This window comes from Nodosilinea sp. LEGE 06152, assembly GCF_015207525.1.
In the GTDB taxonomy this organism is placed as follows: Bacteria; Cyanobacteriota; Cyanobacteriia; order Phormidesmidales; family Phormidesmidaceae; genus Nodosilinea.
In genome coordinates, this window is record NZ_JADEWR010000008.1 from 1 (window position 1) to 57,671 (window position 57,671).

50 protein-coding genes (1 of these 50 running past the window's edge) are annotated in these 57,671 nt (G+C 57.9%); 25 read left to right on the plus strand and 25 right to left on the minus strand.

Annotated features, from left to right (window positions below; translation table 11 throughout):
• The first annotated feature begins 470 nt into the window (after nt 1–470).
• Nucleotides 471–830, plus strand: coding sequence for a hypothetical protein (locus tag IQ265_RS12360; protein WP_194053947.1), 360 nt, complete (start codon nt 471–473; stop codon nt 828–830).
• Nucleotides 831–1,153: 323 nt separating this feature from the next.
• Nucleotides 1,154–3,205: an AarF/ABC1/UbiB kinase family protein gene (locus IQ265_RS12365; protein ID WP_228037849.1), complete on the plus strand. Its 2,052-nt coding sequence runs from the start codon at nt 1,154–1,156 to the stop codon at nt 3,203–3,205.
• Here the strand turns inward: IQ265_RS12365 and IQ265_RS12370 are convergent.
• The 4 genes from IQ265_RS12370 to IQ265_RS12385 all read right to left on the minus strand — a co-directional run bounded on the left by IQ265_RS12370 (nt 3,195) and on the right by IQ265_RS12385 (nt 6,755).
• Nucleotides 3,195–3,770, minus strand: coding sequence for an HVA1 family protein (locus IQ265_RS12370; RefSeq protein ID WP_194053951.1), 576 nt, complete (start codon nt 3,768–3,770; stop codon nt 3,195–3,197). The genes IQ265_RS12365 and IQ265_RS12370 overlap by 11 nt on opposite strands.
• Before the next feature lie 416 nt (nt 3,771–4,186).
• The gene (locus IQ265_RS12375; RefSeq protein ID WP_194053953.1) at nt 4,187–5,392 is read right to left on the minus strand and encodes a zinc-dependent alcohol dehydrogenase; all 1,206 of its coding nucleotides are present in this window, start codon (nt 5,390–5,392) and stop codon (nt 4,187–4,189) included.
• A gap of 88 nt (nt 5,393–5,480) precedes the next feature.
• Nucleotides 5,481–5,972: a hypothetical protein gene (locus tag IQ265_RS12380; protein ID WP_194053955.1), complete on the minus strand. Its 492-nt coding sequence runs from the start codon at nt 5,970–5,972 to the stop codon at nt 5,481–5,483.
• Between the two features lie 90 nt (nt 5,973–6,062).
• Nucleotides 6,063–6,755: an SRPBCC family protein gene (locus IQ265_RS12385; RefSeq protein WP_194053956.1), complete on the minus strand. Its 693-nt coding sequence runs from the start codon at nt 6,753–6,755 to the stop codon at nt 6,063–6,065.
• A gap of 545 nt (nt 6,756–7,300) precedes the next feature.
• Between IQ265_RS12385 and IQ265_RS12390 the strand changes: the two genes are divergently transcribed.
• Both IQ265_RS12390 and IQ265_RS12395 read left to right on the plus strand, forming a co-directional pair.
• Nucleotides 7,301–7,561, plus strand: coding sequence for a hypothetical protein (locus tag IQ265_RS12390; RefSeq protein WP_194053957.1), 261 nt, complete (start codon nt 7,301–7,303; stop codon nt 7,559–7,561).
• A gap of 568 nt (nt 7,562–8,129) precedes the next feature.
• Nucleotides 8,130–9,041 carry a YihY/virulence factor BrkB family protein gene (locus IQ265_RS12395; protein WP_194053958.1) on the plus strand — a complete coding sequence of 304 codons (912 nt, stop codon included), beginning with the start codon at nt 8,130–8,132 and terminating at the stop codon, nt 9,039–9,041.
• Nucleotides 9,042–9,347: 306 nt separating this feature from the next.
• Here the strand turns inward: IQ265_RS12395 and IQ265_RS12400 are convergent, their stop codons facing one another.
• A complete protein-coding gene (locus IQ265_RS12400; protein ID WP_194053959.1) occupies nt 9,348–9,992 on the minus strand; it encodes a fasciclin domain-containing protein in 645 nt (214 codons plus the stop codon).
• A 287-nt stretch (nt 9,993–10,279) separates the two neighbouring features.
• Between IQ265_RS12400 and IQ265_RS12405 the strand changes: the two genes are divergently transcribed.
• The 4 genes from IQ265_RS12405 to IQ265_RS12420 all read left to right on the plus strand — a co-directional run bounded on the left by IQ265_RS12405 (nt 10,280) and on the right by IQ265_RS12420 (nt 12,888).
• Nucleotides 10,280–10,678, plus strand: coding sequence for a DoxX family membrane protein (locus IQ265_RS12405; protein WP_194053965.1), 399 nt, complete (start codon nt 10,280–10,282; stop codon nt 10,676–10,678).
• A gap of 2 nt (nt 10,679–10,680) precedes the next feature.
• Nucleotides 10,681–11,109 (plus strand): MgtC/SapB family protein, encoded by a 429-nt coding sequence (locus tag IQ265_RS12410; RefSeq protein WP_194053967.1) that lies wholly within the window; start codon nt 10,681–10,683, stop codon nt 11,107–11,109.
• A 391-nt stretch (nt 11,110–11,500) separates the two neighbouring features.
• Nucleotides 11,501–11,947, plus strand: a complete 447-nt coding sequence (locus IQ265_RS12415) for a DUF6335 family protein (protein WP_194053969.1) — start codon at nt 11,501–11,503, stop codon at nt 11,945–11,947.
• Nucleotides 11,948–11,952: 5 nt separating this feature from the next.
• On the plus strand, nt 11,953–12,888 hold the full coding sequence (locus IQ265_RS12420) for a CHAD domain-containing protein (RefSeq protein WP_194053971.1): 936 nt from the start codon (nt 11,953–11,955) through the stop codon (nt 12,886–12,888).
• A gap of 147 nt (nt 12,889–13,035) precedes the next feature.
• On the opposite strand, the gene IQ265_RS12425 is transcribed toward IQ265_RS12420, so the two are convergent.
• Complete coding sequence (locus IQ265_RS12425; protein ID WP_194053973.1) at nt 13,036–14,118, minus strand: DUF3616 domain-containing protein; 1,083 nt, start codon at nt 14,116–14,118, stop codon at nt 13,036–13,038.
• A 192-nt stretch (nt 14,119–14,310) separates the two neighbouring features.
• Between IQ265_RS12425 and IQ265_RS12430 the strand changes: the two genes are divergently transcribed.
• Together IQ265_RS12430 and IQ265_RS12435 are read left to right on the plus strand one after the other, a co-directional pair.
• The gene (locus IQ265_RS12430; protein WP_194053975.1) at nt 14,311–14,526 is read left to right on the plus strand and encodes a cation-transporting P-type ATPase; all 216 of its coding nucleotides are present in this window, start codon (nt 14,311–14,313) and stop codon (nt 14,524–14,526) included.
• Between the two features lie 133 nt (nt 14,527–14,659).
• Entirely contained in the window at nt 14,660–15,289 is a 630-nt protein-coding gene (locus tag IQ265_RS12435; RefSeq protein WP_194053977.1) for a DedA family protein, read from the plus strand.
• A gap of 36 nt (nt 15,290–15,325) precedes the next feature.
• Here IQ265_RS12435 and IQ265_RS12440 read toward each other — a convergent pair whose 3' ends face one another.
• From IQ265_RS12440 to IQ265_RS12450, 3 genes are all read right to left on the minus strand, one after another.
• Entirely contained in the window at nt 15,326–16,408 is a 1,083-nt protein-coding gene (locus tag IQ265_RS12440; RefSeq protein WP_194053979.1) for an anthranilate phosphoribosyltransferase family protein, read from the minus strand.
• 158 nt (nt 16,409–16,566) lie between these two features.
• Nucleotides 16,567–17,496, minus strand: coding sequence for a LysR family transcriptional regulator (locus tag IQ265_RS12445; RefSeq protein WP_194053981.1), 930 nt, complete (start codon nt 17,494–17,496; stop codon nt 16,567–16,569).
• 171 nt (nt 17,497–17,667) lie between these two features.
• Entirely contained in the window at nt 17,668–18,783 is a 1,116-nt protein-coding gene (locus IQ265_RS12450; protein ID WP_194053983.1) for a HEAT repeat domain-containing protein, read from the minus strand.
• 264 nt (nt 18,784–19,047) lie between these two features.
• Between IQ265_RS12450 and IQ265_RS12455 the strand changes: the two genes are divergently transcribed.
• The 3 genes from IQ265_RS12455 (at nt 19,048) to IQ265_RS12465 (ending at nt 23,697) form a co-directional block, all read left to right on the plus strand.
• On the plus strand, nt 19,048–20,640 hold the full coding sequence (locus IQ265_RS12455; RefSeq protein WP_194053993.1) for a ferredoxin--nitrite reductase: 1,593 nt from the start codon (nt 19,048–19,050) through the stop codon (nt 20,638–20,640).
• Nucleotides 20,641–20,996: 356 nt separating this feature from the next.
• Nucleotides 20,997–23,234, plus strand: coding sequence for a nitrate reductase (locus IQ265_RS12460; protein WP_194053995.1), 2,238 nt, complete (start codon nt 20,997–20,999; stop codon nt 23,232–23,234).
• 13 nt (nt 23,235–23,247) lie between these two features.
• A complete protein-coding gene (locus IQ265_RS12465) occupies nt 23,248–23,697 on the plus strand; it encodes a phosphate-starvation-inducible PsiE family protein (protein ID WP_194053999.1) in 450 nt (149 codons plus the stop codon).
• A 395-nt stretch (nt 23,698–24,092) separates the two neighbouring features.
• Here the strand turns inward: IQ265_RS12465 and IQ265_RS12470 are convergent, their stop codons facing one another.
• The 4 genes from IQ265_RS12470 to IQ265_RS12485 form a co-directional block, all read right to left on the minus strand.
• Nucleotides 24,093–25,196 (minus strand): hypothetical protein, encoded by a 1,104-nt coding sequence (locus IQ265_RS12470; RefSeq protein WP_194054001.1) that lies wholly within the window; start codon nt 25,194–25,196, stop codon nt 24,093–24,095.
• 112 nt (nt 25,197–25,308) lie between these two features.
• Nucleotides 25,309–27,159, minus strand: coding sequence for a molybdate ABC transporter permease subunit (modB, locus tag IQ265_RS12475; protein WP_194054009.1), 1,851 nt, complete (start codon nt 27,157–27,159; stop codon nt 25,309–25,311).
• A 33-nt stretch (nt 27,160–27,192) separates the two neighbouring features.
• Nucleotides 27,193–28,014 (minus strand): molybdate ABC transporter substrate-binding protein, encoded by an 822-nt coding sequence (modA, locus tag IQ265_RS12480; protein ID WP_194054011.1) that lies wholly within the window; start codon nt 28,012–28,014, stop codon nt 27,193–27,195.
• Between the two features lie 302 nt (nt 28,015–28,316).
• Nucleotides 28,317–29,300, minus strand: coding sequence for a glutathione S-transferase C-terminal domain-containing protein (locus IQ265_RS12485; RefSeq protein WP_194054013.1), 984 nt, complete (start codon nt 29,298–29,300; stop codon nt 28,317–28,319).
• Nucleotides 29,301–29,555: 255 nt separating this feature from the next.
• On the opposite strand from IQ265_RS12485, the gene IQ265_RS29480 reads away from it, so the two are divergent.
• Nucleotides 29,556–29,684 (plus strand): hypothetical protein, encoded by a 129-nt coding sequence (locus IQ265_RS29480; protein WP_255523543.1) that lies wholly within the window; start codon nt 29,556–29,558, stop codon nt 29,682–29,684.
• A gap of 24 nt (nt 29,685–29,708) precedes the next feature.
• On the opposite strand, the gene gndA is transcribed toward IQ265_RS29480, so the two are convergent.
• Complete coding sequence (gene gndA, locus IQ265_RS12490) at nt 29,709–31,133, minus strand: NADP-dependent phosphogluconate dehydrogenase (protein ID WP_194054015.1); 1,425 nt, start codon at nt 31,131–31,133, stop codon at nt 29,709–29,711.
• 586 nt (nt 31,134–31,719) lie between these two features.
• On the opposite strand from gndA, the gene IQ265_RS12495 reads away from it, so the two are divergent.
• The 3 genes from IQ265_RS12495 (at nt 31,720) to IQ265_RS12505 (ending at nt 34,833) form a co-directional block, all read left to right on the plus strand.
• Nucleotides 31,720–32,115 (plus strand): metalloregulator ArsR/SmtB family transcription factor, encoded by a 396-nt coding sequence (locus IQ265_RS12495; RefSeq protein WP_194054017.1) that lies wholly within the window; start codon nt 31,720–31,722, stop codon nt 32,113–32,115.
• Nucleotides 32,116–32,236: 121 nt separating this feature from the next.
• Nucleotides 32,237–34,228, plus strand: coding sequence for a heavy metal translocating P-type ATPase (locus IQ265_RS12500; protein ID WP_194054020.1), 1,992 nt, complete (start codon nt 32,237–32,239; stop codon nt 34,226–34,228).
• A gap of 212 nt (nt 34,229–34,440) precedes the next feature.
• Nucleotides 34,441–34,833, plus strand: coding sequence for a hypothetical protein (locus IQ265_RS12505; protein ID WP_194054022.1), 393 nt, complete (start codon nt 34,441–34,443; stop codon nt 34,831–34,833).
• Between the two features lie 82 nt (nt 34,834–34,915).
• On the opposite strand, the gene cutA is transcribed toward IQ265_RS12505, so the two are convergent.
• Entirely contained in the window at nt 34,916–35,248 is a 333-nt protein-coding gene (gene cutA, locus IQ265_RS12510) for a divalent-cation tolerance protein CutA (RefSeq protein WP_194054024.1), read from the minus strand.
• A complete protein-coding gene (locus IQ265_RS12515; protein WP_347404958.1) occupies nt 35,248–36,240 on the minus strand; it encodes a pentapeptide repeat-containing protein in 993 nt (330 codons plus the stop codon). Before IQ265_RS12515 ends, cutA begins: the two co-directional genes overlap by 1 nt.
• Before the next feature lie 265 nt (nt 36,241–36,505).
• Here IQ265_RS12515 and IQ265_RS12520 point away from each other — a divergent pair, with 265 nt between their 5' ends.
• Nucleotides 36,506–37,177 carry a DUF2834 domain-containing protein gene (locus tag IQ265_RS12520; protein ID WP_194054026.1) on the plus strand — a complete coding sequence of 224 codons (672 nt, stop codon included), beginning with the start codon at nt 36,506–36,508 and terminating at the stop codon, nt 37,175–37,177.
• A gap of 64 nt (nt 37,178–37,241) precedes the next feature.
• Here IQ265_RS12520 and IQ265_RS30670 read toward each other — a convergent pair whose 3' ends face one another.
• Complete coding sequence (locus IQ265_RS30670) at nt 37,242–39,602, minus strand: tetratricopeptide repeat protein (RefSeq protein WP_194054028.1); 2,361 nt, start codon at nt 39,600–39,602, stop codon at nt 37,242–37,244.
• Between the two features lie 482 nt (nt 39,603–40,084).
• Here IQ265_RS30670 and IQ265_RS12530 point away from each other — a divergent pair, with 482 nt between their 5' ends.
• Together IQ265_RS12530 and IQ265_RS12535 are read left to right on the plus strand one after the other, a co-directional pair.
• Nucleotides 40,085–41,938 (plus strand): NAD(P)H-quinone oxidoreductase subunit F, encoded by a 1,854-nt coding sequence (locus IQ265_RS12530; protein ID WP_194054030.1) that lies wholly within the window; start codon nt 40,085–40,087, stop codon nt 41,936–41,938.
• Between the two features lie 68 nt (nt 41,939–42,006).
• On the plus strand, nt 42,007–43,587 hold the full coding sequence (locus IQ265_RS12535; RefSeq protein WP_194054032.1) for an NADH-quinone oxidoreductase subunit M: 1,581 nt from the start codon (nt 42,007–42,009) through the stop codon (nt 43,585–43,587).
• A 178-nt stretch (nt 43,588–43,765) separates the two neighbouring features.
• On the opposite strand, the gene IQ265_RS12540 is transcribed toward IQ265_RS12535, so the two are convergent.
• A complete protein-coding gene (locus tag IQ265_RS12540; RefSeq protein ID WP_194054034.1) occupies nt 43,766–44,194 on the minus strand; it encodes an NUDIX hydrolase in 429 nt (142 codons plus the stop codon).
• 151 nt (nt 44,195–44,345) lie between these two features.
• On the opposite strand from IQ265_RS12540, the gene IQ265_RS12545 reads away from it, so the two are divergent.
• Nucleotides 44,346–45,641 carry a CO2 hydration protein gene (locus IQ265_RS12545; protein ID WP_194054036.1) on the plus strand — a complete coding sequence of 432 codons (1,296 nt, stop codon included), beginning with the start codon at nt 44,346–44,348 and terminating at the stop codon, nt 45,639–45,641.
• A 192-nt stretch (nt 45,642–45,833) separates the two neighbouring features.
• Entirely contained in the window at nt 45,834–46,235 is a 402-nt protein-coding gene (locus tag IQ265_RS12550) for a fasciclin domain-containing protein (RefSeq protein WP_106903506.1), read from the plus strand.
• Nucleotides 46,236–46,372: 137 nt separating this feature from the next.
• On the opposite strand, the gene IQ265_RS12555 is transcribed toward IQ265_RS12550, so the two are convergent.
• The 4 genes from IQ265_RS12555 to IQ265_RS12570 all read right to left on the minus strand — a co-directional run bounded on the left by IQ265_RS12555 (nt 46,373) and on the right by IQ265_RS12570 (nt 50,342).
• A complete protein-coding gene (locus tag IQ265_RS12555) occupies nt 46,373–47,752 on the minus strand; it encodes an FAD-containing oxidoreductase (protein WP_194054038.1) in 1,380 nt (459 codons plus the stop codon).
• Nucleotides 47,752–48,210, minus strand: a complete 459-nt coding sequence (locus IQ265_RS12560; protein WP_194054040.1) for a DUF4126 domain-containing protein — start codon at nt 48,208–48,210, stop codon at nt 47,752–47,754. Before IQ265_RS12560 ends, IQ265_RS12555 begins: the two co-directional genes overlap by 1 nt.
• A gap of 345 nt (nt 48,211–48,555) precedes the next feature.
• Complete coding sequence (locus IQ265_RS12565) at nt 48,556–49,014, minus strand: hypothetical protein (protein ID WP_194054042.1); 459 nt, start codon at nt 49,012–49,014, stop codon at nt 48,556–48,558.
• Between the two features lie 173 nt (nt 49,015–49,187).
• A complete protein-coding gene (locus tag IQ265_RS12570; protein WP_194054044.1) occupies nt 49,188–50,342 on the minus strand; it encodes a pentapeptide repeat-containing protein in 1,155 nt (384 codons plus the stop codon).
• A gap of 475 nt (nt 50,343–50,817) precedes the next feature.
• Here IQ265_RS12570 and IQ265_RS12580 point away from each other — a divergent pair, with 475 nt between their 5' ends.
• Complete coding sequence (locus IQ265_RS12580; protein WP_194054048.1) at nt 50,818–51,123, plus strand: hypothetical protein; 306 nt, start codon at nt 50,818–50,820, stop codon at nt 51,121–51,123.
• An 82-nt stretch (nt 51,124–51,205) separates the two neighbouring features.
• Here IQ265_RS12580 and htpG read toward each other — a convergent pair whose 3' ends face one another.
• A complete protein-coding gene (htpG, locus tag IQ265_RS12585) occupies nt 51,206–53,185 on the minus strand; it encodes a molecular chaperone HtpG (RefSeq protein WP_194054050.1) in 1,980 nt (659 codons plus the stop codon).
• Between the two features lie 265 nt (nt 53,186–53,450).
• On the opposite strand from htpG, the gene IQ265_RS12590 reads away from it, so the two are divergent.
• Nucleotides 53,451–55,055, plus strand: a complete 1,605-nt coding sequence (locus tag IQ265_RS12590) for an alanine/glycine:cation symporter family protein (protein ID WP_228037850.1) — start codon at nt 53,451–53,453, stop codon at nt 55,053–55,055.
• Between the two features lie 229 nt (nt 55,056–55,284).
• Here IQ265_RS12590 and IQ265_RS12595 read toward each other — a convergent pair whose 3' ends face one another.
• The gene (locus IQ265_RS12595; protein ID WP_194054052.1) at nt 55,285–55,512 is read right to left on the minus strand and encodes a hypothetical protein; all 228 of its coding nucleotides are present in this window, start codon (nt 55,510–55,512) and stop codon (nt 55,285–55,287) included.
• A 162-nt stretch (nt 55,513–55,674) separates the two neighbouring features.
• Complete coding sequence (locus tag IQ265_RS12600; RefSeq protein ID WP_194054054.1) at nt 55,675–56,106, minus strand: universal stress protein; 432 nt, start codon at nt 56,104–56,106, stop codon at nt 55,675–55,677.
• A gap of 677 nt (nt 56,107–56,783) precedes the next feature.
• Here IQ265_RS12600 and IQ265_RS12605 point away from each other — a divergent pair.
• Nucleotides 56,784–57,671 carry the 5' end (the start) of an ATP-binding protein gene (locus IQ265_RS12605; RefSeq protein ID WP_228037851.1) on the plus strand. Its footprint extends 2,103 nt past the window's final position, so only the first 888 of its 2,991 coding nucleotides appear in the window; its start codon is at nt 56,784–56,786; the stop codon falls past the right edge of the window.

Consider the following 57,671-nt stretch of genomic DNA (forward strand, 5'->3'; position numbering starts at 1 on the left):
CATCCTCAATGCCATGGTGAGCCATGACACCCTCTGGCAGGCTCCAGCTTGCTCATTGCCGCCAGCTGCCACCCTCATGGCAGCTACTACATAGCAGGGTGAGCTTGACAATCAAGATAATCGCTACAGGTCTTGAGATTTGGGCAATCGCGCCCTGGTAACAAGCAATCGCACCCCGGTGATTAACAATCGCGCTCCGGCGATAGGCAATCGCGCTCCGGTGATAAGCAATCGCGCTCCGGCGATAAGCAATCGCACCTCGGTAACAAGTAAGTACGGGGGTGGTTATGCTTCACCATCATCTGCACTTCATTCAGCCGCGCCCGTTGATATTACTTCCGTAAAGCTGCGCCGGTTTTTCCGGGTCGGCGATCGCAGCGGGCACATTGCCCTGAGCGACAGGCGAGCCTCCCCAATCTGCCGCCAACCCGGATATTCCTAACTAACTGCCATTAAGGAGCACTGCGACCATGCCCAATACCGATACCAGCCGCCGTTTGCGGTCCACTTACCTCGGCCAGGATGTTGATTCACTACGCGGTGTGCGCACCATTGCCGACTACACCTCCGCCCGCCCCGAGACCACTATCGACGGGCTCCAGAGCAGCTACGCCGAGATGATGGCTGCCCAGGATGAAGAGACCGCGATTATGGTGCGTGCCAAAGCCGCCGCCGACAAGGCTCGCCTGGCCGAGTGGCAGTTTCACCAGAACGTGCTGGCGATGAAAGAATTGGTAAGAGGCGTCTACGGCTCCGACAGCAACGAGGCCCAGGCCGTTGGCTACAAGAAAAAGTCTGAGCGCAAGCGGCCCCGGCGATCGGCTGCATAGATAGTCATGTTGAACCGCATGCCCCTCAAGTCTTTCGAGATTTGGGGGGCATGCCGTGTGTTTTATGTAGGGGCATGGGCGCAGCCAAGTCAAAGGCTTTACGCCGTTTGCCCAGGCCAACCGACGGTAGCCAGAGTGAGTTCAGTAGTATCAGCGTAAGGGTAGGAACCCCCACGCTCTCTCAACCGACAGAGGCCGATCGGAGGAAGTAGGGGGGGCACCACTCAGGATTCGCAGACTAAGCCGTTACAATAGTTTACGGGGAGCGGTTTGGGCGATCGCCTCAGCTTTCCTAATTCTCAATCCTCTTCTCTGAGCGTGCTATGGCTTTAAATACCACCCAGGATTCGGCTCAGCACTTTGGTGGCTCGATCGATATTATCGATACCGAGGCTATTACGGTGACCGGAGAAGTGATGAGCGACCCGCCTGAGGTGCTGGCCCCCGCACCCGTGGCCGAGCCTGCAGTATTGCCCGCTGCGCCCCGCACTCTGGCCACCAAAGCCCAAGACCCGTTTGAATCGTTTGGCTACGACCCCCTGGCGATCGCCGCCCACTACCGCCGTCGCCCGTTTCAGGTTTGGGCGCGGTTTGTCGGCATTTTCTTGCCGCTAATTAGCTTCTTTGCCCAGCTCTGGCTCGATGCCCGCGCCGGTCGCAGTGCCCAAAACGAGGTCAAACGGGCGGTGCAGCTGCGCACCATGCTCACAAACCTTGGCCCTGCCTATATCAAAATTGGCCAGGCCCTCTCCACCCGACCCGACCTGGTGCCGCCGGTCTTTCTCGAAGAGCTGACCACGCTGCAAGACCAAATTCCGCCTTTTCCGAACGTTACTGCCTACCGCTTTATTGAAGAAGAGCTGGGCGCACCCCCCAGCCAGATCTACGCCGAAATTTCTGAAAGCCCAATCGCAGCGGCCTCCCTGGGTCAGGTTTACAAAGGCAAACTACACAGCGGCGAAGATGTGGCCATCAAGGTGCAGCGCCCCGGCCTGGCTCGGAACATCGCTCTAGATCTGCACATTCTGCGCGGGCTGGCCCGCTTTGCCACCAACCGCATCAGCCAGATTCGCAGCGACCTGGTGGCGATTTTAGACGAGTTTGGCGAGCGCATCTTTGAGGAGATGGACTACACCCACGAGGGCGAAAACGCCCAGCGCTTTGCCAAGCTCTACGGCCACATCCCCGACATCTACGTGCCCCACGTCTACCCCCAGTACACCGCCCGCCGGGTGCTGACCATGGAGTGGATCGAGGGTACCAAGCTAACCAACATTGACAAGCTCGATCGCCTCGGTATCGATGCCAGCCACCTGATCGAGGTGGGAGTGCAGTGTTCGCTGCGGCAGCTACTAGAGCATGGGTTCTTTCACGCCGACCCCCACCCCGGCAACCTGCTGGCGATGGCCGACGGTCAGCTGGCCTACCTCGACTTTGGCATGATGAGCGAGGTCAAGCCCTACCAGCGCTACGGCCTAATCGAGGCGGTGGTGCATATGGTCAACCGCGACTTTGAGGGGCTGGCCAACGACTACGTCAAGCTAGAGTTTCTCACCCCCGATACCGACCTGACGCCGATTATTCCGGCCCTGGCCAACGTGTTTAGCAATGCCCTGGGGGCCAGCGTCGCCGAGATGAACTTTAAGAGCATTACCGACGATTTTTCAGCGCTGATGTATGAGTACCCGTTTCGGGTGCCCGCTTACTACGCGCTGATCATCCGCTCGCTGGTGACGCTGGAGGGCATCGCCATCAACGTTGACCCCGAGTTTAAGGTGCTGAGCAAGGCCTACCCCTATGTGGCCAAGCGGCTGCTCACCGACCCCTCCCCCGAGCTGCGTGCCTCGCTGCAAGACCTGCTGTTTAAAGACGGCAGCTTTCGCTGGAACCGACTGGAGAACCTGCTGCGCAACGCCCGCAGCAGCGACGACTACGACATGGACCGGCTGATCGATCAAACCCTAGAGTTTTTGTTCTCGGAGCGGGGCTCGTTTTTGCGCGATCGCATTGTCGGCGAACTCGTCAACAGCCTTGACAGCCTGGGCCAAACCACGGTGCAAAACCTGACCACCGCCGTGCAGCGCCGCCTGGGCCTGAAGAAAGAACCGAAGGCGAAGGCCCCTGCTGGCTCCAGCGATCTCGACCACCTGCGCCGCATTCTAGAGATTCTCAAAGATACCCCCGGCTTTGATGCCGCCCAGGTGGCGACTCGGATTCCTACCCTGCTGTTTAAGCCTGAGACTCAGGCTATGGGGCAGCAGGTGGTGGCGGGGCTGGCCCAGCGCGGGCTGGCTCGGCTCATTCGCAACCTGCTGCTAGAAGGGGAGCCTAGCGCCACCCCACCGCAGCTGACTCCCTCGCGCGCTAGTCTTTGAGCGGGTCATGGCCCCAGTTCATCAGCGAGTAGCGCCACCGCGTGTCTGTAACATCACCATCAGGCCGCTGAGCCAGGTGACGATGAACATAGCTGACCACCTTTTGGATTCGTTGCATATCCTCCTCGGTGTAGTCAGCTTTGTTCTTGTTTAAGATCTCAACAATATGCTTGCCCGACTCGCGGCCTTTGATATGACCTGAGTCATCCTTTTGCCCCACCGACTTACTTTCGTCGGTCTCTAGCCAGTTTGCGATCGCATGGGCCGTCATGTTGACTGCCGCTTCAAATTCTCGAATTTTGTTGCTGTGCTCAGAGGCTAAATTTGACTTCTGAGCCGCTGGCTTAGCCTTACCCGCTAATGCGCTCAGGGCTTCGGGCTTGTGCGCAGTCACTTTGTCGGTGTGGTCGTTCTTAACCAGATAGCGGGGGTCATCACTCGACGCCGCTACGGGATGGCCATCAACTTCAGTCGGTGCCGTTACCCGCCGTTGAATAGTGCCGGTCGTGGTTCCCTGACCTGAGCGCCAGGTAACCTTGTCTCCTTGCTTGAACGTTGGTGCCATGTAAGCTGTTGCCTTTAGTACGCTCCTTTAACGGTAAAAATTCTCTCTGGGCAAGATCATCGCTCGGTGTACAGATTCTCGTTAAACAGGGGGCAGCTAATCTAGTTGTCTGTTGCGCCTCAGCAGGCTAAACACTTCGCCCTGCTCTGGTCGCCTTGTTCTGGGGTAATTAAATTTCAACCGGTAGGATTGTTGCTTACTGGCTCCAGGTGGCCAAGCCAGCATCGGTTACACACACAGCGAGTAATCATCGCCCTCACCCCTCTGGTGAGCCAGTCATGACACGGCGCAATCGCTCGCGCCCCGGCTGGGGGCTAAAGCTGGTGGGGCGAAAGGGTTTTGAACTGCCAACAGCAAAGGTGCGCCACCTGAACGATGACGCACCCGGTCGGGTTTGCTGAAGGAGAGAGGTTGCCCTAGGTCGCGACGGCGGCGGGCAGGCTGCTTGCCGTTTCAAACGGTTTTAGCACTACCTTGATACAGTCTTCTTCCTTGTCGCGGAAGATCTTGTAGGCGCGGGGAGCCTCTTCTAAAGGTAGCTTGTGGGTAATTAAGAACGAGGGGTCAATATCGCCCTGCTGAATGCGCTCAAGCAGGGGTCGGAGGTATTTGTGTACGTGGGTCTGGCCCGATCGCATGGTCAGCGCCTTATTCACAAAAGCCCCCATCGGCATTTTGTCGATAAAGCCGCCGTAGACGCCGGGCACCGAGATCTTGCCTCCCTTGCGGCAGGCCACGATTGCCTGGCGCAGCACCATAGCTCGCCCCGTCTCCATGCGAACGGCCTGCATGACCGTGTCATAGAGCGCCATCGCGCCTGTGCCGTGGGCCTCCATACCGACGGCATCAATGCAGCAGTCGGGCCCTAGCCCGCCGGTCATTTCCTTAAGGGCAATGCCAGCATCCATCTCTTCGTAGTTGATAATTTCGGCTCCGGCGGCGGCGGCTAGGGCCAATCGCTCAGGCAGGCGATCGATGGCGATCACCCGTTCGGCCCCCAGCATCATGGCGCTGCGGATAGCAAACTGGCCGACGGGGCCACAGCCCCACACCGCCACCACCTCACCGGGCTGAATGTCGCAGTTTTCGGCGGCCATATAGCCAGTAGGGAAGATATCAGTGAGAAACAGCACCTGCTCATCGGTGAGGCCATCGGGCACCTTGAGCGGACCCACATTGGCAAACGGCACCCGCACGTACTCGGCCTGACCGCCCGCATAGCCGCCCAGCAGGTGGGAGTAGCCAAACAGCCCAGCGGGCGAATGGCCGTACAGCTTTTCGGACATCCAGGCATTGGGGTTGGTGTTGTCGCACAGCGACCACAGATCGCGGTTGCAGAAAAAGCAGTTGCCGCAGGAGATCGTAAAGGGCACCACGACGCGATCGCCCTTCTTCAGGTTGGTCACCTCAGGGCCAGTTTCGACCACCTCTCCCATAAACTCGTGCCCCAAAATATCCCCCGACTTCATCGTGGGAATGTAGCCATCGTAAAGGTGCAGGTCAGACCCGCAAATGGCGGTAGAGGTCACCTTAAGAATGGCGTCGTGGGGGTTGAGAATCTTGGGGTCGGGTACGGTATCAACCCGTACGTCTTGGGAACCGTGCCAGCAAACAGCTTTCATCAATTTCTCCTGGATGGGGGGGCCGAATGGCCAGGACAAGGGGCTAACGTCGGGATGGTAGGAAGGAGCGGGGGCTAAGGATTACGACCTACCGCGCGCTGTCGTAGCGCTTCAGGGTCGGGTTGGGGTTGGGGTTAGGCTGGGTGTTGGGGTTAGCGGCATTTTGGCCCGGGTTTGCATCGCCATTGCCGGGTAGAACGTCCTGCACCGCATCCTTAACGCTTCCCAAAATTCCTCTGGCCTGGTCTTCGGGGGCCTGGCTGCGCTCTGCGGCGATCGCGGGGTCAACGCCACCGTTGAAGTTTTCGTTGCTCAAAGGGTTGCGCGACTGACGAACGGCCTCGGCTTCGTAGCGTCTTCCGTCGAGGTTGTCGCCGGCCTGGGCGGGCTGGGCGAAGGTACCGGCGGCACCCAGCCAGAGCACCATCGCCAGCGTGGTCACGGCTACGGCTTGGGTGGCCACACGCGCCAGGGGACGCAGACCCAGAACGCCAAAGCCAGAGCTAAGCCGCTGGCAGAAGCTAGAGAACTGGCTGCGAATCGAAACGGACAAAAAGCGAGAACGAAAGAATGTAAACATAGTTTTACTCAGAAACGTCAAAGTTTGAATTGACAGTGGGCCTTAGCCGATCGCGGCCCTAGGACCAGCGGCGGCTGAGGCCCTGGGCGGTTAAGCCCCCTTGGGCTGCCCCTCGGTAGTGGCAATCTCTCCAGCTTCCATCAGCTGCTTAAAGCGACTTAGCTCGTCGCCGATCTGCTGCTCGGGTTCTTCGCCAAAGAGCTTGGCAATCATGGTTCCGAGCATGCCACCCGGCGGCTGATACTCCATCACCACCTTGACCTCGGTGCCGCGATCGCCAGCGCTGGGCTGAAACCGCACAAAGCCGGAGTTTTCTACTGGGGCATCGTCAGTAGAGGTCCAGGCGATCAGGCGGTTGGGCTCGTCGTTGACAATCACGGCATCCCACTCAATGTCTTGGCCCATGGGGGCGTTGGCCACCCAGTGGGAGCGGCGATCGTCAATTACCTGTACCGATTTCAGGTGGCGCATAAAGGTGGGCAACTGGCTGAGGTTGCGCCAGAAGCTATAGAGGTCGGCGGCGGAACGGTTGATGGTAACGGTCTTCTCAACTCGAATGGCGTGATCTAAACCCACGGCGTCTTCTACCTGTTTGACAGTGCTTTTGCCCTGGGTGCCCTGGTACACCAAGCCTCCACCAGCGACGGCGGTCAAAATGCCCTTCAGCGATCGCTGCTGCAGGCCCGTTAGCACCATTGCCCCACCGCCAATAATTGAAGCCCAGCGCTCTAGGTCGCCCGCCTGCTTATCAATAGGGGTCTGGGTGCTCATAGAGTTTTCCATATCAATGCCTCCTAACAGCTGGGCTGCGATACATAGGTCAAGTCAGCATGCCAACTGGGGTTAAACCGTTTGCAGCCCGACCAATGACTCGACCAGTGGCCAGCCGCAGCTCAAACTCACCCGTTAAACATGGCTTCAGCCTAAGAGGCAAACCAGCAATCTCCTTCGGTCTTAAGGCAGAAACCAGCCAAAAATTAGCGCGCCATCAGGGATAGATAACCTGGCTGGGGCGATCGCGGCAGCCATAGCCCAAAGCAGGCTAATAAACTCGCTTTTTGCCCCAACCGCCTGGCGCAGCCCGACTATGGGATCACAAAAGTATTCTGCGGCTAAACCCTTCCGCAGCCTCCCGTCAAGCCTCCAGCAGTGCTCCAGGACTGGCGGTATCCATTCTGCTGTTAGGGTTGCGGCCCCGCCCAAAATTGCGATCGATGCCGATGAAAAAATTGGTTCATTTTGGGGCATGATTAGATGACATCTATCGCTGGATATAGACTAATCTATGCCTTTAGGTAGATGCGAAGTCGCCTAGTAGAGTTGCCATCATGAACGACAGCTGGCTTTCGGATTACGTTATTTACTCTGAGCGAGAAGGCCAGGGCTTTGCACGACGAGCCTGCCGCCCGATAGAGTCGCACATTAAAAAGATGCTGGGGCTGCCGGTCAGCGAACTCTCTATTCAGGCCGAAATCAAGTACCTCAACCTGGTGGCGGGCGGCGCAACCTGCGAGTGTCCAGCCTGCAAGTTAAGAGCTCCCGGCAGCGCGGGTATTTTTTGGGCTGTAACCCGAAAAAGCGCCGCCTAGGAGAGCTAGTTAGACACATTTTATACCGTACGGTTGATGAAACCGTACGGTATTTTCGATCTTTGTAGCCGTGCAATAGACTTGATAACACGCTACCGCTCGGCAGGGGTCGTGTCAGTGAGTTGCACTGGTCATACTGCACTACGGTGTAGAGCCGATGGAATTGCCTAACATAGCCCTACCCCGCTTCGTGCCGTTATTTGGCATTGGCAGGGCATTTTAGCCAAGTTTGCGTCTTGCGATAGAGATTTCTGTTGGGGCTAAAACTGTATATTTGCCTCAATATGAGTCTTACGTGTGGCAATCTCGCAACTTCGCGTGAATTGCAGAAATCTGTAGGGCAGGTGTCCTGGTTTAGGGGCAGGTTTTCGTAATCTCGTTTCAGGCTGTTTTGCGTGCATGAGTAAATGCATTGCCAGAACGGCAAAATTTCAATGTGAAATCGAACGCGATGCAAAGATGGTTTGCATCACTGCGTTCGGATACTTAGATATTCGTGTTTAAATCACGAAGTGTCTAAACACGGTTGGAGCCGAAGCGTAATCAGCAGAGTGACAAGAGTTTTACAATGAGCCCCAAACAAGTCTGGCGACTACTGAAGCAAGCATTTCAGGAGTGGAACCGGGATAAGGCCTCACAACTGGCTGCCGCACTGGCCTACTACACGCTTTTTTCGCTGGCTCCGCTGCTGATTTTGGCGATCGCAGTCGCGGGCCTATTTTTTGACAGTGCAGCCGTACGTGACCAGCTGATGGGTCAGGTCGAGTCGTTAATCGGTGGCGCTGGGGCCGACTTTGTTCGCACCGTGCTCGACAACGCCAATCGTCCTGGTCAAAATTCTGGTGTGATTGCCTCAATTATTAGTATTGTGTTGCTGCTGGTGGGTGCTACCGGCGTGCTAACCCAGCTGCAGCTAGCGCTCAACACCATTTGGAACCTCGAAACCCGTGCTGATATCGGCATTGTGAACCTGGTGCGCAAGCGAGTCTTGTCTCTGGGAATGGTTATGGTAATCGGGTTTTTGCTGCTGGTGTCGCTGGTTGTCAGCTCCGTCATCTCTGGGTTTTCGACCTACCTTCACGCCCTGGTACCAGGGCTAGATGCCCTGGTGCAGCTAATCAATTTTTTGGTGGCTTTTGGATTAACCACGCTGCTATTTGCCGCCCTGTTTAAGTATTTGCCCGATGCGGTCATTTCCTGGCGAGATGTGTGGTTTGGCGCGATCGCTACCGCCATTCTGTTTTCCATAGGCAAATATTTAATCGGTCTTTATCTGGGCAATAGCGGGTTTGGTTCGTCCTACGGGGCGGCAGGGTCAGTCATTATTCTGCTAATTTGGGTGTTTTATTCGGCTCAAATTTTGTTTTATGGAGCCGAACTTACACAAGTCTACAGCCAACGCTTTGGCTCCCCCATCAAGCCGAATAAGTACGCTGTTTTGAGTGAGCCCTCCCCCCAAAGGCAATCTGACTCAGTTTGAATTTGCCAAAATTGTTCCTCACCCTGATCCGCTCTCGAGGAGAGAAAGGACAAACGTGAGGAACAATTCTTCCTAGGAAAAGGAATAGAGCCTGGTCTTCCGCAGGACGCGCTCGACCATCCCCGGAACGGTAGCGATGGCCGTCGCGCTTGGGACATCGGCCTCTTTTAGTGGCAAAAACTGGGACAGTGCTACGGCGTATAGCCATCGCTTCAGGGAACACAAGTCATGTCCTGACCGTTCTAGCGATGGCTATACGCCGGGTTAGAGGCGCATTGTTCTGACTACGTCAGCTAAACCCCAGGTTTAGTAGATGCTGTCTACGCCCAGGCGGGAGGCCAGCTGCTGTTGCAGGGTTTCGGGCAATAGCACTCGGTTGACGGCGTGGATAACGCCGTTGTTGGCCTGAATATCGGGGGTGACAACGCTGGCGTTATTGACGACAATGCCAGAGTCTAGAACGGCAACCGCAACTCCGCCACCCAGGGTGCTAACGCCACCTGTGCTGAGTTGGTCAGAGGTGACAGAGCCTTCCACCACGTGGTAAGACAGCACCTGAGCCAGCAGGTCCTGGTTTTCGGGCTGGAGCAGGTACTCTAGAGCGCCGTCGGGCAGTTGAGCAAACGCTTCATCGGTGGGGGCAAACACCGTGTAAGGGCCTTCGCCAGACAGGGTTTCGCTTAACCCTGCGGCCTGTGCTGCCTGCACCAGGGTGTTAAAAGAATCGCTGCTGCTAGCCACATCGACGATGGACAAGTTCGCGGTGGTGCCGGTAGTGCCGGTAGTGCCGGTGGTGCCAGTAGTATCCGGCTGCTGCTGGGTCGTTGTCTCCGGCGTGCCGCCAGTATTGTAGCTGTCTGCCTGGGCCTGGGCGGTACCGCTCAGCAGCAGGCCAAAGCCGGTTACGACAGCGGCGATCGCAGTGTTGCGGCAGATGTTTGAGAAACGCATAGGATATTTCCTCGCTAATTTTTCTTCGTTCGGCATGTAAAGTTTAATGAAGAATCTTGGCCCCTCTCATCTGTCGATAGGGGTGGATGACTACAGGTGCTTTCGCGCACGAGAAAGCACCCTTTGGTAAAACAAGCCGTAGCAGGACTTGATCGCGCTAGGGCAGCAGCATCTGCCGCTGGCAGGAAGACAGCACCTACTCAACGGTAGAGGATATGAAACACGCATTTAGTGGCGCTTTGCACCCCTAGTACGCAAATGCGATCGCAGTTTTACCCTCACCGCCAATGACTTTTCTTGAAAACAACAAAGCTACGCTGCGGGTTATTTTGGCCGTCTGCATGGTCGTTGCCGGGATTTCCCATTTTGTAGTGCCACAACCCTACATTCGCATTGTGCCGGGGTTTTTACCGTCTCCAGCATTCCTGGTTTACGCCAGCGGCGTGATTGAAGTCTTGCTGGCTTTAGGGTTGCTGGTGCCATCTACGCGCCAGCTCTCGGCCTGGGGCCTGGTAATCTTATTCATTGCGGTTTATCCAGCCAACCTCAATATGGCGTTTAACCACATTCAGATTTCTGGCATTCCAGATACCTGGTGGTTTCAGGCCATTCGCCTGCCCTTTCAGTTTGTGCTGATTGCCTGGGCCTACTGGTATACCCGTTCTGAAACCCCCCAGCTATCGTAACTATGGATCCTTTGTCTCCCATTCCCTGGTTATCTGCTGCCGGACGTTTGGGTATCGCTATTCTGTTTGCGGCCATCATCGGCCTCGATCGCGAATTCAGCAACAAAGCGGCTGGCCTCAGAACCAATATGCTGGTAGCGCTGGGGGCCGCCCTGTTTGTTTTAGTCACGGTTCAAAGCGGGCTGGCTCAAGCCGACAACAGCGCTATGGGGCGCATTCTGCAGGGCATTATTACTGGGGTTGGGTTTGTCGGGGCTGGCTCAATTTTTCGCGAAGATCGGGTGCGGGGCCTGACCTCGGCCACCGCCGTCTGGATTTCTGCTGGGGTGGGGGTGGCGGCTGGGCTAGGCCAGTGGCAGCTGGGTTTGCTAAGTACCCTATTTGCTTTAATAATTCTGCGCCTGATGAAATTTGCCGAAAAACGGATCTAAACCAAATCGACGTTTAAGAGTGGAGTTATCGGTAAAAAAACTTCGTGTTTAGACTTGGGCTAAAGCATTAAAAGTACTGCTTAACGTATTCGGCTCCGGCGCTGCGTAAAGCTGGAATGGTGGGCTCTGTAATGCCCTGATTGCAGGGTAATTTGAGCTTTCGAAAAAATCTATCGGTGGGGTGATAGGTTCAACCTCGGCCACTGTTATGGTGGCAATTAACCAGCTTTATAAATACCAGCCTGCCTCAAATTGATATAGCGGTGAGCAGATAGCTACTTACAGGCAGCGTTGGTTCAGCACCGTGGCGTTATCGCTATATTCACAATTCCGAAAGCTCACGCTGTGAATGTGCCGTACAGCCCTACTCTATTGAGACTCAAATAACTTCATGAACTCCAAACCAGCGAGCGAGAAAGAAAGAGATTCTACCCAAGTTTCTTCGTCCCAGGCGATCGATAAAACGCCTCCTGCCGCCGATGAACCTATAACTGACTTGTCGCCTGCTCAAGCAGCGGAGGAAGCAGCCCGTATGGGTCTAGAAGACAACAGCGCCATGATTGGGGCTGAAGTGGCAACAAACAATCGTATGGCATCGGGTAGTCCCACCACCGCAGATGACCCCGACGCCATGATTGAGCAGGCTAAGGTGGTGGGCGAAGAGGCTATCGGTGGTACTACCCCCACCCCCGATCAAAGCAATGTCGACGACATTGCAGCGGCGGTGGGCATTGATACCCAGGCCGAGCAGCCCGTCGCGGTCAAAGATGAAATGGATCGTCGCGATGACCAGCGGTTTGAGCTTGATCCTGACTCGAAGGATCCTGCATCCTACTAAAGCTTATGGCTTATCGATTTTTTGCCGACAGCACCGTTGAGGCTAACATCCGTCGCATTCTCAGTGAACAGCTGGAAAAGGCCGTTCAACAGCTTAGCGAAGACTTTCAGCAAACCCCAGGGGAAGCGGTTCACAACGCCCGCAAGCACCTGAAAAAGTGTCGGTCGGTGCTGCGGCTGGTGCAGACATCGATTGCCCAAGATACCTACAATCGAGAGAAAGAGCTGCTGCGCGACCTGGGGCGATCGCTCTCGCTAGCCCGCGATAGTGAGGTCTATCAGCAAACCCTCAACGACCTGCTCGACACCTACGGTGTTGACCTAGGCACTAAGGACTTCTTCAAGCTGCAGGAGAGTCTGGGCGACCTTCATCAGATCAGGCTTAAGGCCCTGACCGATGGCGATACTCCGATCGCCGCCGTTATCTCAGATCTCAAAGACAGCCGCGAGCGACTCAACCAGCTTGCCCTCAAGACAACGGGTTGGAAAGCCCTCGCTAAAAACCTAACAAAACTCTATGGCCAGGGGCAAACGCGCTACCACGCCGCCTACAAAGACGGCGGCGACGAAGCTTTTCACGACTGGCGCAAGCGAGTCAAAGACCTGTGGCACACTACCTGTCTGCTAAAGCCGGTGTGGCCCAACGTGATGAACGCATTTGAGTCAGAAATTCATCAGCTTGCCCAAGCCCTGGGAGACGGGCACGATATTGCGGCACTGCGATCCTTTTTGCTTGACCCACCAGCCGAAGTCGCGATCGAAGAGGTTCACATGCAGGTGCTTCTGCCCCTCATGAAGCATCGTCAGCACAGGCTATATCAGCAGGCCAACGAACTCGGGCACAAACTTTACTGCGAAGACCCCGCCGCCTTCACCCACCGCATGGCCAGCTACTGGCAGCCCTGGTTTTCATCTGCATCATCTAGCCCAGCCGAGTCCTAAGCTCAAGGAACTCCGCTACAAGCCCTGACCACTGGAAACCCAACTCGCGTTCCCCTTCTGTGGAACGGGACCGATTTGCGGTAGGGCGAATAAAGCAAATGGTGAGGCTTTAGCCACCGTTCTGGGGAGGAGCGAGGCCCAGCCGCATCAGCCCTTCTGAGGCAGGCGAAAGATATCGGCAAACACCGACTTTGGATCGGGGCGGCGGGTATCGTCGGGGGAATCGTAGACCACCATGAGGCTGTCATCGAAGCCCATACAGGGCATCAGCGTCAGGCCCTCGGCGTGGTCAGAGCCAATGGTAAACGGCAGATCAAACAGCACCTTGAGCCGACCCGAATCCTGGTTCCACAGCGTGTCGTCGGTATGATTGAGTACGTCTTCGAGCCGAAACATTTGCATTGCGCCTTCTAGCTCCATGGTGGGGCCAGCCAGCACCAGCAGATCGCCATCGTGCAGGCACAGCTCGCGAACGCCCTGGCCGTTGAGGTCAAGAAAGTGTTTGCGGTACAGGCACCCCTCACCCAGGTCTTTGAGGACAAGCTCGCCGGGTTCGCCGTCCTCTACTTCAATCTCAAGAATGATGGCCCAGCCCCGCAGCACCGGACCGCGCAGCCCTAAAAAGATTTGGTTTCCGTTGACTGCAATGCCTTCAATATCAAAGCCGTTGTCTTTAGAGGGCAGCTGCATCTTTAAAAATAGGCCCAGGTGCTCGTCTTCAGCGAGAGCTTCGAGCAGCAGGTTGTGGTCGTTGACCTGCTTGAGGCTAGCCGCCGTCAGAATGTCGTTTTTATCGTTAGAACGGGCATAGGTGGGTACTATTTCACCATTTAGAATGGGCAGTCGGGCCAGCAGCGATCGATTTGGATCGCTTTCAATTTCGGAGAGGCGTTCAATATCTTTATGCTGTTTTTTGCCCTTCGCCTGACTGCGTTTTAGGCTGTGAGAACCCACTACCCAGAGATAGCCGTCGCAGTAGTCAAGCCCCTCAATATCAATTTCAGATTCGTGATCAAACAGCTTGATAAAATCTTTTAGATGAAACGTTTTGTGGTTGCCGTAGGCACCGTTTCCCATGGGCGTTAGCCGCTCTATAGTGACAAATTCGTCAGAGCCAATCCATAAACTGCCGTCGGGGGTGCGCGTCACGGCCGACAGTTCGGCTAACAGATCGTCCGAATCGGTCTGAAAGCTGAGCAGAACGCGGCTGAGCAGAAAACCATTGGGCATAGTATGCGGCTAGGTACTGTTAGTGCTGCTTAAATCACCTATCTAACAATGTAGCGGCTGCAGTAGAGGCCGACATCGCCCAAAGGGAAGGATTTGCGTGATTAAGGTCAAATTTTCTATAGTTCGGTAGAGGCTGACACGGCTCAAGTTACCTACGTTTAGATCACCTGCTCGACCCTTAAGGAGCCCTGCATGAACAGCCCTGTTTCGCCTGCTGGGGTGGTTCAACCTCAACCGCAGGAGTTGCTCGGGGCCTTTGGCGTGGATGCTGCCCAGGGGCAGAACAGTCGGCAGGTCGAACGTCAGCGAGAAAAGTACGGCTGGAACCGACTCGAAGAGGCGAAACAACATGGAGCGGGGGCAATCTTTATAGAGACATGTGGCGTATGGTCGCTAGCCAGACTGTGATGGAGGCGGACTGGGCACCACTAGGTTGTCGGGGCGCACCTGGGGCTGGTGTTTGGAGCTAGCTTGATTCCGCTTGTTGTGGACAGCTAGGTAAGTATTGTTTGAGCACAACGCAAAGCGGTAAAGCAGTCCCATGTTTGACTGGATCACGACCTGGATTGAGTCCCTCGGCTACCTCGGTATCTTTGGCCTGATGGTGCTGGAGCATTTGTTTCCACCCATTCCGTCGGAGCTGGTAATGCCCCTGGCCGGGTTTGTCAGCCGCGACAGCACGGCGCTAAACCTGGGTGGGGTAATTTTAGCTGGCTCCCTAGGTTCGCTGCTGGGGGCGTCGGCCTGGTACGTGGTGGGGCGGTTGATTACCCAGGAGCAGCTGATGGACTGGGTGCGGCGCTACGGGCGCTGGCTGACGCTCAAGCCTCGTGATATCGACAAAGCGTTTGACTTCTTTCAGCGCAGCGGCGGTAGCTGGGTGGTCGGGGTCGGTCGCCTGGTACCGGGGGTGCGCACCTACGTATCGGTGCCAGCCGGGCTTAGCCATATGCCGCTGCTGCCTTACCTGGGCTACTCAGCCCTGGGCACCGTGCTGTGGACAGGAATGCTGGCCGTTGCGGGCTATGTTCTGGGCGACCAGTTTGAGCGGGTGCAGACGGTGCTTGGCCCGATTAGCAAAATTGTGCTGATTACGCTGGCGATCGCCGCCGTTGTTTGGGTGATCAAGCGCCGCCAGCGCCGTGAGCATAGCCAGCACCGGAAGCGCTAGCCTGGGCCAGATGGCTACCAGAGGCTAACTAGAAACCTAGCTGTGGCTGTAGGTAAGGGTTTGGCGCAGCTCGGTGACCTGCTGGCGCAGCATTTCTAGCTGCGCCAGGGCCTTGCCGGTGGTCAGCAACTCTTCGGCCTGGGCCAGACCCGCCGCCAGAGAAGCCGCCGCGCCCCCCTGCCACAGGTAAAACCCGGCGTTCCACAGGGCGGTTTTGTACAGCTCGGTGGGGTGGCCTGCCAGCACCGATCGCAGCCGATCGCCCAGGGAGGCCTCACTGCCCAGCTCCACATCGTCGCCCTCAAAACCGTAGTCGCGGGGGTGCAGCAGCAGTCGCTCAAAGCGGCCCTGGTGGCTAACGCCGACGATCGCCGTGCGCGCCCGAGCCAGGTCGCAGCTGCCCTCCAGCCCCTTGACGCTAATCCAATCCGTTTGCCCACGCAGGCCAAAGGTGCCCTTGGCAAAGTCTTCGGTGGGCGGGTGCACAAACCCCATCACCTGGGTGTGGGGGCCAGCATAGGGCGACCACATCAGCTCCACGGTGGCGAAGGGGGGGCGTTTGCCAATTTGGTCGCGGTAGGGCACCAGGCCGTGGGCGGCGGGAAAGTGCTGGGGCAGATAGACAAAGCCCAGGCCAGTGCGGTTGAGCAGGGTGTGGGCCTGCTCCAGGCTGTGGGTGCTGAGGTCAACTCCCAGCTGTTGCCACAGCTCAACTAAGGGAATACCGGCTTTGGTGGGCATGCGATCGCCGCCGTGGAGCACCACCGGCACCCCCGCCGCCATCAGCACCAGGGCGGTAACGGGGGTGACCGGAGCGGTGCGCGATCGCCCGTCGTAGGGGCAGCTCAGCACCAGAGCGCGGCGGCTGTAGGCGCTGTCGGGGGCGATCGCGGGTAGGGTTGGTCCCAGGGCCTCGTAGGCATCGAGGGTACCGGCCAGTTCTTCGGCGGTGGGGCGCTTGATCCGGTGGGCAATCATAAACGCGCCGATTTGGGCCGGGGTGGCGGTTTGGGTCAGCATCATGCGGGTGGCGGCGGCGGCTTCGGCGCGAGTGAGCGCTCTGGAGGTGTGGCTACCGCTGCCCACGTGCTTGAGCAATTCCCGAAACTCGTTACTCATAGTTGGTCTGTCCCTCATCTGTCCCTCAAGGGGGGCAGGGTTTGCAGATCATAACCCGTTAGGGCGGGGGGGCGGTCGGATCGTCGCTTAGATTGGCGGCCAGGGTGGTTATTAGACTGACTATCCAGTTGGTGGGACTGGCTGGCCCTGGTTTGGCGCTAGTTATAGGATACGGCGGCGGCCCGACGCTGCCGACTGGGACTGGCCAAACTCTGTACCAGGGCGTGAAAGCGCTGAATGGGCGGAATTCCAAGGCGATCGCGGGTGGTGACTAGCACCACCGAACGGGTCAGCACCGGAGGTTCGGTAGGGCGTACCGCCAGGGTGGGGTCGTCGCGGCAGTCGGCCAGGGCCGACTGGGGCAGCAGGGCGACAAAGTTGCCCTGGCGAATTACCCCCCGAAAGGCATCGAGGGTGTTGAGTTCGAGAGCGGCATTAAAGGTTTCGCCCCGGTCTTGAAACTGCTGCTGCACCAGCCGCTGCATACCGTAGCCGTCTTTAAACAAAATCTGGGGAAACCGCGACAGCATTTCCCAGGCGATCGCGGGCTGACGGGCCAGATCGTGGTCGGCCCCCAGCAGCACTTCAATCGGTTCTTCAAATAGGGGCGTGACCACCATCTCGGGCTGGGTGGTGAGGCGCGGGTTATCCATTACAATCGCCAGGTCCACCAGGCCATCGCGCAGCACCTTGAGGGAGCGATCGCTGCCTAGGGCGGTCACCCGCAGCTGTACCTGGGGGTACTCGCTGCAAAACTGCTGGAGCACGGGCGGCAGCACCGTGGCGCACACCGACTGAATCGCCGCCACGCACAGCTCCGGCTGTTTGCCCGCCATTAAGTCGGCAATATCTTTAGATACCTGAGCCCAGTCCTGCTGAATGCGGCGGGCCTTAGGCAGCAGTCGCTCGCCAGCCACCGTCAGCTTGGCCTGGGCCCCGCGATGAAACAGCGGCGCGTCGAGTTCGGCCTCCAGGGCCTGCACCTGGCGGCTGACGGTAGACTGCGTCACCTGACACTGCTGGGCCGCCGCCTGAAAACTGCCGGTCTCAGCTACCGATAAAAATGCCTGGAGCTGTTCAATACGCATGCTCGAATCGTACCCACGCCACTGCTAGCCAAAGCTCTGGCGACGAATTACCGCCGAGCTGCCCTTCCTTGATTAGCAGATAGTACCCTCGCACTTGGTATCAAAAGTAGCCGTAACCCAATTCAGGCTCCAACTCAGACCCCAATTCAATCTAGGGAAGTTCTCAAGCTGCTAATGCTGCAGCTGGCGCAGGGCCGCCTCAGCGTGGAGCTGTACCCCCTGGTCGGGGTCGTCGAGCAGCGATCGCAGCAGCGGTTCGGCTTCGGTGTGGCCCATCTGGCCCAGGGCCAGCACCAGGTGGCGGCGCAGCAGGCTGTGCTCGATCGCCGCAGGCGTTGCCCCCAGCCACCCCTGCAGAGCCTGGGCCGCCGAGGTCTGAAGTTCTAGGCTGACAGTCGGCAGCCCCTGCACCAGGGCCAAACGAGCCGCCGGAGCCAGAGCCTCCCAGGCGGCAATTAGCCCCGTCAGGGCCAGGGGCGTGTTGTGCCAGATCAGAGCCTGCACAGCGGCCGTTTGCAGGGAAACTGGGTTGCAGGCGGGCAGCAGTCGCAGCAGCGCCGTGGCGGCGGCCGACCCCGACAGTCGGCCCAGGGCATAGACAGACTGCTGGGCAATGGTCTCGTCGGGATCGTTGACCAAAGGTGCCAGAGCTGCAACCAGCTGGTCGGCGCTGAGGTGACCCCGCAGGCTCAGCAGGCCGCGAATGGCGGCGGCCCGCACTGCCGGGGCCGAGTCTTGCAGCCCCTGCTGCACCACGGGCCACGTGGCCGGGTCGGCAAAGGGGCAAAGAGCGTCGAGGGCGGTTGCCCGTACGGGCGATCGCGCATCGTTTGTAGCCTCGATTAGCAGGGGCAGGGTGGCCGGGTGAGGAATGCGGGCCAGGGCCTGCACCGCCACCGGACGCAGGGCGGGTTGGGCCAGCTGCTCGCCTAAGGCCGCGATCGCGGGTGGGCCGATCTGGGTCAGGGCCGCCGCCACTGCCTGGCGCAGGTCGTCGTCGGGGGTGGCGGCAAAGGTGGCGATCAGGGCCGGAACCACCTGGGGATGGTTAAGCTCTCCCAGGGCGCGGGCCGCAAACCAGCGGGCCTCCCAGTCGCCGTCCTCATCTTCGAGGATGGTCAGCAGGTCAGCCAGGGCCGCCTCGCCCAGGTGAGCCACCTGTCGCGCCTGGTCCCAGCGATCGTGAAAGTCCCCCGTGCACAGCCCCGCTACCGCAGTTTGGGCCATTGCCCCTGAGTCGTTCAAAGCCGCCGAGTTGGGCGAGAAAAAGTCATTAAATGCAGACACGGCCAATGCTCCTGACAACGCCCTGGGCCAATCTCCTCCACCATAGGCGCTGTACCTAATTTTCCCAACGGTAAGCTATGCGATTCGCGCAGCCAGCTCTTGCGGAGGCTGCATGGTATTGGCAAAAACGTATGAGTCTATACAAACACCTCCCTGGAGCGAGACTAGGCTAACCACACTGGTTTTTTGTGGATAAACCCGGATCCTTTCGGGATCAACCCTGCCTCAACCTTGCCTCAAAGTCTTGCAACAACGGTGTAGCCTGTGACCACTTCCATAGACACGGCCAACCCAACGGCCACCGCTAAACTCAACAAATTTGAACAGTTTAAGGCCGACAAAGACGGGCTGCTGGTCAAACACGAGCTAGAGCAGTTTGCCCAGATGGGGTGGGAAGCCGTCGACGACACCGATCTCACCCACCGGCTCAAGTGGCTGGGTATTTTCTTTCGCCCGGTGACGCCAGGCAAGTTTATGCTGCGCCTGCGGTTGCCCAATGGCCTGCTTACCGGCTATAAAGCTCGCACCCTGGCCGAAATTATTCAGCGCTACGGCGAAGACGGCAGCGCCGATGTCACCACCCGGCAAAACCTGCAGCTGCGCGGCATTCTGCTCGAAGATATTCCCGATATTTTTCGCCGCATGCACGCCGCTGGGCTCACCTCGGTGCAGTCGGGTATGGACAACGTGCGCAACATTACCGGGTCGCCGGTGGCGGGCCTCGATGCCGACGAGCTGATCGACACCCAGGGGCTGGTGCGCAAAGTTCAAGACATGATCACCAACAACGGTGAGGGCAACCCGGCTTTTACCAACCTGCCCCGCAAATTCAATATCGCGATCGAGGGGGGCCGCGACAACTCCATCCACGCCGAAATTAACGACATCGCCTTTGTGCCCGCCTACCGCGAAGGCGTGCTGGGCTTCAACGTGGTGGTGGGCGGCTTCTTCTCGGCCCGGCGCTGCGAGGCGGCGATACCGCTCAACGCCTGGGTACCGCCCGACGACAGCGTAGTCGAGCTGTGCCGCGCCATTCTAGAGGTCTACCGCGACCACGGCCTGCGGGTGAACCGCCAAAAGGCCCGCCTGATGTGGCTGATCGATGAGTGGGGCATGGATCGGTTCCGGGCGGCGGTGGAGGTGGCCTACGGTCAGCCCCTGCTGTCAGCGGCCCCCAAAGACGAGATGGACTGGGACAAGCGCGACCACATTGGGGTGTACCCGCAAAAGCAGGTGGGGCTCAACTACGTGGGGCTGCACGTGCCGGTGGGGCGGCTGATGGCCAGCGACCTGTTTGACCTGGCCCGCCTGGCGGAGGTCTACGGCAGCGGCGAGCTGCGTCTGACGGTGGAGCAGAACGTGATTATTTCCAACGTGCCCGACTCGCGGTTGCCGGTGCTGCTGCAGGAGCCGCTGCTGAAGAAGTTTTCAATTGCACCCTCGGCGCTGACGCGATCGCTGGTTTCCTGCACGGGCTCCCAGTTTTGCAATTTTGCCCTGATCGAAACCAAGCAGCGCGCTGTGGCCCTAGCCGCAGCCCTGGACTCAGAACTCACCCTGGCCCAGCCGGTGCGCATTCACTGGACGGGCTGCCCCAACTCCTGCGGTCAGCCCCAGGTGGCCGACATTGGCCTGATGGGCACCAAGGTGCGCAAAGACGGCAAAACCGTAGAAGGGGTAGATATTTTCATGGGCGGTAAGGTGGGCAAAGAGGCTCACCTGGGCGAAAAAGTGCAGCAGGGAATACCCTGCGACGAGCTGCATGAGGTGCTGCGATCGCTCCTGATCGACAACTTTGGGGCTCAACCCAGAGAAGCGGGTGCATCTCTCAACGGCCTGGTGGTGACGGCGGATTAAATTCAAACTAAAAAAATGCCCTGTTGGCCAACGGCCCCAGGACACACAGTTTGCATTTGAGCCAAACGTAGCACAGGCCAGGGGGCCGTGGCGAGAGTAGGCATCAGGGTTTCATCATAGATTCCCAAAGCGGATCTGACTTTAAACCTACTGCCACCCCCTTCGACTCCGCTCAGGGACCGCTCCATTTCTCCCTACGGGAGACGCTAGCGCGAACGACTCCGCTCAGGGGCCGCCCCCTTTCTCCCTACGGGAGACGCTAACGCGAACGGCTTCGCTCAGGGACCGCTACCCTTCGACTTCGCTCAGGGACCGCTACCCACCCACCCTCCTACTCGCCCACCCATCCACCCCCTATGACCAACCCCGCCAAAACCTTATGTCCTTACTGCGGCGTGGGTTGCGGCCTGGAAGTCTTGCCCCCGGCCCAGCCCAACAAGCCCACCCATCGCGATGCCCAGGGAAATCCGATGTGGCAGACCAGGGGCGATCGCGCCCATCCCTCCAGCCAGGGCATGGTGTGCGTCAAAGGGGCCACCGTGGCCGAGTCGCTCGATCGCGATCGGCTCAGGTACCCCATGCTGCGGGCCTCGCTCGATGCCCCCTTCGAGCGAGTGTCGTGGGAGGTGGCGCTAGATGCGATCGTGCGCCGCATCCAAACTGTACGTGACACGATGGGGCCAGATGGCCTCTGCGTCTACGGCTCGGGCCAGTTTCAAACCGAAGACTACTACGTGGCCCAAAAGCTGGTGAAGGGCTGCCTAGGCACCAACAACTTCGACGCCAACTCGCGGCTGTGTATGTCGTCGGCGGTGGCAGGCTACATTCAGAGCTTTGGTTCCGACGGCCCGCCCTGCTGCTACGCCGACCTGGAGGCCACCGACTGTGCCTTTTTGATCGGCACCAACACCGCCGAGTGCCACCCCATTGTGTTTAACCGGCTGCGCAAGCACCACAAGCGCAACGGCCACGTCAAGCTAATTGTGGTCGACCCGCGCCGCACCGACACCGCCAAGGCCGCTGACCTGCACCTGGCCATTCGCCCCGGTACCGACATCACCCTGCTCAACGGCATTGGCCACCTGCTGCTGCGCTGGGGAGCGATCGACCCTGAGTTTATCGACGGCTGCACCCAGGGCTTTGCTGGCTATACCGAGGTGCTGCGCCACTACGCGCCCGAGATCGTGGCCGATCGCTGCGGCATTACCGTCGCCGATCTTGAAACCGCCGCCCGCACCTGGTCTAAGGCCAAGGCGGTGCTCTCGCTATGGTCGATGGGGTTAAACCAGTCGTCGGAGGGCACAGCAAAGGTACGGTCGTTGATCAACCTGCACCTGATGACCGGCAACATCGGTCGTCAGGGGGCGGGACCGTTTTCGCTCACCGGGCAACCCAACGCCATGGGGGGCCGCGAGGCCGGGGGGCTCTCCCACATTCTGCCCGGCTATCGCCTGGTCAAAAACCCTGACCACCGCCGCCAGGTCGAGGCATTTTGGGGGCTGCCCGCTGGGCAAATCTCTGCGACGCCGGGTTTAGCCGTGGGCGAGATGATGCTGGCCCTGGAGCAGCGACAGGTGGGCCTGCTGTGGATTGCCGCCACCAACCCGGCGGTCAGCCTGCCCGACCTCAACCGCACCAAGGCGGCCCTGCGCCAGTCGCCCTTCACGGTGTATCAGGACGCCTACTACCCCACTGAGACCGCCGAGTTTGCTCACCTGCTGCTGCCCGCCGCCCAGTGGGGCGAAAAAACCGGCACCATGACCAACTCTGAGCGGGTGGTCACCCTCTGCCCCGCCTTTCGCCCACCCCCCGGCGAGGCTCGTCCCGACTGGGAAATTTTTGCCGAGGTGGGCCGCCGCCTGGGCTTTGCCGACGAATTTGCCTTTGCCAATAGCGCCGAGGTCTACCGCGAGTTTGCCGCCATCACCCGAGGCCAGCCCTGCGATATTACCGGCCTGAGCCACGATCGCCTCGCCGCCCACGGCCCGATTCAGTGGCCCTGCCCCGACCGCGAAACGCCTGAAACCGCCGCCACCAGATACGACAAGCGCCTCTACAGCAAAGGCATCTTCGCCACCCCCGATCGCCGCGCCCGCTTTGCCCCTCTGCACTCCAACGGCCTGGCCGAACCCCCCGACGACCAGTATCCCTTTGTGCTCACCACCGGACGGCTCTACGGTCACTGGCACACCCAAACCCGCACCGGGCGAATTGAAAAGATTCAAAAGATGCACCCGGCCCCGTTTCTCGAGATGAACCCCCGTGATGCCCAGCAGCTAGAGGTGCAGGGGGGGGAATGGGTGGAGGTGCGATCGCCGCGCGGTACCGCTCGACTGCCCGTTTTGGTCACCCAAAACATTCGCCGGGGCAGCCTGTTTGTGCCCATGCACTGGGGCAGCCTGTGGGCCGACGATGCCGAGTGCAACGCCCTCACCCATCCAACGGCCTGTCCGATCTCGGGCCAGCCTGAACTCAAGGCCTGCGCCGTGCAGGTGGTGCCCCTCAGCCGCTTAACCCCAGATCAATCCGCCCGGCCTGAGGCTTTACCCCAGGCCCTAGAATCGTCTATTCTCTCAGCAGCACCCACCCCCTGAGCATTGAACCTCTATGGCGAACCGGGCCAAGCGGCTGATCGATCAGTTTAAGAATGAAACGTTTCTACTGCGGCTACACCAGTTTGAGGGCAGCATTTCCAAGCTGCTCTCCCTGACTATGGTGGTCGTTGTTCTGGCGATCGTGTTCGATTTGATAGTGGTGCTGGTCGAAGCCATTTTTACCACCGCCCCCGGCGCGTTTCTGGGCCAAACCGTAATCGACATCTTTGGTCTCTTTTTGACGGTGCTAATCGCCCTAGAGATTTTAGAAAATATCACCGCCTACATTCAAAAGCACGTGGTGCAGGTTGAACTAGTTATCGCCACGGCCCTGACGGCGGTGGGGCGAAAGTTCATCATTTTGGACCTAGCTAAGGTGTCGGGTACGACGCTGATTGGGCTAGCGCTCGCCATTTTTGCCCTCGCCATCAGCTACTGGATCGTGCGCGCCAGCCATCGCTAAGAGGTTGTATAGCCATCGCCAGAACAGCTAGAACATGGGCAATATCCTTGGCATAATGGCTCTAAGCCATTGCGCCTCCCAGTTTTTAACCGTGACCAGGGTCGACATCCTAAGTGCGATGGCCATCGCTATAACCTGCGTTTTAGCCAGTGCGCAGGCTACTAAACATGGCTTCAACTCGGGCTGCATGTCTCTCGTACCAAATCCGAGTCACACAACCCCGAGTTGAAACCGATACCTCATAGGGAGCACTGCACTGCCCCTACGGATTGAGGGTATACGGATAGGATTTAGTATCAGATAGCCTCGATCGGAGCGTGGACGGGGAGCCAAGCGGCGGCCTTTAGGTCTAGCCTCACCGACTCCCTACCCATCCACGCCCTACCCAGTTGCCCTCATCGTCCGGTCACGACGCCCCACATGTAGTCTTCGAAGGAGCCTTCGCCCAGGTCTACGGAGAAGATTTTTCCCCAGCTGTAGCATTTAAAGCGAATGTGGCCGCTGTCGTGTTTGTACCAAACGCCATTGTCAATGCTGAGGTCGCCCTGGTAAACGACCCAGTGGTTGGGGTAGGCCACGGTGGGCGCGCTGCCACCGAGCATGGCGGCGTCGATGAGGACGAAGGCCACCCCCCCCTGGCGACGAACGCTGTCTGCGGTTTTCATGGCGTCAAACTCGCCGTAGACAAAGGTGGATTCAAAATCGACCTGGCTGTAGCCCAAGATCTCAGAAATCCAGCCCTTCATTTCCCAGGGGGTGGTAATGCCGGCGACGTTATTGCCGAGGCTGCCTGAGTCGCCGGTGACCGGAAAGATCAGGTTTTCGGCATCGCGCAGGGTGGCGATCAGCATCCAGTCGGCGGCCGACATGCCGGAGCGAATTTTGCTCTGCCGCAGACCGTCGGAGGGGCGTACGGTTTTGGTGCGGCTGCGGAACTGGCCGGTTTCGTAGAGCGAGCGACAGAGGTCGACGTAGCGGGCGGGCTGTTTAGACACCAGCTCAAACACAATGGCGGTGGGGCCGCAGAAGGGGGTGTAGTTTTGGTTAATGTTGAGCGGGTTGGCCACCGTAGCGCGCAGGTCTTGAATTAGCTCGGCTTTAGGAATGTGAGGCCACACTCCCGGCTGGGAGGATTGCTCAAAGGCGGCGATCGCGCTGGCGACCGGGTCAACACTGGGTACATCGACTACCTGGTAGCGCAACTGGTAGTTGGCCCCATCGCGGGTAAAGGCGGCGGTAGCGCCCGAGGTGAGCCCAGTGGTGATGCGCACAGAGCCCAAAAGATCGTCGGCGTCGGGAGAATCTTCGTCCCAGAGCTTAATTTCTACGCTGCTGTTAAAGGCATAGGTTTGGTTGAGAGACCAGGTTTGGCCATTGTCGAGGCTGCGTTTGAGGTGAGGCTGCAGCGTGCCATCGACGAGAACTTCGAGACGGCACTCATCGGCACCCCAGTCTTCAGTTTCGTTGCACTTGAGCTGGCTTAGAATCAATTGACGCATGGGAGCAAATCCTCAGGGTGAATAGGTGACTCTGAAAACTTCACCCCGACCCCGTAAATTTACTGACCCAACTCGCGATTTGGGTCCAGAGAAAAATCTGGCATAGTGCCGCTTAACCCTCTAGCAGGAGCAACTGGGCTGGGTTAAGGTGCACAAACCAGGGCAAAGGCCGATTTTTCAGTTCGGCCCAGGTGTCTTTGAAGACCTCCGCCTGGAGGTGGTAGTCGTCGAGGTCAGCGGGGGGGCTGCCCAGCTTCAGGTAGAGACTGATGCGATGGGGTGTTTCGCTGGTCCAAGCAATCCAGCCGGGGAAGGTGTTGGGTGGGGTGAGCTGCTCTAAAAAGGTTAGGCGATGGGCACGAATGCCTACGTGGGTGTGGGTGGGCAGCACCGGCTCCAGGGTTTGCAGGGTGCAGCCCCAGTTCAGCGCGGCTAAGGCGTGGTCGCCCTGGCGGCGCAGGGGCGAGACGTTTTTGCAGCCGGTAAGCTGAGCTACAGTCAGGTGGCCGGGGCGGTCAAAAATGGCCTGTTTTGGCCCCTCAGCTATCACGCGGCCCTCCGAGAGCACCAGCAGGTGCTCACACACCCGGTAGGCTTCTTCTAAGTTGTGGCTGACGAACAGGGTGAGGCCCTGGTAGTTGGCCAGGGTCTTGAGCAGCTGCTTTTCGAGTTCGCTGCGCAGGTGGGCATCGAGGGCCGAAAAGGGCTCATCGAGCAGCAGAATGTCGGGGTTGGGGGCCAGGGCACGGGCTAGGGCCACCCGCTGCTGTTGGCCGCCGGAGAGCTGGTGGGGGTAGCGATCGCCAAACCCAACCAGCTGCACCTGCTGAAGCTGCTCAGCCACCCGGCGGGCGATCGCCGCTTTAGACTCGCCCCAGAGCCCGTAGGCAATGTTTTGGGCCACTGTCAGGTGAGGGAACAGGGCGTAGTGCTGGAACAAATAGCCGATTCTGCGATCGCGGCTGGGCAGATTAATGCCCAAGTCTGAGTCAAACAGCACCCGCCCATTCACCACGATGCGCCCGCTGTGGGGTGTCTCTAGCCCCGCCAGACATCTCAAAATTAGGCTTTTGCCCGCGCCCGAGGCTCCCAGCAGGCCCAGAGGGTGGCGATCGGTGGAGAAGGCTACATCCAGGGTAAAGCCGGGCAGGTGTTGGGTGAGGCTGATGAAGAGGTGGGGGCAGGGGGTGGGGGGTAAGGGGTAGGGCGTAACGCTTGGGGATTTTGGATTTTGGATTTTGGATTTGCCCTGGATGGCCTGCTGAGCTAGCCGCCAGCAGCGGTCGATCCACCTCAGAACTGGTCGCCTAGCGCTCTGGGTTTGCCAACCGTTCATCAGCACCAGACCGCCCAGGGAAATGGCCAAAATTACCCCGGTCCAGAGGGCGGCCTCGCGAAAGGCTCCGGCCTCGACGGCAAAGAAAATCGCCATGGGCAGGGTCTGGGTTTTGCCCGGAATATTGCCCGCCAGCATCAGGGTAGCCCCAAACTCGCCCAGGGCGCGGGTAAAGGCCAGGGCGGTACCGGCCCCGATGCCGGGCAGGGCCAGGGGCAGCGTAATGCACCAAAACAGCTGCCACTCCGTTGCGCCCAGGGTGCGGGCCGCCTGCTGCACCGAGCCATCGATCTGCTCTAGGCTACCGAGCACGGTTTTGTACATCAGCGGAAACGCTACCACCGTCGCGGTGATCACCGCCGCATACCAGGTAAACACGACGTTGACTCCGGCTGTCCCCATCAGGGTACCGAAGGGGCCATTGCGACCCAGCAGCAGCAGCAGCAAAAAGCCCAGCACCGTGGGGGGCAGCACCATGGGGGCCAAAAACAGACTGTCTAGGAGCGATCGCCAGCGACCCCGGTAGCCCTGCATGAACTGCGCGGCGGCAATGCCCAGCATAAACGCCAGCACAGTGGCGATCGCGGCAATGCGGAGGGAGATCCACAGGGGGGAGAGGGTAATCATGGCAAGTTCTGCAGCCGTAGCATGGGTGGGCCGTTACGGCTCGACAATCCCAAAGCCAAACTGCTTGAACTTGGTCTGGGCCGCAGGCGTCTGCAAAAACGCGATAAAGGTCTTCGCTGCGTCAGGGTTGGGGCTGTCGCTCACCACGGCGATCGGGTAAACAATGGGCTGGTGGGTTGCCGCTGGTGCCGTAGCCAACACCTTAATTCGAGCTGAGAGGGCTGCATCGGTGGCATAGACCACACCCACATCGGCGTTGCCGCTTTCTACGGCGGCCAAAACTCCCCGCACGTTGCTGCTAAATACCAGCTTCGACCGCAAAGACTCCAGCAAGTTTAGCTTGGCAAACACCTGCTCTGCGTACTGCCCCGCTGGTACGCTGCGAAACTCACCCACCGCAACGACACCCACCTCAGCATCTTTGAGCTGGGCCATATCTGTAACCGCAGTCTGCGACTGAGCCGGGGCAATCAGCACCAGGCTATTCGTCAACACATCCTGGCGGGAATCCTTTAGAATCAGCCCCTTCGCAGCTAGCGCATCCATCTGTTTAGCCGCGGCAGAAAAGAAGACATCGGCCGGGGCACCCTGCTCAATTTGCTGCTGTAGGGCACCCGAGGCCCCAAAGTTGTAGCGAATGCTAATGGTGGGGTAGGCAACCTGAAATTCAGGCGTAATAGCCTCTAGCGCATTCTGCAAACTGGCCGCCGCCGATACAGTGAGTTCGACCGTCTGCGCCGGGGGCTCGGTGCGGTGCGGTGCCAAAGCAGACGAACCACAGCTGGCGGCAAACAAGCTAACCGCTAGACCAACACAACCGCAAACCAAAAATCTACGACCCTTGACCGAATACATGAAAAAGCTCCTTGGACACTGAAGAAACTAGCCAATTACGACTTGCGAGCACAATGTTAAAACTGTGCCAGTGCTTCGCTTCACCCAGCTGACACTTCCCCTGCATATCCACGGGCAAACAAGCGTTTACGGGCCCGAGGGCAGCGATCGCATCATCACTCAGCGCGGGGTAGATCAATACTGGGGAGGGGCAGATTGCCGTAGCTATTGGCCCAATGTGTTACGGCCTGCCCCCTTGTCCATAGTTTCAGCTCTCGCCTGAATCCTTCGTAGCCTACTGAACCCAGGCTATTTGAAACTACCTATACGTCAGCCATCGCCCCAGTCGGCGCGTTGAGGTACTCCAGATCTGGCCCAGAGGGAATAATGCCCCCCGGATTGAGCGGAAACAGGTTGCCATAGTAGTCACGCTTGACCGCCTCCAGGTCGCAGGTGGCGGCTACCCCCGGCAGCTGATACAGCCGTCGCAGGTAGGGGCCAAGGTGGGCGTAGTCTTGAATGCGGCGGCGATTGCACTTAAACAGGCTGTAGTAAACCACATCAAAGCGAAACAGCGTGGTAAACAGGCGCACATCCGCCAGCGTTACCCTGTCGCCACAGAGGTAAGCGTTCTGGGCCAACGCCCGATCGATTGTATCTAGCTCATCAAACAGCTCGGTGACGGCGCGATCGTAGGCGGCCTGGCTCTGGGCAAAACCGCAGCGATAGACACCATTATTTACAGCCTGGTAGGTGCGATCGTTCCAGGTATCAATCTCAGTTTTTAGGGCATCTGGGTAGAGGTCAACCTCGGGCCGAGTAGCCCACTGGTTAAACGCCTCATTCACGATCACAATGATGTCAGCGCTCTCATTGTTGACGATGCTAGCCGTCTGCCTATCCCATAGCACCGGCACCGTGGCTCGCCCCTTATACCCCGGCTGAGCCTGGCGGTACAGCTCAGGTAACGTTCGGCAACCGCGAAAGGGTGTTTCAAACACCCAGCAGCCCTCGTCGGGGGAGGGGTTGACGAGAATGGTCGAGATTGTTTCTTCTAACCCTTTTAGCGATCGCGTCACCAGCGTTCGGTGCGCCCACGGGCAGCCCATACCCACTATTAGCTGATAGCGATTCGCCTCTGGCGGATACGCCCCTTCCGGCTCAACCCGCTGGCGAAACTCGCTCTCGGGTCGTTGGTAATCGCCGCCCTTGCTGCTGGGGGCCATCTGCCCCATCATCGTCTGCCACAGCGTCGTCCAGGCTAGCTTAGCAGCGCGAATCAGCAAACCCGGCGGAAGACCAGCCATAAAATTCTTGTGTGAGAAGATGTCTCTACTATAAGGAATGTTCGGTGGTGCATCGCTGCGCGAATGCACCCTACGTGCCGCTAAAGCCCACCGGAGTTGCTTCCAGGTCAATGGGCAGAACAGAGGTTTAAACCGATGATCAATCCATCCTTTCCGTGAGGTCAAGGACGACGGAACGTCCTTGTCGAAGGGGTCTGGGGGCTGCGAAATGCCCCCAGCCGCAGATCTGGCTCTTGCCCCCAACTGTGCGCCGCAGTGGTCAAGGCAACCAGCAGCGCGATCGCCCTGATCCAAGCCATGAACCCTGCACTGGGCGAATCACCATTCGCCCCTACGAACAAAAAAGCCGCCGAACCCCAAGGGATCGACGGCAACACTATGTAGTGAGGTTTTTAACTCAGAGAACGCTTACACCCGCGCCGGGGCCTTTGTCCATTCAGTGTGGAACGTGCCCTCCTTGTCGACCCGCACATAGGTGTGAGCCCCAAAGTAGTCGCGCTGCGCCTGGGTCAAGTTCTGCGGCAGGCGATCGCGCCGGTAGCTGTCAAAGTAGTCGAGCGAGGCGCTAAACGCCGGCACCGGAATGCCAAAGGTCGCCGCCATCGCCACCACTTCCCGCCAGGCCGACTGGCGATCGAGAATCGTCTGCTTAAACTCGGGGGCCAGCAGCAGGTTGGGCAGGCTAGGGTTCTCATCGTAGGCATGCTTGATCTTGTTCAAGAACCCGGCCCGGATGATGCAGCCGCCCTTCCAAATGCGGGCCGTCTCGCCCAGGTTGACATCGTACTCATAGTGGTTAGATGCCGTACCGATCAGCGCCATGCCCTGGGCGTAGGAACAGATCTTTGAGCAGTAGAGCGCATCGCGGATCTTATTGACCATGGTTTTGACATCGCCGTCAAAGCTCGCTGTGGGGCCGCTCAGCTCCTTCGAGGCCGCCACCCGCTCCTCCTTAATCGACGACATAATCCGCGCATTCACCGCTGCCGTAATGGTGGGAATGCTAACCCCCAGCTCCAGGGCGCTCATCACCGTCCAGCGCCCGGTGCCCTTCTGGCCCGCCGCATCCATGATCAGCTCCACCAGGGGCGTATTGGTATCGCTGTCGATATTGGTGAAAATGTCGGCGGTAATCTCAATTAAGAACGAGTTCAGCTCGTCGGTCAGGTTCCACTCGGCAAACACGTCGAATAGCTGGTTGTGGTTGAGGCCCAGCACGCTCTTCATCAGGTCGTAGGCTTCAGCAATTAGCTGCATGTCGCCATACTCGATGCCGTTGTGCACCATTTTGACGTAGTGGCCCGCGCCCCGAGGACCGATGTAGGTGACGCAGGGGCCGTCATCCACCTGGGCGGCAATTTTCTTCACAATCGGCTCGATCGAGTCGTAGGCCGCGCGGGTGCCACCGGGCATCAGGCTAGGGCCGAGCAGCGCCCCTTCCTCGCCACCGCTCACCCCCATGCCAATGAACCGCAGGCCAGTAGATTCGAGATCTTTGGTGCGTCGCTCGGTGTCTTCGTAGAGGGAGTTGCCGCCATCCATGATCATGTCGCCGTCGTCGAGCAGAGGGCGCAGCTGGTCAATCACCGCATCTACCGGGCTGCCCGCCTTCACCATCACCAAAATACGGCGGGGCCGCTCTAAGGACTGGACAAACTCTTCGAGGCTGTAGGTCGCCTTGACGTTTTTGCCCTGAGCCCGCTTTTCCATAAATTTTTCGGTCACCGCTGCGGTGCGGTTGTACACCGCCACCGGAAAGCCTTTGCTCTCAACGTTGAGCGCCAGGTTCTCACCCATAACGGCAAGGCCAATTACACCAAAACTCTGTGCCATATCAATCTCTCGGTAACAGTTCGATCAAAAGTCGGAAACGGGGTTCTACGGAAAACTATGGAGGGCCTGGATGAATAGAACATTAATGGAATGCCGATGGCCCGGTTTTCGACCACGGCATCAAATCTGTCAACAGACTAAACAACTTTTTTCAAATGGCCATGCACCCAAAGGTTTTCTTTAGGTGTAAGGCCGAAAAGCCAGGAATCTCTGACCTTTGAGAGAATTTAAAGTGCCCTTAAGACAAAAAATTTTAGGCCCTAGCTCTCGTCCACACTCTATCTACGGAGTGATGTATGGCTGCAAACCCCGAGCCCAGCTGTGCTCAGCCTTGGGTAGGGTATCTCTGTAGCGCTATCGCTCACACCGTTAAATTGTGTCTTCTAAGGTACTGATTTATCGCGGGCGGGGTATCTTCCTTTTGAACCAAGTTATCGCTATCAAGGTCAATTGGGATGGCCCTCCCGCGTAGGGGTACGCAATGCTGGTAGGCGATCGCCGTCTATGCCCCTATAGATACCTGGACCAATATTCAGACGGTAACGATTATCAGTACCCTAGAGATGGTGCTGTCATCGGTATTTGAGTGGCCAATTCTCATTCGGCAAAGACCCAGCTGGCGCAATCGGCAGATGCCCCCGCCTGTGCTGAATCGCTGGTGCATTTAGACAACGTGCGCCAGGTGCAGCCCGACGTGCTGAGCACCCAGAAGGCGCAGCGCATGGCAGAGTTTTTTAGCGCCCTCTCCGACCCCCATCGGCTCAAGCTGCTGTCGGCTCTGGCCCAGCAGGAACTGTGCGTCTGCGACCTGGCGGCGGCGGTCAAGATGGGTGAGTCGGCGGTGTCGCACCAGCTGCGGGTGCTGCGATCGCAGCGTTTGGTCAAGTACCGCCGCCAGGGCCGCAACGTCTATTACAGCCTGGCCGACGACCACATCATGGCCCTCTACCGCGAAGTAGCTGAGCACTTAGAAGAAGGCTAGAGAAGCGAATTTTCCGGCAGCAGCTGCCCGAGTGGAACTGTATTTGTAGGGCTGTGGCTCTAGAATTGTGTATCATCTGAATAGTCTTTCAGATATTCAGATGCATCCGGCGGGTGACCCTATGGCCGAACTCCACTTCCATGACCACTGCGCCCAAGGCAGCTGCGCCGACGACCGCCGCACCGGCCAGCGCCCAGCGCCTGCCGAGACCCACAACGACTGCTGCGGCCACGACCACGGATCGGGCGAGTTCAACCTGCGGTACGAACTGATCCCCATTGCGATCGCGGCGGTTTTGTTAGCGATTGGGCTGGTTTTTCACGGGGCGCTGCACAATACCCCCTGGGCTGTCGCCGAGTATGCCGTTCTGCTGCCCGCCTACTTAATCAGCGGCTGGGGCGTGCTGGCTACGGCGGGGCACAATATTCTGCGGGGCCGCATTTTTGACGAAAACTTTTTGATGACCATTGCCACCCTGGGGGCGATCGCCATTCACGAGATTCCTGAGGCGGTGGCGGTGATGCTGTTCTTCCAGGTGGGGGAGCTGTTTCAGGGCTACTCGGTAGGGCGATCGCGCCGCTCGATCAAGGCTCTGCTGGCGGTGCAGCCCGACACCGCTAACCTCAAAGTCAATGGCGATATTCGTCAGGTATCTCCTGACACAGTCATCGTCGGCGACCTGATTTTGGTGCGCCCTGGCGAAAAAGTACCCCTGGACGGCGAGGTTCTAGACGGCAGGTCGCTGGTAGATGCCTCGGCCCTGACCGGAGAATCGGTGCCCTACACCGTCGCCCCTGGCGAAACCGTGCTGGCGGGAATGATCAACCAGTCGAGAGCGCTGACCGTGCGGGTGAGCAAACCCTTTACCGAGTCGTCGATCGCCAGAATTTTAGACCTGGTGGAAAACGCCAGCAGCAAAAAAGCCGACACCGAAAAGTTTATTACCCGCTTTGCCCGCTACTACACCCCGGTGGTGGTGGTTCTGTCGCTGGCGGTGGCGATGCTGCCACCCCTGATTATTGCCGGGGCATCTCAGGCCGAGTGGGCCTATCGCGCTCTGGTGCTGCTGGTAATCTCCTGCCCCTGCGGCCTGGTGATTAGCATTCCACTGGGCTACTTTGGCGGCGTGGGCGGGGCGGCCAGGCGCGGCATTTTGGTCAAAGGCTCGACGTTTCTCGACACGCTGGCCCAGGTCAATACCGTCGTTTTTGACAAAACTGGCACCCTCACTCAGGGCAACTTTCGCGTTACCGATATCATTACCCACAATGGCCTGAACGCCGCTCAGCTGCTGAAGCTAGCCGCTCAGGCCGAATCGCAGTCTAACCACCCGGTGGCGCAGTCCATTCGCCAGGCCTACGGTCATCCCATTGACCCGTCTACCATTCAGGACTACGAAGAAATCCCTGGTCACGGCATTCGCGCCAGGGTGAACGGGCGCACCGTGTTGGCGGGCAGCGATCGCCTCCTGCACCGCGAGGCGATTCCTCACGAGGTTTGTGTGGTCGAGGGCACCGTCGCCCACCTAGCCGTCGATGGCGAGTACAGCGGCCGCATTCTAATTGCCGACGAGCTGAAGGCAGACGCCGCCGCCGCCGTTGCCACCCTCCAAGCCCAGGGCATTGCCACCGCGATGCTGACCGGCGACAGCCAGTCAGTGGCCGATCGCATTGCCCGCCAGCTGAACCTTGACCAGTACCGGGCTGAACTGCTGCCCGAAGATAAGGTCACAGCCCTGGAGGAGTTTCTGCATCGCGCCCGCCAGACCAACGGCAAAGTAGCGTTTGTGGGCGACGGCATTAACGATGCCCCGGTGATTGCCCGAGCTGATGTGGGCATAGCTATGGGCGGCCTGGGCTCCGATGCGGCGATCGAAACTGCCGACGTGGTGATTATGACCGACGCCCCCTCTAAGGTGGCTGAAGCGATTCAAATTGCCCACCGAACCCGGCGCATTGTCTGGCAAAACATTTGGTTTGCAATGGGGGTGAAGGCGCTGTTTATCGCCCTGGGCGCGATCGGTGTCGCTACCCTCTGGGAAGCGGTGTTTGCCGATGTCGGCGTTGCCTTGCTGGCCATTTTGAACGCCGGGCGTATTCTCAGGCACAGCTAGGAGCGGGCTGCTGGCCTGTTGAGAGAACTCCCTGCTCAACCCGCATCAGCTCAGTGGATCAATTTTGGCTACAATCCCGGTTTTCTGCCCTTAGATAGATACTTCGCCGGTTTGTCAGTTTTTTCTAGATTCTGTAGCCTCTGCAGCTGTGAGATAAAACGAGTGCCGCAACAATAGCCTCACGTTGTGACGTTCTCTCTCTCAATTTGGCTATGAACCTCCTCTCTCGGTCCGCACTGGTGGCCTCTGTAGCAGCGGCTGGTCTACTGGCTAGTTCTGCTGTGCCCGGCAATGGGGTAACGGGCTGCCTGTTTTCCAAGTTCGATGCGCCTCAGGTGAAGACTTCTGGCGATTCGTCGGGTGAGTGGCAGGCGTTTTCCCCAGACAGCAATGCTCTGGGGGCGGCGCTGGGTGGTTTAGGGGCAATTGCAGCCCTGCTGACGGTTGGCACTGTGCTGCTGCACCAGCGGTGGCTGGCTGCCGCCGCCGCTGACGCCACCCTAGATATGGAGGCTGACCTGAGCCTAGGTACCGAAACCGAAACGGTTTTGGTGTTTGAGCCAGCCGAAATTGAGAGCGAGGTGGCCCTGGCCTACCGTCGCTAGGTCGACTTGATTGTGGTTGAAAATCTCCTTGAGTAGCTGAATAGGGGCTGGCCGTTGGTCAGCCTTTTTTTTGCTGAAATGCTTAAACCTGGGCCTGGAGCCAGCTCAGGTAGGCAGGCAGGCCAGTCACGATGGGTAGGGCGATGATTTCGGGCACCTCGTAGCTGTGGTGCTCGGTGATTACCTGGCTCAGGGCCTCAAACTGGCTGAGGTCGGTTTTAACAACCAGCTGCCACTCGGCCTCGCTCTGAACCTCGCCCTGCCAGCGGTAGAGCGATCGCACCGGAAACACGCTAACGCAGGCGGCCAGCCGCGCCTCAACCAGGTGGCGAGCCAGGCGATCGGCCTCGGCCTCGGAGCCAGCGGTGACCAGCACCACGCCTGGGGATGGGGATACAGGCTCAGACGCTGCCATTACTGCTGGGGAATGCGATCGACAAACTGCGACTGGTTCAGGGTTTCGCGAGCCGGGCGGTGAGTCCAGCGAGTTTCACCCTTGACCATTTCGTAGAGGTAGGCACGGGCTTCGGCAGGCAGCACCGACTCAGTAAATTCGGTACCCACCACCACCGCCGCCTTCAGCGACGCCTCGCCCAGGTGGGCGCGGGTAAGGTCGGCCCGCGACAGGTCTACACCGTCTAAAATGCCGTTCCACAGCACGGCCCCAGTCAGGTCAGAGCCGCTGAGATTGGCCCCCACCAGACTGACCCCGCGCATGGTGGTGTGGGTTAAATTAGCCGAGCTGAGGTTGGCGTGGTCGAGGTTAGCCCCGTTGAGCTTGGCCTCTTTGAGATTGACCCCGGCCAAGTTCATACCGTGCAGGTCTAACCCGTTGAGCCAGGCCCCCTCCAGGTTGGTCGCATCCATACAGGTGCGCTCTAGGTCGGCCCCGCTGAGCCGCGCCCCGGTCAGGTGTGCCCACGACAGGTTGGCCCCGCAGAGATTAGCCCCCCGCAGGTTAGCGCCGCTGAGGTTGGCCCCGCAGAGGTTGGCTCCCCGCAGGTCGGCCTGGCGCAGGTTAGCATGGCACAGGTCAGCCCCGCTGAGCTTGGCGCGGCGGAGGTCAGCGCGCACCAAAAAAGCGCCCCGCAGGTTGGCTTTGGTCAGGTCGGCCTGTACCAACCGAGTTTCGCTCATTTTGGCAAAGCTCAGATTGGCCCAGTTAAGATCGGCCTGGTCGAGATTGGCCTGGGTCAGAAAGGAGCGGCTGAAGTCGGCACCCCTGAGGCTGGCCCGGCTGAGGTCAACATCGACCAGAATGTGGTGGCTGAAGTTGGCACCGGCCAGGCTAATGCCCGTGAAGTCGCGGTAACCGGCCTCGTATAGCTCCAGAAAATACTGAATATGCATAATGCTTTGATGGTGAGCCGGAGAACTGGCAGACTCACGGGGGGCAGCTAAAGACACGATGGATTCCCTAATCGGGGCATGCAGACTGTGAGGAGGTATTAAAAACGACTTTAAAAGACAGGTTTATGAGTAAGGTTAACGCTTCTTTAACTAAGGGCCGAGAACATAAAGTTACAGTTCAAAATGTGATTAATTATTTTTTAACAATTGCCACGTTTGGAGGCTGAGTGGCTTGAATACAGCTTATTTGCTTTTTCTTGGCCTGAGTGTCTTCGTTGCTTTTGTTTGATAATTTGGTGAGAAACTTAGCACTTGAGTGAGCATGAACCGATTATTTTTTTGGGGTCTTTGGCTGGGATTTGTTTTGTATGCGTTTATACTTGCGCCACCCAATCGCCTCGATACCGCCGACTTAATCCTTCGCCTCTCGACCGGTGATTGGCAGGGCATCAATCCAATCGTTATAGCGCTATTTAATGCCATGGGGATCTGGCCAATGGCCTATGCGGCCCTGGCCCTGATCGATGGTGCTGAACAAAAGCTGCGGGCCTGGCCCTTTGTGGTGGTGTCGTTTGCGGTGGGGGCGTTTGCGCTGCTGCCCTACCTGGCGCTGCGGCAGCCCAACGCCAGTGCTAGCAGTTCTAAGGGCCTGCTGATTCGGCTGCTAGAGTCACGCTGGCTGGGGGCTGTGCTGGCGGCGGGGGCGATCGCCCTGGCCGCCTTTGCATTACTTAAAGGAGACTGGCCCGATTTTTGGCAGCAGTGGCAGACTGGCCGCTTTATTCACGTCATGTCGCTCGACTTTTGCGCCCTGTGGCTGCTGTTTCCGGTGCTGCTGCAGGATGACATGGCCCGGAGAGGGCTGAATCAACCCTGGATCACGGCGGCGGTGCTAGCGCTGCCGCTAGTGGGTGCCTGTTTGTATTTGGCGCTGAGGCCGTCTTTGCCGGAGGTTGTAGATGTGACAGGGATAAGGGAAAAGGTAAGCAGCTAGGGGGATGACGAGACGAAGAAGTTTTGAACTTTGAACCGTCACCTCAACTAATAGACCCCCACCGTTAAACCCTTGCTGCCATGCTCTGCAACCGCCCCAGGGTACGCTGCACCGACGACAGCGCTTGGCTATCGCCCTGGGCTTCTAGGTAGGCGCTGGCCCGCTCCAGGTCGGCGATCGCGCGCGCCTGATCGCCCTGGCTCTGGTAGGCGGCGCTGCGGTAGCAGTAGGGCAGCGCAATCGGGTCGCCGCAGGCAATGGCATCGCTGTAGTCGCGCACGGCCCCTTTGAGGTCGCCCAGCTTTTGCAGGGCGCTGCCCCGGTACACGTAGGCCATCGGCAAGTGGGGCTTGAGGGCGATCGCCTGGGTAAAGTCGGCGATCGCGGCGGCGTAGCGGCGCTGCTCCAGGCGCAGCCAGCCCCGGTTGCAGTGGGGGGCAAACAGCTTGTTGTTTTGCAGAATCGCTTCGCTGAGGTCGGCCTCGGCGGCCTCAGCCTGGTTGAGTTCGAGCTGGGCCACCCCCCGGTTGTTGAGGGCGATCGCGTGGTCGGGCTGCAGCTGAATCACCTGGCTGTAGTCGCTAATTGCGCCGGGCTGGTCGCGCAGATCGTGGCGGGTGGTGCCCCGGTTAAAAAAGGCCACCGCATCGCCGGGGGGGATCACCGGGTCATGGAAGCGCTGCATCAGCGCCTGCACCACGGCGGGTTCGCTAGTGCGCAGCTTGGCCTCCAGGTCGGGGATGACGGCGCTCTGAGTGGGCAGCGCCTTGAGGCTGACAATGGCGTAGGTGTGCCCAATGGCGTTCTCGGGCGGGGCGCTGCTGCCGCTGTCGCAGACCAGGTAGCTCTCGGCGGTGCCCATAATTCTGAACTTGAAGCGATCGGGGTAGTTTTCGCGCAGGGGCAGGAGCTGGTTGAGGGCCGCCTTGAGCAACTGCAGCTGGCTCGACTCGGTGCCCCAGCGCTGGCTAATTCGCCAGACCAGGCGGCCATCGTGCTGGTCGCCCCGGTGGCACCAGCCAATTTCGAGCTGGCCGCCCCGCTCTAGCAGCCGGTCAAACCGCTTGAGCAGATTTTCATCAATGGTGACGTAGCTGGCCCAGGGCCAGACCAGCAGCACTCGCCGGGTGGCGGTTTCGAGCGCGGCCTCCAGGGCTTGGCGGCTGGGCATAGCCTGGGGTTCGCTGCCGGTGTTTACCGGCAGATCAATGATCCAGTCGGGCGGAGCTATGGGGTGGCTGCCGGTCGGAGTCGCCGGGGCCGGGGGGTCTTGGCGGGAGGTTTTGAGGTCGGCCTCCGTCTGCTGCACCCGCCGCGCCAGCTGAATCAAGGCTTTGCGGTTGGCGGTATCGACCGGGGCTGTAACCATCTGGCTAGTGAGCTGCTGCTGCCGTTCGGAGAGCGATCGCGTCACTCCCTCCAGCTGCGCCACCTGGGCCTTGACCTGGCCCAGATACTGCGACACCACCTGCTGCACCTGCTCCTGGGTGTGGCCCGCCGTCTCTTGGCGGCTGACCTGCTGCTGAAGCTGCTGCACCTCGGCGGTCAGCCGCTCTAACGCAGCGGTGCTCGGAGCCGCCGCCGGAGTCGAAACCCCGCCCACGGTACCCACCGGAATTTTGGTTAGGGCCTGCTCCAGGCGGGTTTGCTGGCGGGTGAGGTCTTTGACGTGGTCCACCAGCTGGCTAAATTCTGACTGGGGCACCAGCGCTGCCATCGCCTTGACCACTTCCCCCATTTCGGCCCGGTACTGGCCGGGGCTGCTGGTTTGGGGAAACTCATGCCAGCGGCGATCGAGTTGCCCCAGGGCATCTTGCAGGTTGATGACCAGGGTGCGGGTTTCTGAGCGCAGGTTTTCGAGGCTCACGCGGGTCTGCATGAGGTCGGTCTTGACCTGGGAGAGCTTGTTTTCGGCAGCTTCTACCCGAGGGGTCGTGGCCAACCGCTGCATGTAGGTGTTGAGGTTCTCGAAGCTGACCTGGGTGGTGGCCGCCTGCTCCTGCAGCTGGGCAATCTGCTGGTTAATGCTGGTCAGATCTGGGGTGGCCAGCGTTTCTAGCCGCTGGTTGACGTGGGCTTTGAGCCCTTTAATTTCTTTTGAAAAGCGGATAAACGAGTGGTTGTTGCGATCCATCACCGCTCGCTGAAAGTTGGTCAGCGCCTCGGGCGAGGGCATGGCCGTCACCTGTTTGCTCAGGTTAGTGAGGCGGTGCCCGGTTTGGCGATGCTGGCGGGCCAGTTTTTCCTGGGCTTCTTCAAGCTGCTGCTCGACTCGGCTGCGGTTGAGCAACCCCACAGCGGCTAGCACCGTGAGCGGAGCCGACGCCAGCGCTATATTTTGAGCCGCAATCGATGCGACAGCACCGACGCCAGAACCCACCACTAGGGCACGTTCGGCCCTGGTCAACCAATGATTATCAGCCACGTTAATGTCCCCTGATGGTTAAAAAGCTTGAGCCTGGCGGTAATGACTGAGGGGGCGTCAGGGGGCTTTACCGCTACTGGTTTACTCTTCGCGGGGCGATCGCGCCGTCAGGATAATTTTTGCGAAAGGAATTGAGCCAGGGGCATAGGGATGAGGAAGATGAGAGATGGAGAAATGAGGGGATGGGGAGAGGGAATTTGAGGGATCCGGGAGGTTGTGGCAGAGTCTCCCTGAAGCCTTGAGGAATTCATTATTGAAGTTTATCAATCAGGAATGAAAAACAAATTGCATTTAATCAATTCACCCCTTCCTTTTTAGACCAAGCATTGGCTAAACTCTATTGCAAATAGGTCTAACTCTATCTAACCCGTCTGCTGATTGACTTGGGTCAATCGTCTTCTAGCGCCTGATCAATGGGTTAGGTATCTGCTTCTGCCCCGTCTGGCACTGTTTACCGTCCTTACTTGCCCAAGGTTTCGACTATGACCCCGATTCTGGCTCAAACCAGCTGGCTAATTCCGTTGTACCCGCTGATGGGGGCGCTGCTGACAATTCCCTGGTCGCCAGCGATGATTCGCCGCACCGGGCCGCGTCCGGCAGGCTACATCAATATTGTGATGACGGCCCTGGCTCTGACCCACAGCCTGCTGGCGTTTCTGGCCTTTTGGGGCAAGTCGTCGCCCCAGTTTTTCTTTGCCCCCTGGCTAAATGTGGCGGGGCTAAATTTGACCATTCCCCTAGAGGCGTCGGCGATTACCCTGGGGGCCTGCGTGCTGATTACCACGCTGAATCTGTTGGCTCAGCTGTACGCCGTGGGCTACTTAGAGATGGACTGGGGCTGGGGTCGATTTTTCGCCATGATGGCCCTGTTTGAGGCTGGTCTCTGCGCCCTGGTGCTGTGCAACTCGCTGCTGTTTGCCTACATGCTGCTGGAGATTTTGACCCTGGGCACCTACCTGCTGGTGGGCTTTTGGTACAACCAATCGCTGGTGGTTACCGGAGCGCGGGATGCCTTTTTGACCAAGCGGGTGGGTGACCTGGTGCTGCTGATGGGGGTGCTGGCCATTTACCCCTTGGCCCACACCTGGGACTTTCGGGAGCTAGCGGCCTGGGCACAGACGGCCAATGTCGATCCTGGGCTGATCACGCTAATCAGCATTGGCCTGATCGCGGGACCGATGAGTAAGTGTGCCCAGTTTCCTTTGCACCTGTGGCTGGATGAGGCGATGGAAGGCCCGCTGCCCAGCACCATTTTGCGCAACGCGGTAGTGGTGACAACCGGGGTGTGGGTGCTGGTGGAGCTAGAGCCCGTTATTGCCCTATCGTCGACGGCCTCGGCCTTTGCGATCGCCGTGGGTACCGTTACCGCGATTGGCGCAACGCTAATTTCTGCCGCCCAAATCGATGTTAAGCGGGTGCTGTCGTACCTCAGCAGCGCCTATATGGGCCTGATGTTTATTGCGGTCGGTGCCCACCAGCCCGGTGCCGCCCTGCTGCTGGCTCTGGTTTATGCCCTGGGTATGGCCGCTCTGGTAATGGGGGCAGGCTCGATCATTATCAATATCACCACCCAGGATTTGACCCAGATGGGCGGGCTGTGGGGTCGTCGCCCCGTTACGGCCCTGGCGATGATGGTCGGAGCCGCTGGGCTGGTGGCGCTGCCTCCCCTGGGCGGGTTTTGGGCCATGCTGTCGCTGGTTTCGGGCCTGTGGGACAGCGATCGCGGCCTGCTTGTCGCCATTGTGCTGCTGGTCAACTGGCTTACCGCCTTTAGCCTAGCTCGTTTAATTGGCCTCATTTTTGCGGGCAAAACCCAGCAGATGACCATTCGCGCCCCCGAGCCGCTCTGGCTGATTGTGCTGCCGATGGCGATTGTCGCAGGCTTTACCCTCCACCTGCCCCTGGTGATGGCTCAGCTCCACCTGCTGCCCGCCTGGGCCGAGGTCAGTCAGGATATGGCCCTGCTGCTGACCTGGTCGAGCATTCTTGGCGCTGCGGTTGGCACCCTGCTCTACGTCAACCGCGTAGTCGAGCATCCGGCGGGCCTGGTCAAGAAGCCCCTGCAAAACCTGCTGGCCTACGACTTTTACACGCCCAAGCTCTACCGCAATACCTTTGTGCTCGGCGTCGACATGCTGTCGCGCCTGACTGACTGGCTCGATCGCTACGTGGTCGATGGTGTGGTCAATGCCGTGGGCCTCGCCTCGCTGTTTAGCGGCGAAACCCTTAAATACGGCAATACTGGCCAGCTTCAGTTCTATGTGCTGACAATTTCCCTCGGTGTCGCGCTGCTCGGGGTGTTGATGAACTGGCATGCCCTAACGGCGCTGTTCTAAAGGATTTGAATTCAAACCTTAAACCTCAAACTCCTCACCTACCAAACTCATCCACTCAACCCACTGCCATGCTCACTCCACTCCTACTGATTCCGTTAGTCGGCGCGATCGCGATCGGCTTCTGGCCCGGCCTTACTGGCAAACAGGCTCGCACGGGTGCCCTGGTGGTTTCGGCTCTGCCCCTGCTGTGGACGATCTGGCTATTTATTCAGTTTGATCTGTCCTTTGGCGGCTTTCAGTTCCACGAGTTTTTGCCCTGGCTACCTGCCCTCGGCCTCAACTACGAACTCAGCCTGGATGGGCTATCGCTGCTGATGGTGGCCCTCAACAGCCTGATCACCTGGATTGCGATCTGGAGCAGCGCCCCCGACATTGAGCGGCCCCGACTGTTCTACAGCCTGCTGCTGCTGGTGAGTGCCGGGGTGGCCGGAGCCTTTGTGGCCCAAAACCTGATGCTGTTCTTCCTGCTGTACGAGATTGAGCTGGTGCCCCTGTACCTGCTGATTGCGATCTGGGGCGGCGAGAAAAAGGCCTACGCGGCCACCAAGTTTTTGCTCTACACGGCCCTATCTGGGGCGCTGATGCTGGCCGGGTTTCTGGGTACGGTGTGGCTCACGGGCGCGAAGGATTTCACCTACTACGCCGTAATGGGCCACGAGCTGCCAATGGTGTGGCAGGTGGTGCTGCTGGGGCTGCTGCTGGTCGCCTTTGGCATCAAAATTCCGCTGGTGCCCTTTCACACCTGGCTGCCCGACACCTACGTGTCGGCCTCAACGCCGGTGGCAATGATGCTGGGCGGCGTGCTGGCCAAGCTGGGCACCTACGGCCTGTTTCGCTTTGGTCTGGGGCTGTTTCCCGATGCCTGGGCTGAGCTATCGCCCTACCTAGCGGTGTGGGCAGCGGTTAGCGTGCTCTACGGGGCGATTACGGCGATCGCCCAAAAAGACATCAAGCGCATGGTGGCCTACAGCTCGATCGGCCACATGGGCTACGTGCTGCTGGGCGGTGCCGCCATGACCGACCTGGCCCTGACCGGGGCCGTCAGCCAGATGGTCTCCCACGGCATTATCCTGGCCATTCTCTTTCACCTGGTGGGCGTGATCGAGGCTAAGGTCGGCACCCGCGAGCTGGATGTGCTCAACGGTCTGATGAACCCGGTGCGAGGTCTGCCCATGGTGAGCGCCCTGCTGGTGCTGGGGGGGATGGCCAGCGCGGGTATTCCCGGTCTGGTCGGGTTTGTGACCGAGTTTCTGGTGTTCCAGGGCAGCTATGCGGTGTACCCGGTGCAGACCCTGCTGGGGGTGATCGGTACCGGCCTGACGGCGGTGTACTTCGTGATTTTGCTCAACCGCACCTGCTTTGGGAAGCTGGACAACGCGATCGCCTACTTCCCCAAAGTCACCTTCTCCGAAAAGCTGCCCGCCTACGTGCTGGCTAGCCTGATCCTCTTCCTCGGCATTCAGCCCAACTGGCTGGTGAAGTGGGGCGAACCCACCGCCAGCGCAATGCTAGCGGCGATTCCCATCGCGATCGATACGGTGGTGGCCGATGAGGTGATTGAGGCGCTGCCCCCGGCGGTTGACCCCAGCGAGGCATTACCAACGGAACCCGTTCTCGTTCCCGTCGCCAGCCTCCCCAGCTTGCCTTGAGCGCTAACCCCGTAGGGTGCATCCGCGCAGCGATGCACCATCCATGAGGCAACCCACCCAACAGCCAAATCTTTGAATGGTGCATTACGGCCATACCAGATTCCCCGAACAATAGCCTCGGTTGGCTTCGGCCTAATGCACCCTACGCACCCTACGGGCGATCGGTCAGGGGCAGGGATTAGAGAAAATCCCAGAGTTGTTCGGGAACGAGGCGGTGAGGGCCAGTGCGGAGGGCAGAGGGCGATCGCCATACCGCCTCAAACTGCCGCTTCCCCTCCATCGCCATCAGACTCTCCTGTTCATACAGCGATTCATCCACAAACCGCCCGTCGTAGACAAACACGATCTCGTGCCCCGGTGCCCCCTCGTAGACGAAAATGTTCTCCACGATGCCCAGTAACACAACCCCGGTAATATCTACCCCCAGCTCCTCCTTAATTTCTCGAATGGCCGCATCGGCGCTGGTTTCGCCAAAGTCAATGCCACCCCCCAGGGGTCGCGCAAAGCCCCGCTCCTTGACCGAGTCGTAGCTCTCATGCACCAAAATCTCCTCCCCCCGCCGCAGCAGACAGATCGAAATTGGCCGAATCCTTGCTTTTTTGCCCATGAATAGCCTCCTAAATCGCCTGTCTCAGCATAGAGAGAATTGAGAATTCAAAATGAACAATTCAAAATTCAAAACGGCCCGTCATCTTTGAATTTTGAACTTTGAATTTTGNNNTMYMMSMGMCMRTCCACCCACTCACCCATCCACCCCTATGCCTACCCTCACCGCAACCAAACCCCTGATTCCCGCATCGACCCATCCCCACGCCGATGTCATCCATCGGCTAGAGGCAGGCGGTTCGATGCTGCCCGATACGCCCGACAACCTGATGCAGATCATCGGCATCTATAAGGCCTATGCCGTGCCGATGGATTTTTACTGGCGTGACCTGCTCTACATTGCCGAGCGGGTATTCCTCAACCCCGTGCCCGCCTTTAAGTACTTTCTGCCCCAGGAGTATTTGGATCTGCCCAACCACTACGCAGGCGACACCGCCGATCTGCGAATCTGGCGGGGCGAGGCCACGGCTCACCCCGAGCTGCTGGAGTTTATGGCTAAAGGGGAAACCAAGCGCAAGTTGCCCAAGCTGTTTTTGCACCTCTGGCACGATCGCGTCAACATGGAGTTTGCCGAAGCCTGTATGAAGGCCATGCTCTGGCACCAGGACATGGGCGGTCGGTTCAACGATTACCTGTACACCGAGGAGTATAAGCAAGCGTGCGATCGCGCCATTGCCGCCTACTTTAAGGGCAACCCGGTCATGCTGGGGTTGCACAAGCTGTTCCCCGAGATGTTCTACGAAAAGTGCCGCGAACTCTCCTACTACTCCAACCTGGGCCTGTTCTGGGAAGTGATGGCCCCCGTCTTTTTTGAGATGAGCGACATCTACGACGAAGGTGGCTTTGCCGGCGTGCCCGACGCCATGAACTTTTTGGTCAACGGCATTTTTGCAGTTGCGGGTCGCCCCATTTACCACCACGTCTACGTGGGCGACGAGTGCTTTGAGCTGATTCCCAAATCCTGCGGCTTTACCTGGCTTTACGAAGCAGCTTTGCCCTACGTCGAAGCCGTGTTCTACCGCACCGCCCCTTTCCGGGGCACCAAATCCTACAACGCCCAAGCGGGGCAGGTGCCCGAAGATCAAAACGACTTTCACTACGGCATTCTCTACGCCGATGTCTTCCCCGTCGGCAGCGCGGGCATTCCCCCCACGCTGCTGATGCAGGATATGCTCCACTTTTTGCCCCCCTACCTGCTCGACTACTACAACCAGCACTGTCGGGGCGAAGACGACATGCTGATTCAGCTGGGGATCACCTTCCAGCGATCGATGTACAACGTCACGTCAGCAGTGATTCAGGCCCTGCGCACCGCCCTGCTCTACCCGCTAGACGACCAAAACCCTCGCCACCTGATGGCCAACCGCAAGTTCTTTGAGGCCCAGATGGATCGCTTTGTGCGTCCCGAAGCCCGCCTGCGCGATATTCAGCGCCAGGAGTATCGGTAGAAGGATAGATGGGTGGATGAGTGGATGAACAAGGGTAGGCAATGCAAAATTCAAAGTTCAAAATGAACTTCCCTTTTGAATTTCGCATTGATCATTTTGAACTTTTCCTGCCGCAGGTTCTTCACGCTCTAACCCATCCACCCGCCTACCCGCCCACCCGCCTACCCGCCCACCCCCTACCCATCCACCCCTATGCCTACCATCGTCGATATCGCCGTCAATAACGAAGGCTTCTCCACTCTGGTCGCCGCCGTTCAGGCCGCTGGATTGGTCGAAGCGCTGCAAAGCCCTGGCCCCTTTACCGTATTTGCGCCCAACGATGACGCCTTCGCCAAACTGCCCCCCGGTACGGTGCAAACCCTGGTGCAAAACCCGCCCCAGCTAGGCCGCATTCTCAAATTTCACGTGGTGTCTGGCAAGTACACCAAGGACGAGTTGATCAAGCTGGGCACGGTGGAGTCGCTGGAAGGCGCGCCGATTCCGATCGATGGTACTGAAGGATTTGAGGTCAAAAATGCCACGGTGCTTGCCGCCGACATTGAGGCCGACAACGGTATCATCCACGTGCTGGATAACGTGATTCTAATGGGGTAAGTTCGCGGCGTGGCTGCGTTCTATACTGCCATTGGGAGTTTGTTAACTCCTAGGGTTTACCTCAAAATTCACCTCGATTAAGCAATCCGGCGCTGCGGAGCCAGCCGTTTGGGCTTAGCCAGGCTGGCGAGACTTGCCTAGGTTGCTGGCTGCATAGCACCTATAACCGTTGGAATCAGCTCGGATACCGTGGGGTGAATCGGTACCGCCCACTGCAGCGTGGCGTAGGGCTGATCGGCGTTCATGATATCGAGAATTCCGTGGATGGCCTCATCGCCGCCCGTACCCAAAATCGCAGCCCCCAGAATGCGCTGGGTTTCGGCATCGGCCACAACTTTGATTAAGCCCTGGGTTTCGCCCTTCTCGATCGCCCGGCCCACCTGTGTCATCGGTCTGGTGCCGATGACCAGTGGACGGCCTGCAGCACGCGCTTGAGTCTCGGTCATGCCGACGCGCCCAAGGGGTGGGTCGATGTAAAGCGCGTAACCGGGAATGCGATCGCTCACCCGCCGAGCCTCGCCATTGAGCAGATTAGCCGCGACAATCTCAAAATCGTTGTAGGAAGTATGGGTGAAGGCACCCCGGCCATTGCAGTCGCCCAAGGCCCAGATGCCCGGCACGCTGGTGCGGAGCTGATCGTCGACCGTGATGTAGCCGTGCTTGTCTGTGGCTATACCAGCGCGATCGAGGCCCAGATCATCGGTATTGGGTTGACGCCCCACCGCCAACAGCACATGACTACCCACGACCTCCGGCTCTCCCTCAGTGCAGTTAAGTTGTACGGCTACCCCCTCAGCGTGGGGAGCAAAGGCAATACACTCCGCTCCAGTGCGCACCTGTACACCCTCGGCCTCAAGAATCTCTTCAATGGCGGCAGATATATCCTCATCCTCGCGGGAAACCAGGTGCGGGCCTTTCTCAACTACCGTTACCGCTGCCCCGAAGCGACGGTAAATCTGGGCGAACTCCAGACCAATGTAGCTGCCGCCTATCACCACCAAGTGACGAGGCAGACTGTCGAGCGCCAGCATTGAGGTGTTGGTGAGATAATCAATTTCGTGTATGCCGGGCATTTCGGGCACCCGCGCCCGCCCGCCGACGTTAATAAAAATTTGCGGCGCGGTCAGGAGTTTGTCGCCAACCCGCAGGGTGTTTGCGCTTTCAAATTGGGCCTGACCATGGAACACGGTCAGATGCTCCATGCTGCCAAGCCAGGCCTCGACCCCGCTGCGAGAGTTCGCGACTATGGCATTAGTCCGCGCCTTGACCTGGGCCATATCGACCTCGATCGCGCCCGAGATTACCACGCCGTAGTCGGTGGCGCGGCGGGCTAAGTGCGCGGCGTAGGCGCTGGCGACCAGGGTTTTGGTCGGTGTGCAGCCGGTGTTAACGCAGGTACCGCCCAACAGATGCCGCTCAACTAGCGCTACGGTCATGCCTGCTGCGGTCAGTCGTCCGGCCAGCGGTGGCCCGGCCTGACCAGCCCCAATGATCACCGCATCAAAGGATTGAGTCATTACAGCAGCCCCACAACTAAAACTGCACCGACGACGGCGATCGCATCTTCGATCAGCGCCGCCGGTAGGTCACGGCCCAAAGCGGTCGCAAGCCGCGATCGAGCTGCCGCACCGCCTAGCGTGCCAATCACCGCACCCACCGCACCCGCGACAAGCCCACCTACCCAGGTGCCGCCTGCCAGGGCGATCGCCGCCCCTGAGATCGCTCCACTGAGAATGCGAGCACCAAACTGGACCGGCACCTTACGACTGGGCGTAAAGGGCAGTTGATCGGTGACGAATTCGCCCAGCGCCAGCGCTGACAAGATCCAGGGGGTGAAGCGGTAGCCCAAAAAGGCGAGCCAGCTGCCGTCGAGGTTGAGGTAGCCCAAGTAGGCGGCCCAGCTGACGGCAGCGATCGCGGTCATGGTGCGTAGACCGGCAATAATGCCAATCAGCAGCGCCAGCAAATAAACCATAGGGCAGCCTCAACGGTTTTGCATCTAACACATTACGTCTAGCTTTCAGGCTATTGAATTCACAACTCAAAAATAGACCGATGCCGATTTTAGCGATCGCTCACAGCCTGCTGGCGCAAATTTTGGTAACTGAAGATTAAGAATAGACTAATCGATTCGGGAACTGCGATGGCGAAATAATGGCATACATACTCAGTGGAGTCAACGACTGTTGTGATAAAAGCCTTAGCTTATTCAAATATCGTTACTCTTAATGTCTCAGGAGCTTAGAGATGTTTGCTAAGTTGCTCAATTCAAAACGGCAAAATAGTTCGTTTTTGTGAAACTCTCACCACAGAAAACCGACTAATCAATGAATAGTTCTAGGGGGTTATACTCGATCGCAACCCTGTCTCCATACTGGATGTTGGGTATTGGTGGCGCGATAATTTCAAGGATAGATAGGTTTTGAAAGTTGCGCTTTTTGGTCTCTGGGTGAGGATAGTAGATCCAGCTGTCATAGGCTGAGTCTTCAAGCAGAAGCCGACAGCGCGAGAAAGAGAAATCTTCGGGAGGATGGCGATCGGTCCACTCGACCTGGCGAAAGGTGAATTTAGGATTGGTGAGCTGAAAGGTGTGAGGGCTAATGGAAACGTTGAGTGTTCCTGGAAAGTAGCCTGACAAGTCTAAGCCCAAAGCTTTGAAGAAAGGCGTTTGCATTTCAATGGTTCCAGCCGGATAGGGGCGATCGAGAGCAGCCCCGGAGGCTACCTGGTGCCCCTGCTGGATGATGCCATTTACCTTTTGCCAAGTGCGATCAGTCATCTTGAAGAACAGGTTGAGGAACTTGCCATGGCCAGGAACCACTAAAGATATAGCAATCAGGAACAATATTAGTGAAGGTGGCGACGGCTTTGTAGTGGGTCTTTGTAGGAAATGTTTCGCTAAGCAAGATTCGACTGTGGATTAGGATATCAGCATAAAAGACATCCTAATTATCAACCCTCAACTTTCTGAAAATCAACTTCAAACTTCTCGCAGTCGCGATTTGAATCTAAAGCCATCCCTTTAGGAAGAATAGTGTTGCAAAGGAGAGCTTGGGAGATCTGATTTAGGGTAACATGCGAAAGACTAAGATCCGTATTAATCAATGCTGTTCCCTTAAGAACAGCATTATCAAAATTAGCAAGATCAACAATAGAACCGCTAAGAATTGCTCCGGACAATTGAGCACTGCTTAAGTCAGCGCCGACAAGAATGGAATTACTAAGATTAGTACTAAATAGAAGACAGCCAGCCAAAGAGGAGTTCCCTATGTTAGCATTCCTGAGGTCTGCATTACTGAGATCCGCTCTGCTGAGATCCGCTCCAGTTAAATCTGCCTTGCTCATATTTGCTCCATTTAAGACTGTTCCACTGAGGTCAGCGAACATAAGATTTGCTTCGCCCAAGTCGGCATGGCTAAGACGGACACCTATTTTGCTAATCACTTCTGTCTCAATCAAAAAACGAACTACACTACTTTTCCGTTCTCCATCATCTGAAAATCGTCGCAAGACAGAAAGTGTTCGCGCCCTGATGACAGCCTTAGCTGCATTAAGTTGATTGAGTTGCTCTTCAGTAACTTCATGCCTTTCTCGACTAGCAATCGATAGCAATTCACCATTGATCAAGAGAGTGGAAATTCGGTCAAAGTAAATTTGAATAACTTCCTCTTTAGCTTTTTCTTCATCACGTCTATTTTGTTCCTGTTGCTGAGTCCTTTCACGTTCTCGCAGCAATTCTCGCTGTTTATCTTCTTGATTTTTCTGGCGATTTTGCAAGAAAAAACTAAAAATTACCAATGACAAAGGGATTATTAGCAACTCAAGCCAATCCCAAAACGTCTTTTGGCTTAGTCCAAACCCACTAGGCCATAGAATCGGTTGTAGTACAGTAACGAGTATTATCCCAGTCATAACTGATAAGGCAATCAGCACCACTCTGGAATGCTTTTTCAATCGTCTTTTACCACGTCCTTTTGAGTCAGTGCGGTACTGCCTCAGCCGACTCCCAAAAAATTGAAAATGCATATATTTAGCGAAGTCACTTGTGGGATAGGCAAAACCCAGATCGGCCATTTTAACTACAAAAAAGTGATTTGACTTGCCCACAGATCTTTACAAATTGGTAATCCTTGAATGGATTGGTTATGCTTGGCGAACACCGTAGATGAGGTAATCATCCAATCTATGGCTTCCAATATTAATCGTCCTCATCACAATCTGAAACATAGCGCAAAAAATCCCCAGGCTGTGCGTTAAACGTTTTACAGATTGCATCCTGGGTTTCTTTAGACGGAAATGCGTCTGGGTTGTTGTAGAGCCTATAAGCGGTCGCTTGAGACAGCCCAGTAGTCTTCCAGAACTCATAGGCATTCTTACAGCCCTGAGCAGTGACAAATTCGGCAATGGTGTTGACTATACCCATCCCATGAAAGTATCACCTCTGCGGTAAGACTATGTTTGCTTGATGGGTATTCCTGTGCGATGATTATAACCACTGGATGGCAATATTTTGTACAGTCATCCACAAAAATGCAAAGCCCAGTCCTTGGGCCTGGAAAACTTCGGGACTGGGCGACTCACTATGGAGCTAAAACCCATGATGCCAGAGACAAGACAAAGCGATCGCCTGATCACCCTAGCTCAAGCGACATTTCTGCCCGACCCTGAACCGCAGCAACCCTTGATCGACTTGAGAGATCAGCCATCTCCCGACATATTGCGGCTACTGGCGATCGGCTCACCCCCAGTCGTCAACGGCTGTGTGATCACCCTCTATCGCCTAGGCTACGCCCGCCCCGAAGAATGGTCGCGGCCATTGCCCACCGTCAACCCCAACGAAGTCATGCGAATACTGACCAAACGCATGACCCTGTTCGAGCAAGAGTGAGAATAGACAGGTTTGGCCTGTAAAAACAAAAAGACCTCCGGGTTCTTTAAGAACCCGGAGGTCTGGCTACAGAAGGAGTTTTTTATCGCTCAGTCAGCTTGGTCAGCAGCGTGTTCGATCGCTCCACGTAGGCCTTCATGCCATTGGCATCAAACCCTTTCTGGGCCATTAGCGCCGTGTCGTAGACCTGGTTGCAGATCATCGTCGCCATATCGCCTGCCGGGGAGCTGCCGCCGTCGGCCCCAATAATCGTGCTCTGGCTCAGGCTCAGCAGGTTTTGAATCAGTGGGTGGGCGGTGTTCACCATCAGCACGTGGTCGTCGGGGAACTGCATCTCCTGCTGCTGAATCATCGCCATGGTTTCCTGCATGCGGCGGGCCTCTTCGGGCAGCAGCACCATGGCCGGAGGTGCGCCCTCGCCCTTGAGCGCCTGGGGTTTGACATTCACGCGGGGGCGGTTGATTGCCTTCTCGAACATCTCCTTGATCTGATCGTCGCGGGTTTTGTTGGTAGTGGGGTCAACAATTTCGCTCTGCTGCTCTTTGTCGAGCAGGGTATCGTCTAGATCGGCATCAACGCGGGTGAATTTGACATCCGAATACTCCCGCTCCAGGGTAGGAATAAAGTGGGTGTCGATGAACGAATCCATGAACAGCAGCTCCAGGCCCTGGCTCTTGAATAGCTCAATGTAAGTAGCCTGGGAGACTTCGTCGGTGGCGTAAAAGACGCGATTTTCGTGTTTGTCTTTGTTGCGCTCCAGGTACTCTTGCAGAGTGGTGTAGAAGTTGCCCTTGGCGTCGGTGGCGGGCTTGGCGGCCTCAGAGACTTCGGCCCAGGCGTCGCCCTCGTCGGTTTGCACTTCGACTTTGGGGGCTTCCTCAACATCGCCCAGTTTGGCGGTGGTGCGGAAGATGAGAATGTCTTTGACCTGCTCTTTGAACTTGTCGTCGTTGAGGGAGCCAAACTTGACGAAGTTGCCCAGGTCTTGCCAGCTAGCAATGTACTTGGCGGGGTCGTCGCGGTACAGGGCCTTGAGGCTGTCGCCCACTTTTTTGGCGATGTAGTCGGCGATGCGGCGCACGGTGCGATCGCCCTGCAAGAAGCTCCGGCTCACGTTGAGCGGAATGTCGGTGCTGTCGATGACGCCACGCAGGGGCAGCAGGAAGCGGGGTACAACCTCTTCGCAGTTGTCGGTGACGAACACCTGGTTGCAGTAGAGCTTAATGCTGCTCTTGGTGATGTCGATATCGGGCTTGAGCTTGGGGAAGTAGAGAATGCCGTTGACCACAAAGGGGTAGTCAGTGTTGAGATGAATCCACAGCAGCGGGTCCTCCTGGAAGGGATAGAGGTAGCGGTAGAACTCTAGATAATCGTCGTCGGTAAGGCTGCTGGGCGACTGCTTCCAGGGGGCTTCGTGCTTGTTGGCCACCTCGCCGTCAATTTTGATCGGCACCGGCATGAAGTCGCAGTAGGTTTTAATCAACTGCCGAATGCGGGCGGGCTCTAGATATTCTTCTTCGCCCTCCATCAGGTGCAGGATGATGGTGGTGCCGACGGTGCTGCGCTCCGAGGCACTCAGCTCAAACTGGGTCGAGCCGTCGCAGCTCCAGTGCACCGCTTCGGCCCCCTCTTTGTAAGAGAGGGTGTCGATCTCGACGGTGGAGGCCACCATAAACGAAGAGTAAAAGCCCAGGCCAAAGTGGCCGATGATCGGGTCTTCGGCGGCACTGTCTTTGTACTTAGTAATAAACTCTTCGGCGCTGGAGAAAGCCACCTGGTTGATGTACTTTTTGATCTCATCGGCGGTCATGCCGATGCCGGTGTCAGCGATGCTGAGGGTTTTTTTGTCTTTGTCGAATTTGATTTCGATTTCGGGGCTGCTGATGTCGCCCGAGTATTCGCCCGATCGCGCCACCATGGAGAGCTTTTTGATGGCGTCTACGGCATTGGAGACCAGCTCGCGCAGAAAGATTTCGTGCTCGGAGTAGAGCGCCTTTTTGATAATCGGAAAAATATTCTCGGTATGGATCGAGATATTGCCCTGTTCCAGAATCGTCGTCATGGCGGTTCGGTAGTGGTTCAGCTAGTGGTTACTCTAAGGGCAATTCTTGACCCAGACGGCGAAATTCACAAGCGGCGATTTCTGTACTGCGAGGTTCGGTTGCCCCTACTGGGGGAGGCAGAGAGTGACTGAAGTAACAGTAGGCCCCGCCAAAAATTGCTATCTGTACCTGGTATAAGTAAAAGTTTTATGTACAGATTCCCGGCGATCGCCCTCCTTTTGGGGTATAAAACGCAGCATTACATTCCCCTACCACCAGACCTCTATGAGCCCTACCAAGAGACTGCCCTCCGCTCAGCCCGCTGTGGCGACCCCGCCTAACCGTACCAGGCAATCCCCCAACCATCGCCGCCCCTGGGGAATGCTGGGGCTCGCGGCGGTGCTGCTGCTGATCATCGTTCCTCCGGCCCTGGCCCAGGAGGGGACGGCTACGGGGGTAGACGCCATCTTTGCGCCGATTGTCGATGTCATGGCGCTGCTGCTGTTCTTCCCTGTCGGCGGCGAGAACGGATTTCCGTTTATTGTGCTGTGGCTGTTTGTGGCGGCGCTGTTTTTTACCGTTCGCATGGGATTTATCAACCTGCGGGGCTTTAAGCACGCCATTGAGGTGGTGCGAGGCCGGTACGACGACCCCCACGACGAGGGCGAGGTGTCGCACTTTCAGGCCCTGGCTACGGCGGTTTCGGGCACGGTGGGGCTGGGGAATATTGCCGGGGTGGCGATCGCCATTCAGCTCGGCGGCCCTGGGGCGATGGTGTGGCTTACCCTGGCCGGGTTCTGCGGTATGGTGACCAAGTTTGTGGAGTGCTCACTGGCGGTGAAGTATCGCCGTGTCGAAAACGACGGCACTGTGCTCGGCGGCCCCATGTACTACATGACGCGAGGGCTAGCCCCCAAGGGTATGCGGCCCCTAGGGCAGGGCTTGGCGGTGCTGTTCTGCATTCTCTGCCTGGGGGGCAGCCTGGGCGGCGCGAACATGTTTCAGTCGAACCAGGCCTACGCCGCCATCTCTAGCCTAATTCCAGGCCTGCCCGCCTGGGTGTTTGGCCTGATCTTGGCCTCTCTGGCGGCCTTCGTCATCATCGGCGGCATTCGCCGCATTGGCGCGGTGGCCGAGAAGCTGGTGCCTGCGATGGCGGCAATCTACGCGATCGCCTGCATTTTTGTGATTGTGGCCAACATTGGCCAGGTGCCCGCCGCCATTGGCACCATTTTCAGCGAGGCCTTTGCCCCCACCGCCGCAGTGGGCGGCATTGTCGGGGTGATGGTGCAGGGTATTCGCCGCAGCTCGTTCTCCAACGAGGCGGGGGTGGGGTCGGCCCCCATCGCCCACGCAGCCGCCCGCACCGACGAGCACATTCGCGAGGGCATTGTGGCCCTGCTGGAGCCCTTCATCGACACCATCGTGATCTGTAATATGACGGCGATCGCGATCGTGCTGACCGGCGTTTACCAAAACACTGGCGAAGAACTTAGCGGTGTCGCCATGACGGCCAGCGCCTTCGAATCGGTAATTGGCTGGTTCCCCATCGTGCTCAGTGTTGCGGTCTGCCTGTTTGCCTTCTCCACCATTATTTCCTGGAGCTACTACGGCATTCAGGCCTGGGCCTACCTGTTTGGCGAGCGCACCACCATTGTGTTCAAGGTCATTTACGTGGTTTGCACTTTCCTGGGCACCCTTACCAGCCTGGGGATAATCATCGACTTCAGCGACCTGATGCTGCTGGGTATGGCCTTTCCCAACCTGATCGGCTGCTACATTCTCTCCAACGAAATTGCTGGCGACTTAAAAGACTACTGGCAGCGGCTGAGCACTGGCGAGATGCAAACCTACAGCCCGGTTGCGGTTAGCTCTTCTGACGAGTCTTAACTAGGGGTAAATGCCAGCAGTTCCATCCCAATCCGAGTTGATTCGCAAAGGGGAGAACGGGTAAGCTGCCCGTGCAGGCGAAACGCTTGCCCTACGTATTTCACAACTCACGCGCGATCGCCGTAAAAAACTTGCGCGCCTGTAGCGTTTTAATACTGTGCTTTTTGGCTATTAACTCATGTCCTAAGCTCCTGGGCCTAACGCAGTATTGAGCACGATGGCTTGATGGTTATTGAGGTAGTTCAGCGCAGGGTTCTACCTCACCGCAAACCTGATCATTTTTACGAGCCTGCTCCAAATTAATAATGAACTGACGCCGCAAACGAGGCGGTGTAGCCTGATAGTCACCGTACAGTTTGCAAAACCGCCAAAACTTTTCCAGCGTTGCCCAGGGACGACTGTTAACCGCGATCGGGTCCAGCGCTTCTGAGGTTTGACCTATAGAAAGCCACAGCATACTTACCTCCAGTACTAGGGCTGCTATTTTTTTAGCTGCCCCAATCCTAAAGTGCCCCCGCTTAGGTAACAAAAGACAGCCTCGATAGCAACCATGCAAAAACACGATAGTTCCATCCCAGGCCAATGGAGCTATCGTCTGAAGGTGTGTCGCCAGGGTGTATTAATGGCGCAGAACCAAGACTGGGCAGCGAGCAAATCGCACCACCCGCTCAGCTACAGACCCCAGAAAAAATCTGGATAGCCCCGTTCGGCCCCGTGAAGAAATGACGATTAGATCAATGGCATTGGCCTCGGCATAGTCAATAATTTCAGAGCTGGGGTTGCCAATCTTCACCGTAAACTTGATGCGCTCATAAGCTTGACCAGCAAATTTTTCGTGAAATAGAGCTTTAATGTGGTCAATGCGAGTTTGGTCATCCACCGTTTGCCAAACCATACCCGGTTGAGTTGGCTCCAGCGACGAGAGCACGTGGATGACGTGAATATTAGTAGTCGCGTCTCCAAAAGAGGCGAGGGCTTTGTTCAGGGCGCGATCGGCCTCTTCAGAGAAGTCGATGGGAACCAGAACGTTGTCGCTAGCAAATAACGTCATAGAGCGATCCTCTTATAGCTACAAAAACAGAACTATTGGCGTCAATAAGGGGTTTAAACATCCTCAGGTTACAGTCAATAACAGGTTTTCTAAACCTGCGGCGGAAAAAATAGGCCAAAAACTGGACCAATGGCCACAGTCTAAAACGAACTTAGACACTGTCCTGTGTCATCTGTTTCGATTTGTCAACAAACTTTTGCAGCTAGTGGGCAGGCCCTCTGGGTGCAACCAGCGGTCGAGACGGCGATGGCGGCATCGACTTACCCTTTTCTGAAGAAGCCAAAGCGTTTGCCAGTCAAGGGTTACGAGAAGACAATCAGGGGTTTTATCAACCGCCAAAGTCAATCTCTGAGCCTAGTATCAGGAGTAATACTAGACTGGTTCACCAATGTTTCAAACAGCTCTGTAGGTTAACTTCTTTAATCAAAGTGGGTTTTACGACCCTATGGGCACCTTAAAGTCAGGGAGTGGCTGTGCCGGGTTGGTTTAGAGGCAGCCGCTACCATCAATTCAAACGGTTTGAGACACTGATAACGACCCAGACCGATTTGAGTTCAAGCCGTTGTCAGTGGGGATAGCGCATGCAGCAGTCAGGGTCGATGGGGGAAGCATTGGGAAAATTGTCGCTGCCGCAAAAAGCCTTAAAACAGAGACAGAGTAGCCTCGGCTTAGGGATTTTGCTGCTTTTAGGCGTGCTGGGCAACTACTTTCGCTGGTCGTTTTTCTTTCACATCGACTTTTTGTTTGGCACCATTGCGGTTTGGCTGGTGCTTAGCTTCTACGGAATGCGCTGGGGTGCGATCGCCGCCCTGACTGCCGCCAGCTGCACCTATTTTTTATGGAATCACCCCTACGCCATTGTCACTTTCGCGGCGGAGTTTTTGGTGGTGGCGGGTTTGGCCCTGCGCCGCCACCAGCACAACCTGGTGCTGCTCTGTGCCCTGTTCTGGGTGGTGCTGGGCATACCGCTGGTGTGGTTGTTCTACAACCAGGTGTTGGGGTTAGACCCCAACCAAACCCAAATTATTGCGCTCAAGCAGGCGGTCAACGGCATTTTTAATGCCTTAGTCGCCAGCCTGCTGCTGGCCTATACCCCCCTATACCGATGGCTGGGGCGACCTCAGTCGACTAGCGCTCTATCGCTCCAGCAGACGCTGTTTAACCTGCTGGTGGCCGCCGCTTTCTTTCCTACCCTGCTGTTAATGGCGATCAACAGCCATCGGATTGTGGCCAACATTGTGAGTGAAGAACAGATTCACCTCAACCTCTTCTCTCAACCCCTGGCGGCTCGCATTGACAGCTGGTATGACCGCCATACCAATGCCACGACAACCCTGGCTCAGATTGCCGCTGAGGCGGTGGCTACGTCTTTACCGGCTCAGGCCGTCCAGGCCCAGGCTGAGACTATTCAAGCGCTGATCTCAGATTTTCAGCATCTGGTTGTGACCAACGGTGCCAATCAAATTGTGGCCCAGGCCGATAGCGATCACGGCACTAGCCACGTGCTCCGCATTCCCTTTGCCAGCTACAGCGCCCCCGCTTCCGAGCCAGTCTTCTCCGCCGAT

Coding starts and splice junctions, on each gene's coding strand:
- IQ265_RS12380 (WP_194053955.1), bottom strand. CDS start 5,972: ATGTTTACATTCTTTCGTTCTCGCTTTTTGTCCGTTTCGATTCGCAGC.
- IQ265_RS12360 (WP_194053947.1), top strand. CDS start 471: ATGCCCAATACCGATACCAGCCGCCGTTTGCGGTCCACTTACCTCGGC.
- modA (WP_194054011.1), bottom strand. CDS start 28,014: ATGTATTCGGTCAAGGGTCGTAGATTTTTGGTTTGCGGTTGTGTTGGT.
- IQ265_RS12550 (WP_106903506.1), top strand. CDS start 45,834: ATGCCTACCATCGTCGATATCGCCGTCAATAACGAAGGCTTCTCCACT.
- IQ265_RS12505 (WP_194054022.1), top strand. CDS start 34,441: ATGAACCTCCTCTCTCGGTCCGCACTGGTGGCCTCTGTAGCAGCGGCT.
- IQ265_RS12600 (WP_194054054.1), bottom strand. CDS start 56,106: ATGACGTTATTTGCTAGCGACAACGTTCTGGTTCCCATCGACTTCTCT.
- IQ265_RS12565 (WP_194054042.1), bottom strand. CDS start 49,014: ATGACTGATCGCACTTGGCAAAAGGTAAATGGCATCATCCAGCAGGGG.
- IQ265_RS12590 (WP_228037850.1), top strand. CDS start 53,451: ATGAGCCCTACCAAGAGACTGCCCTCCGCTCAGCCCGCTGTGGCGACC.
- IQ265_RS12420 (WP_194053971.1), top strand. CDS start 11,953: ATGGCTTATCGATTTTTTGCCGACAGCACCGTTGAGGCTAACATCCGT.
- IQ265_RS12445 (WP_194053981.1), bottom strand. CDS start 17,496: ATGCGTATTGAACAGCTCCAGGCATTTTTATCGGTAGCTGAGACCGGC.
- IQ265_RS12535 (WP_194054032.1), top strand. CDS start 42,007: ATGCTCACTCCACTCCTACTGATTCCGTTAGTCGGCGCGATCGCGATC.
- IQ265_RS12395 (WP_194053958.1), top strand. CDS start 8,130: ATGAGCCCCAAACAAGTCTGGCGACTACTGAAGCAAGCATTTCAGGAG.
- IQ265_RS12530 (WP_194054030.1), top strand. CDS start 40,085: ATGACCCCGATTCTGGCTCAAACCAGCTGGCTAATTCCGTTGTACCCG.
- IQ265_RS12540 (WP_194054034.1), bottom strand. CDS start 44,194: ATGGGCAAAAAAGCAAGGATTCGGCCAATTTCGATCTGTCTGCTGCGG.
- IQ265_RS12545 (WP_194054036.1), top strand. CDS start 44,346: ATGCCTACCCTCACCGCAACCAAACCCCTGATTCCCGCATCGACCCAT.
- IQ265_RS12415 (WP_194053969.1), top strand. CDS start 11,501: ATGAACTCCAAACCAGCGAGCGAGAAAGAAAGAGATTCTACCCAAGTT.
- IQ265_RS12555 (WP_194054038.1), bottom strand. CDS start 47,752: ATGACTCAATCCTTTGATGCGGTGATCATTGGGGCTGGTCAGGCCGGG.
- IQ265_RS12385 (WP_194053956.1), bottom strand. CDS start 6,755: ATGGAAAACTCTATGAGCACCCAGACCCCTATTGATAAGCAGGCGGGC.
- cutA (WP_194054024.1), bottom strand. CDS start 35,248: ATGGCAGCGTCTGAGCCTGTATCCCCATCCCCAGGCGTGGTGCTGGTC.
- IQ265_RS12435 (WP_194053977.1), top strand. CDS start 14,660: ATGTTTGACTGGATCACGACCTGGATTGAGTCCCTCGGCTACCTCGGT.
- IQ265_RS12460 (WP_194053995.1), top strand. CDS start 20,997: ATGACCAACCCCGCCAAAACCTTATGTCCTTACTGCGGCGTGGGTTGC.
- IQ265_RS12500 (WP_194054020.1), top strand. CDS start 32,237: ATGGCCGAACTCCACTTCCATGACCACTGCGCCCAAGGCAGCTGCGCC.
- IQ265_RS12560 (WP_194054040.1), bottom strand. CDS start 48,210: ATGGTTTATTTGCTGGCGCTGCTGATTGGCATTATTGCCGGTCTACGC.
- IQ265_RS12375 (WP_194053953.1), bottom strand. CDS start 5,392: ATGAAAGCTGTTTGCTGGCACGGTTCCCAAGACGTACGGGTTGATACC.
- IQ265_RS12400 (WP_194053959.1), bottom strand. CDS start 9,992: ATGCGTTTCTCAAACATCTGCCGCAACACTGCGATCGCCGCTGTCGTA.
- IQ265_RS12580 (WP_194054048.1), top strand. CDS start 50,818: ATGGAGCTAAAACCCATGATGCCAGAGACAAGACAAAGCGATCGCCTG.
- IQ265_RS12390 (WP_194053957.1), top strand. CDS start 7,301: ATGAACGACAGCTGGCTTTCGGATTACGTTATTTACTCTGAGCGAGAA.
- IQ265_RS12485 (WP_194054013.1), bottom strand. CDS start 29,300: ATGGCTGGTCTTCCGCCGGGTTTGCTGATTCGCGCTGCTAAGCTAGCC.
- IQ265_RS12410 (WP_194053967.1), top strand. CDS start 10,681: ATGGATCCTTTGTCTCCCATTCCCTGGTTATCTGCTGCCGGACGTTTG.
- IQ265_RS12520 (WP_194054026.1), top strand. CDS start 36,506: ATGAACCGATTATTTTTTTGGGGTCTTTGGCTGGGATTTGTTTTGTAT.
- gndA (WP_194054015.1), bottom strand. CDS start 31,133: ATGGCACAGAGTTTTGGTGTAATTGGCCTTGCCGTTATGGGTGAGAAC.
- IQ265_RS12430 (WP_194053975.1), top strand. CDS start 14,311: ATGAACAGCCCTGTTTCGCCTGCTGGGGTGGTTCAACCTCAACCGCAG.
- htpG (WP_194054050.1), bottom strand. CDS start 53,185: ATGACGACGATTCTGGAACAGGGCAATATCTCGATCCATACCGAGAAT.
- IQ265_RS12440 (WP_194053979.1), bottom strand. CDS start 16,408: ATGAGTAACGAGTTTCGGGAATTGCTCAAGCACGTGGGCAGCGGTAGC.
- IQ265_RS12465 (WP_194053999.1), top strand. CDS start 23,248: ATGGCGAACCGGGCCAAGCGGCTGATCGATCAGTTTAAGAATGAAACG.
- IQ265_RS12365 (WP_228037849.1), top strand. CDS start 1,154: ATGGCTTTAAATACCACCCAGGATTCGGCTCAGCACTTTGGTGGCTCG.
- modB (WP_194054009.1), bottom strand. CDS start 27,159: ATGATTACCCTCTCCCCCCTGTGGATCTCCCTCCGCATTGCCGCGATC.
- IQ265_RS12425 (WP_194053973.1), bottom strand. CDS start 14,118: ATGCCCAATGGTTTTCTGCTCAGCCGCGTTCTGCTCAGCTTTCAGACC.
- IQ265_RS12470 (WP_194054001.1), bottom strand. CDS start 25,196: ATGCGTCAATTGATTCTAAGCCAGCTCAAGTGCAACGAAACTGAAGAC.
- IQ265_RS12595 (WP_194054052.1), bottom strand. CDS start 55,512: ATGCTGTGGCTTTCTATAGGTCAAACCTCAGAAGCGCTGGACCCGATC.
- IQ265_RS12370 (WP_194053951.1), bottom strand. CDS start 3,770: ATGGCACCAACGTTCAAGCAAGGAGACAAGGTTACCTGGCGCTCAGGT.
- IQ265_RS12405 (WP_194053965.1), top strand. CDS start 10,280: ATGACTTTTCTTGAAAACAACAAAGCTACGCTGCGGGTTATTTTGGCC.